General features: G+C 73.2%; 48 protein-coding genes and 1 pseudogene (1 of these 49 cut by a window edge). 37 read left to right on the forward strand and 12 right to left on the reverse strand.

What is annotated here, in order from left to right; translation table 11 throughout:
• Positions 1-127: 127 nt before the first annotated feature.
• The gene (locus ACIRQY_RS11360; protein WP_351791018.1) at positions 128-385 is read right to left on the reverse strand and encodes an antitoxin; all 258 of its coding nucleotides are present in this window, start codon (positions 383-385) and stop codon (positions 128-130) included.
• A gap of 61 nt (positions 386-446) precedes the next feature.
• The gene (locus ACIRQY_RS11365; RefSeq protein ID WP_351791016.1) at positions 447-653 is read right to left on the reverse strand and encodes a hypothetical protein; all 207 of its coding nucleotides are present in this window, start codon (positions 651-653) and stop codon (positions 447-449) included.
• A gap of 179 nt (positions 654-832) precedes the next feature.
• Here ACIRQY_RS11365 and miaA point away from each other — a divergent pair, with 179 nt between their 5' ends.
• From miaA to hflX, 6 genes are all read left to right on the forward strand, one after another.
• Complete coding sequence (gene miaA, locus ACIRQY_RS11370; protein WP_403923991.1) at positions 833-1771, forward strand: tRNA (adenosine(37)-N6)-dimethylallyltransferase MiaA; 939 nt, start codon at positions 833-835, stop codon at positions 1769-1771.
• Between the two features lie 108 nt (positions 1772-1879).
• Positions 1880-2398 carry a hypothetical protein gene (locus ACIRQY_RS11375; RefSeq protein WP_403924671.1) on the forward strand — a complete coding sequence of 173 codons (519 nt, stop codon included), beginning with the start codon at positions 1880-1882 and terminating at the stop codon, positions 2396-2398.
• Positions 2399-2567: 169 nt separating this feature from the next.
• The gene (dapF, locus tag ACIRQY_RS11380) at positions 2568-3437 is read left to right on the forward strand and encodes a diaminopimelate epimerase (protein WP_403923994.1); all 870 of its coding nucleotides are present in this window, start codon (positions 2568-2570) and stop codon (positions 3435-3437) included.
• 254 nt (positions 3438-3691) lie between these two features.
• Complete coding sequence (locus ACIRQY_RS11385; RefSeq protein ID WP_403923996.1) at positions 3692-6022, forward strand: RelA/SpoT family protein; 2331 nt, start codon at positions 3692-3694, stop codon at positions 6020-6022.
• Between the two features lie 343 nt (positions 6023-6365).
• Positions 6366-7856 (forward strand): M1 family metallopeptidase, encoded by a 1491-nt coding sequence (locus ACIRQY_RS11390; RefSeq protein ID WP_403923999.1) that lies wholly within the window; start codon positions 6366-6368, stop codon positions 7854-7856.
• A 122-nt stretch (positions 7857-7978) separates the two neighbouring features.
• The gene (hflX, locus tag ACIRQY_RS11395) at positions 7979-9472 is read left to right on the forward strand and encodes a GTPase HflX (protein ID WP_351791002.1); all 1494 of its coding nucleotides are present in this window, start codon (positions 7979-7981) and stop codon (positions 9470-9472) included.
• A 108-nt stretch (positions 9473-9580) separates the two neighbouring features.
• Here the strand turns inward: hflX and ACIRQY_RS11400 are convergent, their stop codons facing one another.
• Entirely contained in the window at positions 9581-10750 is a 1170-nt protein-coding gene (locus ACIRQY_RS11400) for a trypsin-like serine peptidase (protein WP_403924003.1), read from the reverse strand.
• Between the two features lie 326 nt (positions 10751-11076).
• Positions 11077-12249, reverse strand: coding sequence for a hypothetical protein (locus tag ACIRQY_RS11405; protein WP_351790997.1), 1173 nt, complete (start codon positions 12247-12249; stop codon positions 11077-11079).
• 331 nt (positions 12250-12580) lie between these two features.
• Between ACIRQY_RS11405 and ACIRQY_RS11410 the strand changes: the two genes are divergently transcribed.
• The 5 genes from ACIRQY_RS11410 to ACIRQY_RS11430 all read left to right on the forward strand — a co-directional run bounded on the left by ACIRQY_RS11410 (position 12581) and on the right by ACIRQY_RS11430 (position 21884).
• Positions 12581-14278, forward strand: a complete 1698-nt coding sequence (locus tag ACIRQY_RS11410) for a diaminobutyrate--2-oxoglutarate transaminase family protein (protein WP_403924006.1) — start codon at positions 12581-12583, stop codon at positions 14276-14278.
• A 503-nt stretch (positions 14279-14781) separates the two neighbouring features.
• Positions 14782-16608: an IucA/IucC family protein gene (locus ACIRQY_RS11415; RefSeq protein WP_403924009.1), complete on the forward strand. Its 1827-nt coding sequence runs from the start codon at positions 14782-14784 to the stop codon at positions 16606-16608.
• A 118-nt stretch (positions 16609-16726) separates the two neighbouring features.
• Positions 16727-17428, forward strand: a complete 702-nt coding sequence (locus ACIRQY_RS11420; RefSeq protein ID WP_403924012.1) for a GNAT family N-acetyltransferase — start codon at positions 16727-16729, stop codon at positions 17426-17428.
• Between the two features lie 668 nt (positions 17429-18096).
• Positions 18097-19860, forward strand: a complete 1764-nt coding sequence (locus ACIRQY_RS11425; RefSeq protein ID WP_403924673.1) for an IucA/IucC family protein — start codon at positions 18097-18099, stop codon at positions 19858-19860.
• A 50-nt stretch (positions 19861-19910) separates the two neighbouring features.
• A complete protein-coding gene (locus ACIRQY_RS11430) occupies positions 19911-21884 on the forward strand; it encodes an ATP-dependent DNA helicase (RefSeq protein WP_403924015.1) in 1974 nt (657 codons plus the stop codon).
• Positions 21885-22154: 270 nt separating this feature from the next.
• On the opposite strand, the gene lexA is transcribed toward ACIRQY_RS11430, so the two are convergent.
• Positions 22155-22943, reverse strand: coding sequence for a transcriptional repressor LexA (gene lexA, locus ACIRQY_RS11435; protein WP_366444238.1), 789 nt, complete (start codon positions 22941-22943; stop codon positions 22155-22157).
• Between the two features lie 495 nt (positions 22944-23438).
• Here lexA and nrdR point away from each other — a divergent pair, with 495 nt between their 5' ends.
• Entirely contained in the window at positions 23439-23948 is a 510-nt protein-coding gene (gene nrdR / locus ACIRQY_RS11440; RefSeq protein WP_403924018.1) for a transcriptional regulator NrdR, read from the forward strand.
• Between the two features lie 175 nt (positions 23949-24123).
• Entirely contained in the window at positions 24124-27018 is a 2895-nt protein-coding gene (locus tag ACIRQY_RS11445) for a vitamin B12-dependent ribonucleotide reductase (protein WP_351790983.1), read from the forward strand.
• A gap of 153 nt (positions 27019-27171) precedes the next feature.
• Here the strand turns inward: ACIRQY_RS11445 and ACIRQY_RS11450 are convergent, their stop codons facing one another.
• Positions 27172-27702, reverse strand: coding sequence for a TerD family protein (locus ACIRQY_RS11450; protein ID WP_403924022.1), 531 nt, complete (start codon positions 27700-27702; stop codon positions 27172-27174).
• A gap of 308 nt (positions 27703-28010) precedes the next feature.
• On the opposite strand from ACIRQY_RS11450, the gene ACIRQY_RS11455 reads away from it, so the two are divergent.
• The gene (locus ACIRQY_RS11455; protein ID WP_351790977.1) at positions 28011-28616 is read left to right on the forward strand and encodes a YdbC family protein; all 606 of its coding nucleotides are present in this window, start codon (positions 28011-28013) and stop codon (positions 28614-28616) included.
• Positions 28617-29023: 407 nt separating this feature from the next.
• Positions 29024-29683: a histidine phosphatase family protein gene (locus ACIRQY_RS11460; protein WP_351790974.1), complete on the forward strand. Its 660-nt coding sequence runs from the start codon at positions 29024-29026 to the stop codon at positions 29681-29683.
• Between the two features lie 19 nt (positions 29684-29702).
• Here ACIRQY_RS11460 and ACIRQY_RS11465 read toward each other — a convergent pair whose 3' ends face one another.
• Complete coding sequence (locus ACIRQY_RS11465; RefSeq protein ID WP_403924026.1) at positions 29703-30242, reverse strand: DUF4240 domain-containing protein; 540 nt, start codon at positions 30240-30242, stop codon at positions 29703-29705.
• 421 nt (positions 30243-30663) lie between these two features.
• On the opposite strand from ACIRQY_RS11465, the gene ACIRQY_RS11470 reads away from it, so the two are divergent.
• The 3 genes from ACIRQY_RS11470 (at position 30664) to ACIRQY_RS11480 (ending at position 33406) form a co-directional block, all read left to right on the forward strand.
• The gene (locus ACIRQY_RS11470; RefSeq protein ID WP_403924029.1) at positions 30664-31572 is read left to right on the forward strand and encodes an ADP-ribosylglycohydrolase family protein; all 909 of its coding nucleotides are present in this window, start codon (positions 30664-30666) and stop codon (positions 31570-31572) included.
• 377 nt (positions 31573-31949) lie between these two features.
• On the forward strand, positions 31950-32660 hold the full coding sequence (locus tag ACIRQY_RS11475; protein ID WP_351790966.1) for a ribonuclease HII: 711 nt from the start codon (positions 31950-31952) through the stop codon (positions 32658-32660).
• Positions 32661-32767: 107 nt separating this feature from the next.
• Positions 32768-33406, forward strand: a complete 639-nt coding sequence (locus ACIRQY_RS11480; RefSeq protein ID WP_351790963.1) for a hypothetical protein — start codon at positions 32768-32770, stop codon at positions 33404-33406.
• Between the two features lie 68 nt (positions 33407-33474).
• Here ACIRQY_RS11480 and ACIRQY_RS11485 read toward each other — a convergent pair whose 3' ends face one another.
• Entirely contained in the window at positions 33475-34104 is a 630-nt protein-coding gene (locus tag ACIRQY_RS11485; RefSeq protein WP_403924032.1) for a hypothetical protein, read from the reverse strand.
• Positions 34105-35054: 950 nt separating this feature from the next.
• Between ACIRQY_RS11485 and ACIRQY_RS11490 the strand changes: the two genes are divergently transcribed.
• The 19 genes and pseudogenes from ACIRQY_RS11490 (at position 35055) to ACIRQY_RS11580 (ending at position 53515) form a co-directional block, all read left to right on the forward strand.
• Positions 35055-36209, forward strand: a complete 1155-nt coding sequence (locus tag ACIRQY_RS11490) for a transposase (protein WP_351790958.1) — start codon at positions 35055-35057, stop codon at positions 36207-36209.
• A 206-nt stretch (positions 36210-36415) separates the two neighbouring features.
• On the forward strand, positions 36416-37201 hold the full coding sequence (fabG, locus tag ACIRQY_RS11495; protein ID WP_403924035.1) for a 3-oxoacyl-ACP reductase FabG: 786 nt from the start codon (positions 36416-36418) through the stop codon (positions 37199-37201).
• A 32-nt stretch (positions 37202-37233) separates the two neighbouring features.
• Positions 37234-38232: a 3-hydroxyacyl-CoA dehydrogenase NAD-binding domain-containing protein gene (locus ACIRQY_RS11500; protein WP_403924038.1), complete on the forward strand. Its 999-nt coding sequence runs from the start codon at positions 37234-37236 to the stop codon at positions 38230-38232.
• A 266-nt stretch (positions 38233-38498) separates the two neighbouring features.
• On the forward strand, positions 38499-39410 hold the full coding sequence (locus ACIRQY_RS11505; RefSeq protein ID WP_403924041.1) for an NADP-dependent oxidoreductase: 912 nt from the start codon (positions 38499-38501) through the stop codon (positions 39408-39410).
• Between the two features lie 44 nt (positions 39411-39454).
• Positions 39455-40114: a DsbA family oxidoreductase gene (locus tag ACIRQY_RS11510; protein ID WP_351790951.1), complete on the forward strand. Its 660-nt coding sequence runs from the start codon at positions 39455-39457 to the stop codon at positions 40112-40114.
• 100 nt (positions 40115-40214) lie between these two features.
• The gene (locus tag ACIRQY_RS11515) at positions 40215-40859 is read left to right on the forward strand and encodes a hypothetical protein (protein ID WP_351790949.1); all 645 of its coding nucleotides are present in this window, start codon (positions 40215-40217) and stop codon (positions 40857-40859) included.
• A 95-nt stretch (positions 40860-40954) separates the two neighbouring features.
• A complete protein-coding gene (locus ACIRQY_RS11520) occupies positions 40955-42010 on the forward strand; it encodes a 3-hydroxyacyl-CoA dehydrogenase NAD-binding domain-containing protein (protein ID WP_403924044.1) in 1056 nt (351 codons plus the stop codon).
• Positions 42011-42157: 147 nt separating this feature from the next.
• Complete coding sequence (locus ACIRQY_RS11525; RefSeq protein WP_403924047.1) at positions 42158-42892, forward strand: DsbA family protein; 735 nt, start codon at positions 42158-42160, stop codon at positions 42890-42892.
• Between the two features lie 103 nt (positions 42893-42995).
• Positions 42996-43994 carry a zinc-binding alcohol dehydrogenase family protein gene (locus ACIRQY_RS11530; protein WP_403924050.1) on the forward strand — a complete coding sequence of 333 codons (999 nt, stop codon included), beginning with the start codon at positions 42996-42998 and terminating at the stop codon, positions 43992-43994.
• Between the two features lie 120 nt (positions 43995-44114).
• A complete protein-coding gene (locus ACIRQY_RS11535; protein WP_403924053.1) occupies positions 44115-44711 on the forward strand; it encodes an NADPH-dependent FMN reductase in 597 nt (198 codons plus the stop codon).
• A 230-nt stretch (positions 44712-44941) separates the two neighbouring features.
• A complete protein-coding gene (locus ACIRQY_RS11540; RefSeq protein ID WP_351790935.1) occupies positions 44942-46210 on the forward strand; it encodes a beta-ketoacyl-[acyl-carrier-protein] synthase family protein in 1269 nt (422 codons plus the stop codon).
• Positions 46207-47433: a ketosynthase chain-length factor gene (locus ACIRQY_RS11545; protein ID WP_403924055.1), complete on the forward strand. Its 1227-nt coding sequence runs from the start codon at positions 46207-46209 to the stop codon at positions 47431-47433. The genes ACIRQY_RS11540 and ACIRQY_RS11545 overlap by 4 nt, the downstream gene beginning before the upstream one ends.
• Positions 47434-47513: 80 nt before the next feature.
• The gene (locus tag ACIRQY_RS11550) at positions 47514-47771 is read left to right on the forward strand and encodes an acyl carrier protein (protein WP_351790930.1); all 258 of its coding nucleotides are present in this window, start codon (positions 47514-47516) and stop codon (positions 47769-47771) included.
• 71 nt (positions 47772-47842) lie between these two features.
• Entirely contained in the window at positions 47843-48793 is a 951-nt protein-coding gene (locus tag ACIRQY_RS11555; protein ID WP_403924058.1) for an aromatase/cyclase, read from the forward strand.
• 23 nt (positions 48794-48816) lie between these two features.
• Positions 48817-49254, forward strand: coding sequence for a nuclear transport factor 2 family protein (locus tag ACIRQY_RS11560; protein ID WP_403924060.1), 438 nt, complete (start codon positions 48817-48819; stop codon positions 49252-49254).
• Positions 49238-51292: a 4'-phosphopantetheinyl transferase family protein gene (locus tag ACIRQY_RS11565; RefSeq protein WP_403924063.1), complete on the forward strand. Its 2055-nt coding sequence runs from the start codon at positions 49238-49240 to the stop codon at positions 51290-51292. Before ACIRQY_RS11560 ends, ACIRQY_RS11565 begins: the two co-directional genes overlap by 17 nt.
• Positions 51289-52212, forward strand: coding sequence for an MBL fold metallo-hydrolase (locus ACIRQY_RS11570; RefSeq protein WP_403924065.1), 924 nt, complete (start codon positions 51289-51291; stop codon positions 52210-52212). The genes ACIRQY_RS11565 and ACIRQY_RS11570 overlap by 4 nt, the downstream gene beginning before the upstream one ends.
• 481 nt (positions 52213-52693) lie before the next feature.
• Positions 52694-52966 (forward strand): annotated as a pseudogene (locus tag ACIRQY_RS11575) (winged helix-turn-helix domain-containing protein); the annotation flags it as partial.
• 18 nt (positions 52967-52984) lie between these two features.
• Positions 52985-53515 carry an AfsR/SARP family transcriptional regulator gene (locus ACIRQY_RS11580; RefSeq protein ID WP_403924676.1) on the forward strand — a complete coding sequence of 177 codons (531 nt, stop codon included), beginning with the start codon at positions 52985-52987 and terminating at the stop codon, positions 53513-53515.
• Positions 53516-53609: 94 nt separating this feature from the next.
• Here ACIRQY_RS11580 and ACIRQY_RS11585 read toward each other — a convergent pair whose 3' ends face one another.
• The 4 genes in view from ACIRQY_RS11585 to ACIRQY_RS11600 are tightly spaced (at most 41 nt apart) and all read right to left on the reverse strand, a layout consistent with a single transcriptional unit that may run on beyond the window.
• Complete coding sequence (locus tag ACIRQY_RS11585) at positions 53610-54749, reverse strand: hydrolase (protein WP_403924068.1); 1140 nt, start codon at positions 54747-54749, stop codon at positions 53610-53612.
• 41 nt (positions 54750-54790) lie between these two features.
• On the reverse strand, positions 54791-56089 hold the full coding sequence (gene rfbH / locus ACIRQY_RS11590; RefSeq protein WP_351793578.1) for a lipopolysaccharide biosynthesis protein RfbH: 1299 nt from the start codon (positions 56087-56089) through the stop codon (positions 54791-54793).
• Positions 56086-57123, reverse strand: coding sequence for a Gfo/Idh/MocA family protein (locus ACIRQY_RS11595; protein ID WP_403924071.1), 1038 nt, complete (start codon positions 57121-57123; stop codon positions 56086-56088). The genes rfbH and ACIRQY_RS11595 overlap by 4 nt, the downstream gene beginning before the upstream one ends.
• Positions 57120-57671, reverse strand: partial view of an NDP-hexose 2,3-dehydratase family protein gene (locus tag ACIRQY_RS11600; RefSeq protein WP_403924074.1) — the 3' end only. Its footprint extends 759 nt past the window's final position; the window shows 552 of its 1311 coding nt (coding positions 760-1311); its start codon lies beyond the right edge, outside the window — the gene reads right to left on this strand; it ends in the stop codon at positions 57120-57122. The genes ACIRQY_RS11595 and ACIRQY_RS11600 overlap by 4 nt, the downstream gene beginning before the upstream one ends.

A 57671-nucleotide genomic window follows, 5' to 3' on the forward strand; every position in this document is an offset into this window, starting at 1 on the left:
GCCGCCCCCCCCCTGCCCGCGGGGGGGGCCCCGCGCGGCCCCCCCCCCGGGCACCCCCGGGGGGGGGCGGGGGGGGCCCCCGGCCCCCGCGGCCCCGTCCGCCGTACGTGCGGAGGGGCCGTCGGTGTCAGGCGGCGGGCGGCGGGGTCGTACCGCCGTTCCCGGGCGTGCCGTCGTCCTTCTGACCGATCCGGTCCAGCGCGTCCTTGGCCTTGTCCGTACCGGTGTGGATCTTGTCGCTGTACTTGCCCTTGGTCTTCTCGTCGACCAGCTTCGCGGCCTTGTCGAGGCCCTGGTCGATCTTGTCCCCGTGCTGCTGCGCGAGGTCGGCGACCTTTTCCTTCGCCGGGCCGAGCTTGGCCTTCAGCGAATCCAGGAGACCCATGGGAACCTTCCCTCCGCGGACCCCGTGGGGCCCGTCCTTCGGTGTGCCGTCTGTGTGCCGTCTATGCTCCGGCGTCTTCACCGGTCCGACCGTCGGCGGCTTCCGCCGACGACTGCTGCCTGGGGATGTCGACGGTCGCCGCCGTCGGGGGAGTCCCTTCCGCGCCGTCCGGTCCGCTGCCGGACCCGGCCGGAGCCCCGGCCCCTCCCCGCGCCTCCTCCTCGACCGCCGGGACGACGGCGACCTGCTCCGACTCGGCCTCGGTCACCTTGCTCGTCCTGCGGCGAAACGCAGAAAAAACGCCCATTGCTCACTCCATAGCGTACTCGGACGGGACGGGTTCCCTGGCGAACGGGGCCGGAACCCCGCACCGGGCAACGAAGCCCGGAACGGCCCCGTCACGTAGCTCGTTCGGGGACGGGCCCGGAGGTTTGCGAGACTGGGGCGGTGAGAAGCGCAGCTCCCGCACCGCGGGTCATCGCCGTCGTCGGCCCCACGGCGGCCGGAAAGTCCGATCTGGGTGTGTTCCTGGCCCAGCAGCTCGGGGGAGAGGTCGTCAACGCCGACTCCATGCAGCTCTACCGGGGGATGGACATCGGCACCGCCAAGCTGACGCCGGAGGAACGCGGCGGCGTCCCCCACCACCTCCTCGACATCTGGGACGTGACCGAGGCGGCCAGCGTCGCCGAGTACCAGCGGCTGGCCCGCGCCGAGATCGACCGGCTGCTGGCCGCCGGACGCGTCCCCGTCCTCGTCGGCGGTTCCGGTCTGTACGTACGGGGGGCCGTCGACGCCCTGGAGTTCCCCGGCACCGACCCCGCCGTCCGGGCCCGTCTGGAGGCCGAACTGGAGGAGTACGGCCCCGGCGTCCTGCACGCCCGGCTCGCCGGGGCGGACCCCGCCGCGGCCCACGCGATCCTGCCCGGCAACGGACGCCGCATCGTCCGCGCCCTGGAAGTGATCGAGATCACCGGAAAGCCCTTCACGGCGAACCTGCCGGGCCCGGACTCCGTCTACGACACCGTGCAGATCGGCGTCGACGTGGCCCGTCCCGAACTGGACGAGCGGATCGCCACCCGGGTGGACCGGATGTGGGAGGCGGGGCTCGTCGACGAGGTCCGCGCCCTGGAGGCCCGCGGTCTGCGTGAGGGACGCACCGCCTCCCGCGCCCTCGGCTACCAGCAGATCCTTACCGCGCTGGCCGGGGAGTGCACCGAGGACGAGGCCCGCGCCGAGACCGTGCGCGCCACCAAGCGTTTCGCCCGTCGCCAGGACTCCTGGTTCCGCCGCGACCCGCGCGTCCACTGGCTCAGCGGGGCCGTCGAGCACCGGGGGGAACTCCCGGGACAGGCGCTGTCGTTGGTCGAACGAGCGGTCACAGCCTGATCACGTGATGGCATCGGGACGCCCTGCCCGTCAATTCGGCGGCCGGGAGCGTGCCATCATCGAGCGACGATCGACCGAGTGAAGTCCGAGTGGGGAGGGCGCGTGGCGATGGAGGCCGGCCCTCGCGACAGAGAACAGCACGGAGCGTCCCTCGGCGACCCGGCGGGTGACGCCCCCGGTGTCCCGGTGGGCGCGGCCGGCCTGGACCCGGACCTTCCGGTCGGTGCCTCGGGCCTGACCCCGGACGGCCCGGACGACGTGCTGGGCACCTCCGTCGAGGTGGACGCCGCCGAGGTCGAGGTGGAGCTGCGGCCCCAGCGCAGGCTGCGGATCTGGCAGCTCGCCCCCATCGTGGCGCTCGCCGCCCTCGGCTCGCTGATGTTCGCGTTCCCGCTCGCCTTCGGTTCGGGGGACGGCGGCGCCGTCGTCGCGATGCTCGGACTTCTCATCAGTTCCTGCGCGGCGGGCTGGGGCGTGATGGCCGCCCGCAGGGTCGGCCACACCTGGCCGGGGCTGCGCAGGCGCGGTTCGGGCGAGCGCCCGAACTGGCGGGCGCTCCTGCTGTACGCGGTGACGATCACCGCCCTGGTGTCCCTCGCGGTCTGGCGCGTCGCCCGCCTCCGCTGACCCGGTCATCGGCCCCGGGCCCGACTCCCGCGACTTCCGGGCGCCCCCTTTTCCATCCCCCCCGGTCGCCCGGACCCGCTCCTCCGCGCCCGGTCACGGCCGGTGGCCTGCGACGACCGGCCCGTGGACGGTCGGGCGGCGCCCGGGGCCACCCCGTACAGTTGATCGCGTGACCAACGCGCAGACCTCACCGCTCCCGTTCCTCAAGGGCCACGGCACCGAGAACGACTTCGTGATCGTCCCCGACGCGGAGAACGCCGTCGACCTGCCGCCCGCCGTCGTCGCACGGCTCTGCGACCGACGGGCCGGGATCGGCGGCGACGGACTGCTGCACGTCGTGCGCAGCGCCGTCCACCCCGAGGCGCGGCACCTGGCCGACGAGGCCGAGTGGTTCATGGACTACCGCAACGCGGACGGCTCGGTCGCCGAGATGTGCGGCAACGGGGTCCGGGTCTTTGCCCGGTACCTGGAGCACGCCGGGCACGTCACCGCCGGTGAGGTGGCCGTCGCCACCCGGGGCGGGGTCAAGCGCGTCCACCTCGACAAGGACGGTTCCGTCACCGTCGCCATGGGCCGGGCGGTCCTCCCCGAGGACGGGGTCACCGTCACCGTCGACGGCCGCCACTGGTCCGCGCGGAACGTGAACATGGGCAATCCGCACGCCGTCGCCTTCGTCGAGGACCTCGCCCACGCGGGCGACCTCTTCACCGAGCCGTCCTACGAGCCCTCGGCGGTCTACCCGGACGGGGTGAACATCGAGTTCGTCGCCGACCTCGGCCCCCGGCACGTCGCCATGCGCGTCCATGAGCGCGGCGCGGCCGAGACCCGCTCCTGCGGCACCGGCGCCTGCGCCGTGGCCGTCGCCGCCGCCCGCCGGGACGGTGCCGACCCCGCCGTGACCGGCACCCCCGTGACGTACACCGTGGACGTGCTCGGCGGGACCCTGGTCATCACCGAGCACCCCGACGGCCGGATCGACATGACGGGCCCCGCGGTGATCGTCGCCGAGGGCACGGTCGACCCCGAGTGGCTGGGCTGAGACCACCGGACCGGACCACCGGCGGACGGGCCGCCGGACCCGGGCGGCGGGGCTGAACCACCGGACCGGGCCGCCCCTGCCCGAGAGTGACGGAATCGAAATCGTCAACGACCGATCTGTCGCTCGAATGGGTGATCCGGTTCATGCTGGGCGAGAGCGTGACGGCGCCGCGTGGTGGGGTCGGTAGCATCAAGCACCGGCCCCCCGGGCACCCCTGGCCCGCCCACTGCCGGTCGACGTCGCCGGAGGTGCCCATGAGCGCAGAGGCCGCCAACCCCGTGAGCGCGGCGGAATCCGCCGACACCGGGACGACCGCCCGCAGACGCGGGCGCGCCAGGATCGATCTGCGCCGCCTCGGCCGCGCCGCCCTGCTCGGCGCCACCGCGGGACCCACCCCCCGCGACCGGCTGCCGGACGCCATCAGCCATGTCGCCGAGGCACACCGCGCCCACCATCCGGAGGCCGATCTGACGGTGCTGCGGCGGGCGTACGTGCTTGCCGAGCACTCGCACCGGGGCCAGTTCCGCAAGAGCGGCGAGGCGTACATCACCCATCCGCTCGCGGTCACCCTCATCCTCGCCGAACTCGGCGCGGAGACCACGACCCTGACCGCCTCCCTGCTCCACGACACCGTCGAGGACACGGAGGTGACCCTCGATCAGGTGCGCCGCGAGTTCGGCGACGAGGTGGCCTATCTGGTCGACGGCGTCACCAAGGTGGAGAAGATCGACTACGGCGCCGCCGCCGAGCCCGAGACCTTCCGCAAGATGCTCGTCGCCACCGGTGACGACGTCCGGGTGATGTCGATCAAGCTCGCCGACCGGCTGCACAACATGCGCACCCTCGGGGTGATGCGGCCCGAGAAACAGGCCAGGATCGCCAAGGTCACGAGGGACGTCCTCATCCCCCTGGCCGAACGGCTCGGCGTCCAGGCGCTCAAGTCCGAGCTGGAGGACCTGGTCTTCGCCATCCTCCACCCCGAGGACTACGAGGTGATCCGCGCGCTCGTCGCGGGCGCCCCGCAGTCGGGGGACGCGCTCGGCGCCGTCGCCGATCAGGTGGCGTCGGTGCTCCGAGAGGCGGGCATCGGCGCCGAAGTCCACGTCCGGCCACGGCACTTCGTCTCCGTCCACCGGGTCCGGCTCAAGCGCGGCGAACTGCGCGGCTGCGACTTCGGACGGCTCCTGGTCCTGGTCGCGGAGGACGCCGACTGCTACGGGGTGCTGGGCGAACTGCACACCTGCTTCACCCCGGTGATCTCCGAGTTCAAGGACTTCATCGCCGCGCCCAAGTTCAACCTGTACCAGTCGCTGCACACCGCGATCGCCGCTCCCGACGGCGCGGTCGCCGAGGTCCTCATCCGCACCCACCGGATGCACACGGTCGCGGAGGCGGGCGTCGTCGCCCTCGGCAATCCGTACGTGGGGCAGGACACGGCCGCACAGCCCGGGGCGGAGGCCCCGGCGGCCACCGCCCCGGCCCCCCGGGAACCGCTCACGGCCCCCACCGGCCCCGGGAGCCCCAGCGGTCCGGAGGCCGCCACCAGACCGGAGGCCCGCACGGGTCCCGCCGCTTCCAAGGCTTCCCCCCGCTCCGACGCGTCCGCCGAGGCGGACGCGACCGCAGGGGCGGAGGACGAGCGCGTCGACCCCACCCGTCCCGGCTGGCTCTCCCGCCTGCTGGACTGGCAGCAGGCGGCGCCCGACGCGGACACGTTCTGGTCCTCGCTCCGCGCCGACCTCGCCGAGGACGACGAGATCACCGTCTTCCACACGGGCGCCGGCCTCCCCGGCACCATCAGCCTGCCCGCCGGGGCCAGCTGCGTCGACGCCGCGTACGCCCGGCACGGCGAGGCCGCCCACACCTGTCACGGCGCCCGCGTCAACGGCCGCCTCGCCCCGCTGAGCACCGTCCTCGGCGCCGGGGACACCGTCCAGCTGCTCCTCGACCCGGACGCCGGGTCGGGCCCCTCGCCCGAGTGGCTGGACCACGCCCGCACCCCCGCCGCCCGGATCGCGATCACCGGCTGGCTCCGGGACCACCCCGAGAGCACCCCGCCACCCGCCGCGAGCACCGGCCCCCGGCCCCCGGCGGGGCCCGTGGCCGACCGGCGTACCGGCGCGGAGCTGCACGCCGACCTGGCGGGAGAACCGGCCCCGGCCGTCCGCCCGGCGGGCTGCTGCACGCCCGTACCCCCCGACGAGATCACCGGTTTCCGGGTGAGCGGGGGATCGGTCACCGCCCACCGCTCGGGCTGCGCCGCCGTCGACACCATGCGCGGTCTCGGCCGCGAGCCGGTCGCGGTCCGCTGGGGCGACACCGCCCACGGCAGGGTCACCCTGGTCGCCGAGTCCTTCGGGCGGCCCGGCCTCCTGGCCGACCTCACCGAGGCCATCGCCGTCGCCGGGGCGGCCGTCGTCGCCGCGACCGTCGAACCGCCGAGCGAGCAGCGCGTCCGGCACACGTACACGCTCCACCTGCCCGACGTGGCCCGCCTCTCCGCCCTCATGCGGGCCATGCGGGACGTGCCCGGCGTGTACGACGTGACCCGGGCCCGCCACCGCCCGTCGCCGCGCCGCGCCTGACGGGCCCGCCCCGGCCGAACGCGAGACCGGCCCCGAGCCGGACCGGGGCGGGGCCGTGCGTCCGGGGCCCGCGCGGGGCCCGCCGCCGGATTCGGCCGAGAAGCGCGCCCGACGGGTCCGGAGCCGGTTCCGTGCCGGGCCCGGGGAGGCGTGGGGGGGACCTGTCGGGTCCGGACGGGCCCCACGAGCATCCCGCCCACCCGGACCGGGCGGGCCCCGAACCGCCGACGCCGCCCCCGGCCCGCCCCCGTGAACCCCTTCGAGTGGCGGGCGGGCGCGTCGGCCGGGGTCCGGGGGAGCGTCCTGGTAGCCGTAGGGCCAGTCCTCAGGAAAGGCCCGGCCCATGCCGCTCCTCCGCACCCCCCCGTCCCGCGCGCGGTGGCTCCGCTCCGCCGTCCTGGTCGCCGCCTCCGCCGGGCTCGTGGCCGCCGCGCTGCCCGCCCCGCAACCCCTCGGCATCGGGGACCCGCTCTTCCCGGAGCTGGGGAACCCCGGCTACGACGTCCTCGCCTACGACCTCGACCTCACCTACACCGGCGTCAACACCGAGCCCCTCGCGGCGGTGACCCGGATCGACGCCCTCGTCACCGCCGACCTGGAGCGGATCAACCTCGACTTCACCCACGGCACGGTCTCCGCCGTCAGCGTCGACGGCCTGCCCGCCGCGTACGCCACCGCGGACGAGGACCTGGTGGTCACCCCGGCCGTACCGGTCGACGCGGGGGAGCGGGTGCACATCGTCGTCACCCACACCAGCGACCCCCGGGGCCCGGCCTCGGCGGGCGGCTGGGTGCGCACCACCGACGGGCTCGCCATGGCCAACCAGGCCAACGCCGCCCACCGGGTCTTCCCGTCCAACGACCACCCCGCCGACAAGGCGTACTTCACCTTCCGCGTCACCGCCCCCCAGACCCTCACCGTCGTCGCCAACGGCCTGCGCACCGGCCGCGTCCGGCACGGCGCCACCACCACCTGGACCTACCGCGTCACCCACCCCATGGCCACCGAACTCGCCCAGATCTCCATCGGCGACTCCACGGTCCTCCACCGCGAGGGCCCGCACGGCCTGCCCGTACGGGACGTGGTCCGCACCGCCGACCGGGAGCTGATGGAGCCCTGGCTGGCCCGGACCCCCGGACACCTGGAATGGATGGAGCGACGGGTCGGCCCGTACCCCTTCGAGACGTACGGGGTCCTCGTCGCCGACGCCTCCACCGGCTTCGAGCTGGAGACCCAGACCCTCTCGCTCTTCGAACGCCGACTGTTCGCCGACCCGAGGTACCCGCGCTGGTACGTCGACTCGGTCCTGGTCCACGAACTGGCCCACCAGTGGTTCGGCGACAGCGTCTCCCCCCGCACCTGGTCCGACCTGTGGCTCAACGAGGGCCACGCCACCTGGTACGAGGCGGTGTACGCCGAGGAGAACGGGGGCCCGACCCTGGAGCGCCGCATGAAGGCCGCCTACGCCGCCTCCGACCGCTGGCGGGCGGACGGCGGCCCGCCCGCCGCACCCGATCCGCCCACCCCCTCCCACCAGATCAGCCTCTTCCGGCCCGTGGTCTACGACGGAGCCGCCCTCGCCCTCTACGCGCTCCGCGAGGAGATCGGCGACGACGCCTTCCGCCGCCTGGAACACCGCTGGGTCGCCGGCCACCGGGACTCCACCGCCACCACCGCCGACTTCGTCGCCCTGGCGGGCGAGACCGCCGGACGCGACCTCACCGCCTTCCTCCACGGCTGGCTGTACGAGAAGAAGACCCCCGCCATGCCCGGCCACCCGGACTGGCGCAGCGACCCCGTCGACACCGCCCCGGACACCGTGAAACCCGGGTGACGCGTCCGCCGGGGCCGTGGCACCATCGTCGGGTCGGCGACGCGGCCGGGACCGGGAATCTTCCGGTGCCCACAGGCGTTGTGCCGACATCAGACTCATCGCTCCCTCGACGTAAGGATCAAATGACCTCCTCTTCCTCCCCTTCCCAGGACGAGCAGAGCTCCGCGCAGACGAGCCGTACCGAGAGCCTTCGGGCCGATGCCCTGATGGAAGAGGACGTCGCCTGGAGCCACGAGATCGACGGAGAGCGGGACGGCGCCCAGTTCGACCGCTCCGAGCGGGCGGCGCTGCGCCGCGTGGCGGGCCTCTCCACCGAGCTCGAGGACGTCACCGAGGTCGAGTACCGCCAGCTGCGCCTGGAGCGCGTCGTGCTGGTCGGTGTCTGGACCTCCGGGACCGTCCAGGACGCGGAGAACTCCCTCGCGGAGCTCGCCGCCCTCGCCGAGACGGCGGGCGCGCTCGTGCTCGACGGCGTGATGCAGCGCCGTGACAAGCCGGACCCGGCGACCTTCATCGGTTCCGGCAAGGCCCGTGAGCTGCGGGACATCGTCGTCGAGACCGGTGCGGACACCGTGGTCTGCGACGGTGAGCTCAGCCCCGGCCAGCTCATCGCCCTCGAAGACGTCGTCAAGGTCAAGGTGGTCGACCGGACCGCGCTGATCCTCGACATCTTCGCCCAGCACGCCAAGTCCCGCGAGGGCAAGGCCCAGGTCGCGCTCGCGCAGATGCAGTACATGCTGCCGAGGCTGCGCGGCTGGGGCCAGTCGCTCTCCCGGCAGATGGGCGGCGGCGGCGGTGGCGGCATGGCCACCCGCGGCCCCGGTGAGACCAAGATCGAGACCGACCGGCGCCGCATCCGCGAGAAGATGGCGAAGATGCGCCGGGAGATCGCGGAGATGAAGACCGGCCGTGACATCAAGCGGCAGGAGCGGCGCCGGAACAAGGTGCCGTCGGTCGCCATCGCCGGATACACCAACGCGGGCAAGTCCTCCCTGCTCAACCGGCTCACGGGCGCGGGCGTCCTGGTGGAGAACGCGCTGTTCGCCACCCTCGACCCGACCGTCCGCCGGGCCGAGACGCCCACCGGGCGGGTCTACACCCTGGCCGACACGGTCGGCTTCGTCCGGCACCTGCCGCACCACCTGGTCGAGGCGTTCCGCTCCACCATGGAGGAGGTCGGCGACTCCGACCTCATCCTGCACGTGGTGGACGGCTCGCACCCCGCCCCGGAGGAGCAGCTGGCCGCCGTCCGCGAGGTGTTCCGGGAGGTCGGCGCGGTGAACGTGCCGGAGATCGTCGTCATCAACAAGGCGGACGCGGCCGACCCGCTGGTCATCCAGCGTCTCCAGCGGATGGAGAAGCACTCGATCGTGGTCTCGGCCCGTTCGGGCGCGGGCATCCCGGAGCTGCTCGCGCTGATCGACGCCGAACTGCCCCGCCCGCAGGTCGAGCTGGAGGTCCTCGTGCCGTACACGCAGGGCGGTCTGGTCTCGCGGGCGCACGCCGAGGGCGAGGTCGAGTCCGAGGAGCACACCCCGGAGGGCACCCTGCTCAAGGTCCGGGTGCACGAGGAACTGGGCGCGCTGCTCACGCCGTACGTTCCGGCCGCACACTGAACGGACGGCCCACGCCGTACGCGAAGGGCGCCGCCCGCCACCCCGTCAGGGGGGCGGGCGGCGCCCTTTCGTCATGGACTGCACCGACCCGGCCAAGCCCCCCCCCGCTCAGCGGGCGAACTTCTTGCTGACCATGTCGTGGGCCGCCTTGGCGCCCCGTCCGAGCTGTGGTCCCGCGAGCCAGCCGTTGCCGCCCGCCGGGCCGATCGAGGTGTTCGACACCAGGGCCGTCCCGCCGTTCGGCAGTACGCGGAACCAGCCGCCGCCGGAGGAGCCGCCGGTCATGGTGCAGCCGATCCGGTACATCACCGGAGTGGCCGGGGCCGTCGTGAGCCTGCTCGCCGGACCGAGGCACTTGTGCATGATCATGCCGTTGTACGGCGGCGCCGCCGGGTAGCCCCAGGCACCCACCGTCCCCGTCCGCGCGGGCGCGGGCGCCGAGAAGTCGACCGGCAGCGCCGCGCCGACGGTCTCCTCCAGGGACTTGGAGCCCCGCTGCGGCTTCACGTGCAGGACGGCGTAGTCGTACGGCCAGGCCTGGCCGGTGCCACCGGACTTGATCCACTCGCCCGAGGTCACGGCCCAGTCGGCCCAGTACTGGCCGTAGGGGTAGACCTCGTGCGGCTGGGCGTCGTTCAGCGCGGCCGGGGACTTGCCCAGGTCGTTGAAGGCGGGGACGAAGGTGATGTTGCGGTACCAGCCGCCCTTCTTGCCCGCGTGGACGCAGTGACCCGCCGTCCACACCATGTTGGACTTCCCGGGCCTGCGCGGGTCCTTCACGATCGTGCCGGAGCAGACCATGTGGCCCTGCGGCGAGTCGAAGAAGATCTTGCCGACCGGTGCCGCGTTGCGGTGGTACGGCGTCTTCTCGCGCTGTGCCCGCACCGGCGACGGCGTCGGGTCGGTGCCGCCGCCACCCGCCTGCGCGGTGACCGTCTGCTCCGGGTTCTTCGCCGACCGCATCCTGGCCGGGTCCCAGAGCCCGTCGATGACCGGATTGACGAAGTCCTCGGCCTCACGCAGCCAGGTGCCCCTGTCCCAGTCCTTCCACGCGCCGTCCCGCCACTTGTCGATGTCGACGCCGTGCTTCTTGAGCTTGTCGGCGAGATCGGCGGTGAGGTCGGAGTCGGCGGCGGGCGCGGAGCCGCCGGCCTCGGTGGAGGGCTTGCCCGAGGGCTTGTCCGAGGCCGGGGTCTCGGTGGGCCCGCAGGCCGTGACGGTCAGCGCGAGCGCGGTGACCAGGCCCAGGACGGCGGGCAGGAGTCTTGCGGAACGCATGTGGTGTTTTCCCCCTGTGGTGGTTCCGCGTCCGGGAACGGGCACACGTCGGCGCGTTCTCGCCTTGACGTGGTCATGGACGCGTCACTTGCGGTGCACAGTATGCCGGTCGGAACCGGCGCGGACACGGGCCGGGCCCGTACCCGTACGGCGGTGGTCGCGGGCGGCCCGCACCCGACGCCCGGGGCTCGGGCGCGGAGAAGGCGGGGCCCGGACTCCCGGGACCCCGCCTCGCCCTCCCCGCCCGGCGAGGGGCCGGGAGGAGACGACCCGGTGCGTGCTTCGAGAGCCCCGCCCGCCTGCCGACGCTCCTTTCGAAGCAGGAGCTAGCGGCTCGCGGACCTCGTGCTGACCTCGGAGAAGACGGCCTTGGCCTCGGGGCCGAACCTCGGTCCGGCGAGCCAGCCCGCCGTCGACGGGCCGATCGAGGTGTTCGACACCAGCGCGGGCTTGCCGTCACGCCCCTGGGCGACCCAGCCGCCCCCCGACGAACCACCGGTCATCGTGCAGCCGATCCGGTACATCGTCGGCTGGTCCGCCTTCAGGGACAGCCGGCCCGGCCTGTCCGCGCACTGGAACATCTTCTGGCCGTCGAACGGCGCCGCCGCCGGGTAACCCGTCGCCGTCAGGCGTGCGACCTTCGGCACGGCCGGAGCGTTGAACTCCACCGGCAGGGCCGAACCGACCGTCTCCTCGAGGGACTTGCCCGAGGAACCCTTCTCCGGGGTCACCCGGATCACCGCGAAGTCGTACGGGGCGCCCGCGCCACCGGTCGAGGCGCCCTGGGCGATCCACTGGTCCGAGGTCTTGACCCAGTCCGCCCACCACACCCCGTACGGAGCGATCTGCTCCCGCGTGGCCTTCTCCAGGTCAGAGGTCGGCAGCGCCGCGTCGTTGTACGAGGGGACGAAGGCGATGTTGCGGTACCAGCCGCCCTTCTTGCCCTTGTGGACGCAGTGGCCGGCCGTCCACACCATGTTGGACCTGCCGGGGTGCGCCGGGTCCTTCACGACCGTGGCCGAGCAGACCATCGAGCCCTCGGGCCCGTCGAAGAAGACCTTCCCGGACGCCGGGGCGCTGGCGTGGTACTTCGCCGGGACGCCCTTCGCCCGCACCGGGTCCGGCGTCGGGTCGGTCACGCCCTCGTCACCGGAGATGTCCTCCTCCTCGACCGGCTTGTCGGGGCGCTCGGCCTCCCGCATCCGGTCCGGGTCCCAGAGGTCCTCGATGATCGGGTTGACGAAGTCCTTGGCCTCGCGCAGCCACTTGTCGCGGTCCCAGTTCCGCCACTCGCCGCCGCGCCACTTGTCGATGTCGATCCCGTGGTCCTTCAGGCGCTGCTTCAGGTCCTCCGGAATCTTGATCCTGTCGGGAATCCGGTTCGTGGGCGCGCTGGGCTTGTCCGCCGCGTTCTGCTCGCTCGGGCCGCAGGCAGTGACGGTCAGCGTCAGCGCCGCGACGGCGGAAGCCGCCGTCAGCAGTGGACGAATCGATCGCATCTCGTGATCCCCCTGGAACTACGTGTACTGATGTCTTCTCGCGCACGGGCGGAGCCGTGGCCACCTCCGTACGGACGGTGGCCGGAGGCCCCACTATGCCGGTGCCGGAGGGGACGGTACGCGCCCGGCGGCCGGTTCCGGGAACCCTTCGGCCGTTGTCGTGCCGTGATCCGGGACACGCCAAGTTCCTTCCGCCGGGCCCGTGATCCCCGGCATCCCGCGTCGTTGGTACGTACGGGGGACACAACGACGGCGCCCCGGAAGGCCCTTGAGGCCGTCCGCCGGTGCCCCGATGTGCAACGCAACCGTTACAGCGGGAGGACACCGAGCCGTGGCCGTGACCGAATCAGCTCCGGCCGTCCCACCGGCCGCGCGGGCGCAGACCCGGACACCGGGAGTCCCGGGAACCGGCGCGCACGACGAGGCGGAACGCGCGGGGGAGGGCCGGAGCCCTGCCCCGCCGTCGGGACGGACGACCCCCCTGCCCCCTCCGGCCCACGGACAGCCGGAACCGGAACGGCCCGAACCAGGACGACCGGAACCGGACCGGTCCCGGCCGGGGCGGCCGGAGCCCGCCCAGCCGGAGCCCGAGAAGTCCGAGCCCGAGAAGTCCGAGCCGGGGCGGCCGGGCCTCGCGGCCCAGGAGCAGGGCGGAGGCGGGTACGAGGGCATCCTCCGCCGCCAGTCCCTGCGCGAGTCCGCCGCCCGCACGTATGCCCGCTCCCTGCCGATCGTCCCCGTCCGGGCCCGGGGCCTGACCATCGAGGGCGCCGACGGCCGCCGCTACCTCGACTGCCTCTCCGGTGCCGGGACCCTGGCCCTCGGCCACAACCACCCCGTCGTCCTCGAAGCCGTCAGGAAGGTCCTGGACTCCGGCGCCCCCCTGCACGTCCTCGACCTCGCCACCCCCGTCAAGGACGCCTTCACCACCGAACTGTTCGCCACCCTGCCGCGCGGCCTCGCCGAGGACGCGCGCATCCAGTTCTGCGGCCCCGCCGGTACGGACGCCGTCGAAGCGGCGCTCACCCTCGTCCGTACGGCCACCGGCCGCACCGGGCTCCTCGCCTTCACCGGCGCCTACCACGGCATGACGTCCGGCGCCCTCGCCGCCTCCGGCGGAGCCGCCGACGTCCGCGTGACCCGGCTGCCGTACCCCCAGGACTACCGCTGCCCCTTCGGAGTCGGCGGCGCCGAGGGCGCCCGGCTGGCCGCCCGGTGGACCGAGAACCTCCTCGACGACCCCAAGAGCGGGGTCACCGCCCCCGCCGGAATGATCGTCGAGGCGGTCCAGGGCGAGGGCGGGGTCATCCCCGCCCCCGACGACTGGATGCGGGCCATGCGGCGGATCACCGCCGACCGCTCCGTCCCGCTCGTCGTCGACGAGGTGCAGACCGGCGTCGGCCGCACCGGCGCCTTCTGGGCCGTCGAACACAGCGGGATCGTCCCCGACGTGATGGTCCTCTCCAAGGCCATCGGTGGCTCCCTGCCCCTCGCCGTCATCGTGTACCGCTCCGGGCTCGACGTCTGGGAGCCGGGCGCCCACGCGGGGACCTTCCGCGGCAACCAGCTCGCCATGGCGGCGGGCGCGGCCACTCTCGCGTACGTCCGCGAGAACGGACTCGCCGAACGGGCCGGCACCCTCGGCGCCCACATGCTCGAACGGCTCGGGGAACTGGCCGCCGCCCACCCCTGCGTGGGCGACGTCAGGGGCCGGGGCCTGATGATCGGCGTCGAACTCGTCGACCCCGAAGCGGCCGGGCCGCACGACACCGTCCCGCCCGCCGCCCCCGCCCTGGCCCGCGCCGTCCAGCGGGAGTGCCTCGCCCGGGGACTCATCGTCGAACTCGGCGGGCGCCACTCCGCGGTGGTCCGGCTGCTGCCCCCGCTCACCCTCACCGACGAGCAGGCCACCGCCGTCCTCGACCGCTTCGCCGACGCCCTCGCCGCGGCCGAGCGGGCCCACACCCCCCACCCGGCCGCCCCCCGACGGGCCCCGGCCCCCCGGACCGCCACCGGGCCGTCCCACTGAACCCGGACCGCCCCCGGCCCCACCCCAAGGAAGCCCCCGTGAACGCCACCCCCACCTCCCCGGCGCCCGCACCCACGACGGCACCGGGCACCCCCGCACCCGACACGGCCACACCCGGAACCGTCACCGGCTCCACCGGACCCGAGGCCTTCGCCCCCGTCACCGGACCGTCCGCCTTCTCCGCCGGACCGGCGGCCAGGACCGCCGCGCCCGCCCCGAGCGCCACCGCCGCCTCCGTACACGGCCCGCCCGCCGCCGTCCTCGCGGCGCACGGCCCCCTCACCCACGGACCGACCGGGCACGGACCGGTCACGCACGGTCCGACCGGGCACGGACCGGTCTCGCACGGACCGACCGGATACGGCTCCGCCACCCACGGATCTACCGGGCACGGACCGACCGGCCATGGACCGACCGGCCACGGGCCCATCGGCCACGGAACAGCGGGCCACGGGCCCGCCGCGCACGGACCCGTCGCCCACGGACCCGCGTCCCACTCCTCCGTGTACGGCCCCGACAGCGCCGACGACCCCACCGTCCCGCGCCAGCACACCGGGCCGGGGGGCCTCCGGCCGCACCGCCCGGCCACCGCCGCCGACGCCCTGGACGACCCCGACCCCCTGAACGACCCCGACCCGGCGCGCGCCGCCGACGCCGCCGCCGTCGAGAACCTGCTCCGCTGCTGGGTCAGGGAGACCGGCCGGTCCGCCCCCGGCTCCACCACCCTGCGCATCCCCCTCGACGCCAGCGGCACCGCCCTCCTCGTCCCGATCCTCCACTGGTCGCCCACCGGCTGGCACCGCTTCGGCGCCCCCGTCCTCGAAGGACTCCCCGCCACCGCGCCCCCCGTCGACGCCGTGACCGTCGCCGCCCTGCTCGGCCGGGAGAGCGGCCGGCCCGAAGGCACCGAACTCGTGGGCCGGGTCGCCGACTCCACCCGCCGCACCGCCGAGTTCCTGGCCGAGCGCCGCCGCAGCCCCCGGCCGCACCCGGCCGCCGACCCCTTCCTCGCCGCCGAACAGTCCCTCGTCCTCGGACACCCGCTCCACCCCACCCCCAAGAGCCGCGAAGGACTCTCCGAGGCCGAGTCCCGGCTCTACTCGCCCGAACTCCACGGCTCCTTCCCGCTCCACTGGTTCGCCGTCGCCCGCTCGGTGCTGGCCGCCGACTCGGCATGGACCGAACAGGGCCGCCCCGTCACCGCCGAACAGCTCGTCGGCGGCCTCGCCGAAGGGCTCGCCCTGCCCGCCGGGACCGTGCCCCTGCCCGTACACCCCTGGCAGGCCCGCGAACTCCGGCACCGCCCCGAGGTCCGCGCGCTCCTCGACGCCGGGCTCCTCCGCGACCTCGGCCCGTACGGCAGCCCCTGGCACCCCACCTCCTCCGTCCGCACCGTGCACCGGCCCGGCGCGCGCGCCATGCTCAAGCTCTCCCTGGGCCTGCGCATCACCAACTCCCGCCGCGAGAACCTCCGCAAGGAACTCCACCGGGGGGTGGAGGTCCACCGGCTGCTCCGCACCGGGCTCGTCGACGAGTGGCAGGCCGCCCACCCCGGCTTCGACATCGTCCGTGACCCCGCCTGGCTCGGTGTCGACACCCCCGACGGCGTCCCCGTCCCCGGGCTCGACGTGATGGTCCGGCACAACCCCTTCGGGCCCGACGACGACGCCGTCTGCGTCGCCGCCCTCACCTCGCCGCGCCCCTGGCCCGGGTCCGCCGTCCTGCGCTCCCGGCTCACCGATGTCGTCGACGGGCTCGCCGTCCGAACCGGCCGCCCCACCGCGGCCGTCTCAGCCGAATGGTTCCTTCGCTACCTCGACCAGGTCGTCCGGCCCGTGCTCTGGCTCGACGGACACGCGGGCATCGCCCTGGAGGCCCACCAGCAGAACACCCTGGTCCTGCTCGACCGCGACGGCTGGCCGGTCGGCGGCCGCTACCGCGACAACCAGGGCTACTACTTCCGCGAGTCCCGCCGGGGCGCGCTGGAATCCCGCCTCCCCGGCATCGGCGACGGCAGCGACACGTTCGTCTCCGACCGGATCACCGACGAACGCTTCGCCTACTACCTCGGCATCAACAACGTCCTCGGTCTGATCGGGGCGTTCGGCTCCCAGCGACTCGCCGACGAACGGGTCCTGCTCGCCGCCTTCCGCAGTTTCCTCACCGCCGCCGACGACCTCGGCTCACCGCTGCCGCGCCTCCTCCTGGACGCCCCGACCCTGCGAAGCAAGGCCAACCTCCTCACCCGTCTGCACGGTCTGGACGAACTCGTCGGCCCGGTCGACACCCAGTCCGTGTACGTCACCGTCACCAACCCCCTCCGCACCTGACCCCACCCGCACCCGCCCCTCCCGGTGCCTCGGCGCCCGCCCCAGGACCGGACACCCGAACGGCCACCGACCGCCGACCGCCCCGCCCCACCCGCACCGCCGAAAGGAGAGCGCCACCGTGTCACCCGCCCGCCCACCGGCCGACCCGCCCGGGGACGACACCCTCGACCTGAGGATCGACGACCTCGTCGCCCTCCTCGAAGGCGGTCACCCCGACGCGGGCCGCCCCGGCACCGGACCGCTCGACGGGGACCTGCTGGACTCCGTGGCCTCCTGGAACCCCGCCGCCACCCCCTTCGGCGGCTTCCGGCTCGTCCCCGTCCGGCTGGAACGGGACCTGCCGCTCCTGGTCCGCTGGATGAACGACCCCGCCGTCGCCGCCTTCTGGGAACTGGCGGGACCCGACTCGGTCACCGCCGACCACCTCCGCGCCCAGCTGGCGGGAGACGGCCGCAGCGTCCCCTGCCTCGGCGTCCTCGACGGCACGCCCATGAGCTACTTCGAGATCTACCGCGCCGATCTCGACCCGCTCGCCCGGTACTACCCCGCCCGCCCCCACGACACCGGCGTCCACCTGCTGATCGGGGGCGTCACCGACCGGGGGCGGGGTATCGGCACCACGCTCCTGCGGACCGTCGCCGACCTCGTCCTCGACCACCGCCCCGCCTGCACCCGGGTCGTCGCGGAACCCGACCTCCGCAACACGCCCTCCGTCGCCGCCTTCCTCGGCGGCGGCTTCCGGTACGCGGCGGAGATCGAGCTGCCCGACAGACAGGCCGCGCTCATGGTGCGCGACCGGGCCCTCCGGCACCTGCTCTGACAACCCCGCCCCGTACGGAACTCCATCCCCCCCCGGAAGCCCGAACCCCAGGCCGCCCCGCCCGGATCTCCGGCCCCGTACTCCCCGGACCCCACCGTCCGTCCCCGACCTCACCCTTCCCGCACCCCACACGACCCGACCCCCAGCCCGCCCCACCGGCTCGTCCGTCCCCGACCTCGCCCTTCCGCCACCGGGCACGGACCGGCCCTCGGTCGCCCACCGACCCGTCCGTCCCGACCCCGCTCCGTCCCCACCGGAAACGGACTCGCCCTCCACCCGCCTCGTTCGTCCCACCCCACCCCGTCCCGTCCGCCCCACCGCCCGACCCACGGCGGTCCCCACCCCGAGGAGTCCTCGTGTCGACCTCCCCTGCACCACACGACTCCGCACGCCCCGTCCCCACCCCGCGACCGGCCCCCGCCCCGGCCCAGGAAGGCCCGGCCGCCACGGAACCGGCCCCGGAACGGCCGGCCGCCGCCCCCGCCACGACCCCCGCCCCGGAAGAACCGGCCCCAGCCACCCCCGCCCGGACCCCGGAACGCCGGACCACGGCACCGGAGGAGCGGACCCCCGCCCCGGACGCACCGGTCCCGCACGCCCCGCGGCCCCCGCACCCCGCCCCCGAGAGCCACTCCGCGCCCGTCCCCGAGCGCTCCTCCGCGCCCGTCCTGCTCGCGCCCCCCGAGCTGACCGCCGCCGGCTGGACCCGGGCCTCCTCGCGGCTCCTCGCCAAGGCCCTCGCCGAGTTCTCGTACGAGGAGATCCTCGTCCCCGTACCCGAGGCGACACCTGGCGAGGGACCCGCGCGGTACGCGCTGCCGCTCGACGACGGCGGCACCCTGTCCTTCCGCGCCCGCCGGGGCGCCTACGGCGGCTGGTACGTCGCCGCCGACTCGATCACCCACGAGGGCCGGCCGCTGACCGACCCCCTCGACTTCCTGGTCCGCGCCCGCGGGCTCCTCCGGCTCGACGGAGCCACTCTCGGACACCTCATCCGCGAACTCTCCGCGACCCTCGCCGCCGACGCCCGTCTCGACCACACGGCCCTCACCGCCGACCGGCTCGCCGACCTCCCGTACGCGGAACTCGAAGGCCACCAGACCGGCCACCCCTGGCTCGTCCTCAACAAGGGCCGCATCGGCTTCTCCGCGGGAGACGCCGCCCGCTGGGCCCCCGAGGCCCGCAACGCCACCCGCCTCCCGTGGATCGCGGTCAGCAGGCGCATCGCCGTCTACCGGGGAGTGTCCGGCCTCGACACCCCCGACCTGCTCTACGCCCAGGAGCTGGACCCCGAGGTCCACGCGGCCTTCCGCGCCGCACTCGCCGCCCGGGGCCACCGGCCCGACGACTACCTCCTGCTGCCCGTCCACCCCTGGCAGTGGGACGAGATCCTCCTCCCGCTCTACGCCCCCGCCGTCGCGGACGGCTCCGTCGTCCCGCTCTCCGCCGACCCCGACCTGCGGCTGCCCCAGCAGTCGGTCCGCACCTTCCTCAACACCAGCCGCCCCGACCGGCACACCGTCAAGCTGCCCCTCTCGGTGCTCAACACCCTCGTCTGGCGCGGCCTGCCCACCGAGCGGACCCTCGCCGCACCCGCCGTCACCGCCTGGGTCCACGGCCTGCGCGACACGGACCCCTTCCTGCGCGACGAGTGCCGGGTGATCCTGCTCGGCGAGGTCGCCTCCGTCACCGTCGCGCACCCGCTGTACGACCGGCTGCCCGAAGTCCCGTACCAGTACAAGGAACTCCTCGGCGCGATCTGGCGCGAACCGCTGCGCCTCCCGCCGGGCGAGCGCGCCCGCACCCTCGCCTCGCTGCTCCACACGGACCCCGGGGGGCGCGCCTTCGTCGCCGAGCTGGTCGCCCGCTCCGGCCTCGCCCCCACCGTCTGGCTCCAGCACCTCTTCGCGGCCCTGTTGCCCCCGCTCCTGCACTTCCTCTACCGCTACGGCACGGTCTTCTCCCCGCACGGCGAGAACGCCATCGTGATCCACGACGACCGGGACGTCCCCGTACGGCTGGCGATCAAGGACTTCGTCGACGACGTGAACATCAGCGCCCGCCCCCTCCCCGAGCACGACACGCTGCCCGACGACGTACGGGCCGTCCTCCTCACCGAGGAACCGGGCTTCCTCGTGCAGTTCATCCATTCGGGGCTCTTCGTCGGCGTCTTCCGCTACCTCGCTCCGCTCTGCGAGGAACAACTCGACGTTCCCGAGCGGGACTTCTGGGCGCTCGTCCGCGCCGAGATCCTGCGCCACCAGGCACGCTTCCCCGAGCTGAAGGAACGGTTCGAACTCTTCGACCTCCTCACGCCCCGGATCGAACGGCTCTGTCTCAACCGCAACCGTCTGCATCTGGACGGCTACCGGGACCGGCCGGACCGCCCCCACGCGGCCGTCCACGGAACCGTCCCGAACCCGCTCGCGTGAGGCGCGCGCGTGCCCTGGCTGTCGGTGCCGCCCCGTAGGCTGGGCGGGCTATGACGAAGCCATCCCTCCCCGATCTCCTCCACGCCGCCGTCTCCGCCGTCGGCGGCACGGAGCGACCCGGCCAGGTCACCATGGCCGAGGCCGTGGCCGAGGCCATCGACGACAATTCCCACCTGCTCGTCCAGGCGGGCACCGGCACCGGCAAGTCGCTCGGCTATCTGGTGCCCGCGCTGGCCCAGGGCGAGCGGGTGGTGGTGGCCACGGCCACCCTGGCGCTCCAGCGCCAGCTCGTCGAGCGCGACCTGCCGAGGACCGTGGACGCCCTGCATCCGCAGCTGCGCCGCCGCCCCCAGTTCGCCATGCTCAAGGGCCGGTCGAACTACCTCTGTCTGCACCGGCTCCACGAAGGGGTCCCGCAGGACGAGGAGGAGGGCCTGTTCGACCCCTTCGAGGCCGCCGCGCCCACCAGCAAGCTCGGCCAGGACCTCATCCGGCTCCGCGACTGGTCGGACGAGACGGAGACGGGCGACCGGGACGACCTGACGCCCGGCGTCTCCGACAAGGCGTGGGCCCAGGTCTCCGTCTCCTCCCGGGAGTGCCTCGGCGCCTCCAAGTGCGCGTACGGCCCGGAGTGCTTCGCCGAGGCGGCCCGCGAGCGCGCCAAGCTGGCCGATGTCGTCGTCACCAACCACGCCCTGCTCGCGATCGACGCCATCGAGGGCGCCCCGGTGCTCCCGCAGCACGAGGTGCTGATCGTCGACGAGGCGCACGAACTGGTCTCCCGGGTGACCGGTGTCGCCACCGGCGAGCTGACCCCGGGCCAGGTCAACCGTGCGGTGCGCCGGTCCGCCAAACTGGTCGACGAGAAGGTCGCCGACCAGCTGCAGACCGCGGCCGAGGGCTTCGAGCGGGTGATGGAGCTGGCCCTGCCGGGACGTCTGGAGGAGGTCCCGGAGGACCTCGCGTACGCGCTGATGGCGCTGCGGGACGCGGCCCGCGCGGTGATCACGGCCCTGGGCTCCACCCGGGACCGGTCCGTGCAGGACGAGGACGCGGTGCGCAAGCAGGCGATGGCATTGGTGGAGACCGTGCACGGCGTCGCGGAGCGGATCACGGCCGGCTCGGAGTACGACGTCGTCTGGTACGAGCGGCACGACCGCTTCGGAGCCTCCCTGCGGGTCGCGCCGCTCACCGTGTCGGGCCTGCTCAGGGAGAAGCTGTTCACCGAGCGGTCCGTGGTCCTCGCCTCGGCCACCCTCAAGCTGGGCGGCGACTTCAACGGGGTCGGGGCTTCGCTCGGTCTGGCCCCCGAGGGCACCACGGGCGACGACCTGCCGGTCTGGAAGGGCCTCGACGTCGGCTCCCCGTTCGACTACCCCAGGCAGGGCATCCTGTACGTCGCCAAGCACCTGTCCCGGCCCGCCCGGGACGGCGACCGGGGCGACATGCTCGACGAACTGACCGAGCTGATGCAGGCGGCGGGCGGCCGGACCCTCGGTCTGTTCTCGTCGATGCGCGCCGCCCAGCAGGCGGCCGAGGAGCTGCGGAGCCGGATCCCCGAGCTGCCGATCCTGCTCCAGGGCGAGGACACGCTGGGCGAGCTGATCAAGAACTTCGCCGCCGATCCCCAGACCTGTCTCTTCGGCACCCTGTCGCTCTGGCAGGGCGTGGACGTCCCCGGGGCGAGCTGTCAGCTGGTCGTCATGGACAAGATCCCGTTCCCGCGCCCGGACGACCCGCTGATGAGCGCCCGGCAGAAGGCCGTGGAGGAGGCGGGGGGCAACGGCTTCATGGCGGTCGCGGCGACGCACGCGGCGCTGCTCATGGCGCAGGGCGCGGGCCGACTGGTCCGGGCGACCGGGGACCGGGGTGTCGTGGCGGTGCTCGATCCCCGGCTGGCCACGGCGCGGTACGGCAGCTATCTGAAGTCCTCGCTGCCGGACTTCTGGTACACGACGGACCGCAACCAGGTGCGGAAGTCCCTCGCGGCCATCGACGCGGTGTCGAAGGCAGCGGGCACCTGAGCCGCTGCGGGCACCCGAGGGGCTGCGGGCCGCCGAGGTGACGGCCCCCGTGTCGCCCGCCCGCCGGACGGCCCGGGGCCTTCGCAGTGCCCGGTTCGAACGTTCGCGGCCGGGCCGCTCGTCCGTGTCCGGGGGACGGGATGGCGGTCCGCGTCCCGGCCGGGCGTTCGCGGCCGGGACGGCCGTCCTTGGTCCCGGCCCGGAGACACGGCAGGGCCCCTGGACCGGCGCAGAGGGTCCAGGGGCCCGGTTCAGAGCCGACAGGTGGGGTCACACCCGTCGCAGCACCGCCACGACCTTGCCGAGGATGGTGGCCTCGTCGCCGGGGATCGGCTGGTAGGCGGCGTTGTGCGGGAGCAGCCAGACGTGCCCGTCCTCGCGCTTGAAGCGCTTGACCGTGGCCTCGCCGTCCAGCATGGCGGCGACGATGTCGCCGTTCTCCGCGACGGGCTGGCGGCGGACCGTGACCCAGTCGCCGTCACAGATGGCCGCTTCGATCATCGAGTCGCCGACGACCTTGAGGACGAACAGTTCGCCGTCGCCGACCAGCTGCCGGGGGAGGGGGAAGACGTCCTCGACGGACTCCTCGGCCAGGATGGGGCCACCGGCGGCGATGCGGCCGACCAGCGGGACGTACGACGCGGCGGGCTTGCCGGTGGTGTCCGTGGGCTGGGTGCTCGGCTGGTCGGAGCCGCGCACTTCGTAGGCGCGGGGCCGGTGCGGGTCGCGGCGGAGGAAGCCCTTGCGCTCCAGGGCCATCAGCTGGTGCGCCACGGAGGAGGTGCTGGAGAGGCCCACCGCCTGCCCGATCTCGCGCATCGACGGCGGATAGCCGCGCCGCTGGACCGAGTCACGGATGACCTCGATGACCCGGCGCTGCCGGTCGGTGAGGCCCGAACTGTCCGCCCTGATGCCAGGAGGTCGACCGGGAAGCGCGCGCGGGGGGCGCCCGGGATCATCGCCGGTCATGCCGATGTCGTTCATGCCATGCACCTGCTCGAGTCGGCCCTGGGAGCGGTCCTGGGCGGTGATGGTGGCACTGTCTGCGGTGGTGGTCACGTCGGCCCCTCTCGAATGGTCTCCCTGGCTGGCACAACGGTAGTAGCTTTCGAAAGGTTGCGCCAAACACACGTTCGAGTGAAAATTCGCAGATCGCCTTACGCCTGTCCGCACGGAGGTGTATGAGCACTCTCACTCGGCCCCCACTCCACCCCCACCCGGCTCTCACTCCGCGGGGGCCCGCCGACTCAATTCGGTCATTACGGTAACCTCGCCGCTGGGCCGCGAGGTGTCGCGTGAAGGCCCCGGGGCGTTGCGCGCCCCTCAGTGTCGCACCCGGAGGGCCCGGAATCCCGGAGCCGCCGCGCCGCGACACGCGAGAGGTCCGGAATCGCCCACAACCCAAGATCTAGTGGTTGTATGTCATCGGCCACCCAGGGGTAGTGGTCCCTCGGTCTGCCGGGGGTGCCCGGATCACCTATGCTGGTGGTCGTTCCGCAGGGCCCACCGGCCCGTGGGGTTCACCAGTCGTACCGTGAGGGAGGGTCGGAACCAATGCACTGTCCCTTCTGCAGGCACCCCGACAGCCGTGTCGTCGACAGTCGCACCACCGACGACGGGACGTCGATCCGGCGTCGTCGTCAGTGCCCCGACTGCTCCCGTCGTTTCACGACGGTCGAGACGTGCTCGCTGATGGTGGTGAAGCGGTCCGGCGTCACCGAGCCCTTCAGTCGTACCAAGGTCATCTCCGGCGTCCGCAAGGCGTGCCAGGGGCGGCCGGTCACCGAGGACGCCCTCGCCAAGCTCGGCCAGTGGGTCGAGGAGGCGGTGCGCGCCACCGGCAGCGCCGAGCTGACCACCCACGACGTGGGCCTGGCGATCCTCGGCCCGCTCCAGGAGCTGGATCTGGTCGCGTACCTGCGGTTCGCGTCCGTCTACAAGGCCTTCAACAGCCTGGAGGACTTCGAGGCGGCCATCGCGGACCTCCGCGTGAGGCCTCCCGGTGAGACCTCCGGGACCGGAGCGGCCCCCGCGGTCCCCGTTCCCGCCACCGCCGCCGACTGATCGGCGGACCGGGCCGTCACGGCCCGGCGACCGGCCGCCGCGCGGCCCGGCAGACGTGCCCCGGACGATCCCCCGTGACGTCCGTGGCAGCAGTACAGAACAACGACGTACAGAAGACGGTGCCCTGGGACTATCTGGGCGCCAAAGTGTGTTTTGCCCGTATATGGGAGGCGGCATGACAGAGACGGCGAGCGGCCCGGCACGTGGTTCCCGCACCAAGGGACCCAAGTCGGCGAGCAAGGGCCTGCGCATCGAGCGCATCCATTCCACCCCCGGCGTGCATCCGTACGACGAGGTGGTCTGGGAGCGTCGTGACGTCGTCATGACCAACTGGCGCGACGGCTCGATCAACTTCGAGCAGCGTGGCGTCGAGTTCCCCGACTTCTGGTCGGTGAACGCGGTCAACATCGTCACCAGCAAGTACTTCCGGGGGGCCGTCGGCACCCCGCAGCGCGAGACCGGTCTCAGGCAACTGATCGACCGCATCGTGAAGACGTACACGAAGGCGGGCGAGGAGTACGGCTACTTCGCCTCGCCCGCCGACGCGGAGATCTTCGAGCACGAGCTGGCGTACGCCCTCCTGCACCAGATCTTCAGCTTCAACTCGCCGGTCTGGTTCAACGTCGGCACGCCGCAGCCCCAGCAGGTCTCCGCCTGCTTCATCCTGTCCGTCGACGACTCCATGGAGTCCATCCTCGACTGGTACAAGGAAGAGGGCATGATCTTCAAGGGCGGCTCCGGCGCCGGCCTGAACCTCTCCCGCATCCGCTCCTCCAAGGAACTGCTCTCCTCCGGCGGCAACGCCTCCGGCCCGGTCTCCTTCATGCGCGGTGCCGACGCCTCGGCGGGAACCATCAAGTCGGGCGGCGCGACCCGTCGTGCGGCCAAGATGGTCATCCTCGACGTCGACCACCCCGACATCGAGAACTTCATCGAGACCAAGGTCAAGGAGGAGGAGAAGATCCGCGCCCTCCGTGACGCGGGCTTCGACATGGACCTGGGCGGCGACGACATCACGTCCGTCCAGTACCAGAACGCCAACAACTCGGTCCGGGTGAACGACACGTTCATGAAGGCGGTCGAGTCCGGCGGCTCGTTCGGCCTCACCTCCCGGATGACCGGCGAGGTCATCGAGGAGGTCGACGCCAAGTCGCTCTTCCGCAAGATGGCCGAGGCCGCGTGGGCCTGCGCCGACCCGGGCATCCAGTACGACGACACGATCAACCAGTGGCACACCTGCCCCGAGTCCGGTCGTATCAACGGCTCGAACCCGTGCAGCGAGTACATGCACCTGGACAACACGTCCTGCAACCTCGCCTCGCTGAACCTGATGAAGTTCCTCAAGGACGACGGCAAGGGCCACCAGTCCTTCGACGTGGAGCGCTTCGCCAAGGTCGTCGAGCTCGTCATCACCGCGATGGACATCTCCATCTGCTTCGCCGACTTCCCCACCGAGAAGATCGGCGAGAACACCCGCGCCTTCCGTCAGCTCGGCATCGGCTACGCCAACCTCGGCGCCCTGCTGATGGCGACCGGTCACGCGTACGACTCCGACGGCGGCCGCGCCCTCGCCGGTGCCGTCACCTCGCTGATGACCGGCACCTCGTACAAGCGTTCCGCCGAGCTCGCCGCGGTCGTCGGCGCGTACGACGGCTACGCCCGCAACGCCGAGCCGCACCAGCAGGTCATGCGGCAGCACGCCGACGAGAACACCAAGGCCGTCCGCACGGGCGACCTGGACGCGCCGATCTGGGCCGCCGCCACGGAGGCCTGGCAGGACGTGATCCGCCTCGGCGCCAAGAACGGCTTCCGCAACGCCCAGGCCTCGGTCATCGCCCCGACCGGCACCATCGGTCTCGCGATGTCCTGCGACACCACCGGCCTGGAGCCCGACCTCGCCCTGGTCAAGTTCAAGAAGCTGGTCGGCGGCGGCTCGATGCAGATCGTCAACGGCACCGTCCCGCAGGCCCTGCGCCGCCTCGGCTACCCCGAGGAGCAGATCGAGGCGATTGTCGCCCACATCGCCGAGAACGGCAACGTGATCGACGCCCCCGGCCTGAAGACCGAGCACTACGAGGTCTTCGACTGCGCCATGGGCGAGCGTTCCATCTCCGCGATGGGCCACGTCCGCATGATGGCCGCCATCCAGCCGTGGATCTCCGGCGCCCTCTCCAAGACCGTGAACCTGCCGGAGACGGCCACGGTCGAGGACGTCGAGGAGGTCTACTTCGAGGCCTGGAAGATGGGCGTCAAGGCGCTCGCGATCTACCGCGACAACTGCAAGGTCGGCCAGCCCCTCTCCGCCAAGACGAAGGAGAAGGAGAAGACCGAGGTCACCGCGAAGTCCGAGGCGACGATCCGCGCGGCCGTCGAGAAGGTCGTCGAGTACCGTCCGGTCCGCAAGCGCCTGCCCAAGGGCCGCCCGGGGATCACCACCTCCTTCACCGTCGGTGGCGCCGAGGGCTACATGACCGCCAACTCCTACCCGGACGACGGTCTCGGCGAGGTCTTCCTCAAGATGTCCAAGCAGGGCTCGACGCTCGCGGGCATGATGGACGCCTTCTCCATCGCGGTCTCGGTCGGCCTCCAGTACGGCGTCCCGCTGGAGACGTACGTCTCGAAGTTCACCAACATGCGCTTCGAGCCGGCCGGTATGACGGACGACCCGGACGTGCGGATGGCGCAGTCGATCGTCGACTACATCTTCCGCCGCCTGGCGCTCGACTTCCTGCCCTTCGAGACCCGCTCCGCCCTCGGCATCCACTCCGCCGAGGAGCGTCAGCGCCACCTCGACACCGGCTCGTACGAGCAGTCCGAGGAGGACGAGGTCGACGTCGAGGCGCTGGCCCAGTCGGCCCCCCGCGCCCAGGAACTGAAGCCCGTCGCCGTCCCGGCGCCGAAGGCCGAGGTCCCGGCCCCGAAGCAGGCCCACACCTCCGCCGAGCTCGTCGAGATGCAGCTCGGCATCAGCGCCGACGCCCCGCTCTGCTTCTCCTGCGGCACCAAGATGCAGCGCGCCGGCTCCTGCTACATCTGCGAGGGCTGCGGCTCGACCAGCGGTTGCAGCTGACACCGGCCGGAACCGCGCGGCACACGGCGTCCGACGTGTGCCGCGCGGTGGCTGAGCAGTGACGCATGAAGGGGACCGGCCTCGGGCCGGTCCCCTTCGTCGTGCGCGGAGTGCGCGCCAGCCCGTGCCGAAGGCCCGGCGGCCGGGCGGAGGTCAGGGGCGGACGGAGCCGAGCAGTGCGGAGAAGGCCCCCGGGTCGGCGTCGAAGCCGTGACTGAGGGGGTGGAACGACCAGCTGTCGGCGCCCTCGCGGACGAACTCCACGATCGTCGCCGACCGGGCGTCCGCGACGTCCGCGAAGTCATGGACCAGGAGATCGGTGTAGCCCTCGCGGACCCGCACGCCCACGTGCGTGATGTCGCCGAAGGCCAGCCGCCCCGCGCCCTGCTGGATCGCCACGCCGACCACCACGCGCGTGTAGCGCGGCGCCAGCCGGTTCAGCTCCACGGTCATCGCCTCGTCGAATCCGAAGCCCTGCCCCGTACGGCTGTCGCGGTGGAGCGTGATCGTGCCGTCGGGGGAGCGGCTGCCGAAGTGCACCAACTGGGCCGGTGGCCCATGGGGGTCGTCCGCCGTGAAGACGCCCGCGACCAGGTCGAGGTCGTGGGACGGCGCGCCGGACGGCGCGGGGTCCCATTTGAGCGCCACCTCGACCCGTCCGACCCCTTTGCTGAGTCCGCTCATGGTGCTTCCCCTCTCCGCGTACGCCCCCGCGCACGCCTCCGTCGTACCGTCCGGCCCGTCCGAAGCCCATGGTCGTATGCCGATCACTCATGGTGTCATGCGGCGGTGACACCGGACCCGGGGACCGGGCAGGAGAGCACCGCGGGGAGCTGCGAGCAGCCGGATCTCGACCCATGAATGGCTCGAATCCGCGCACTTGGGCGGGGGATCGGTGAACTCGCCCTGAGTGGTGGGGCACTTGGCGCGCCGCCTGTGGCGGGCTTCGACGGGGTCTGCCGGGGCGGTCGTCCGCCCCGTACGATGGCGCGGTGCTGGTCAAGTGGATTCGCTGCACCGTGATGGACCGTCGAGGGTTCGAGCGGGGACAGCGGAAATGGGCGGGGCTGCTCGGTGAGCCGGGATTCCGGGGCCAGGGCGGCGGGTGGAGCCGGGCTCGTCCGGACGTCGCCCATGTCTTCGCGTTCTGGGAGAGCCGGGCGTTCTACGACTCCTTCATGGCGCGTTCCCACGACCGGCTCGCGGCGACGCAGGCGGGCACCTTCAAGAACGCCCAGGTCAAGCTGTTCGACCACCGTTTCGACGTGAAGACGGGGTTCGAGCCGAAGTTCTCCGACGCCGACGTGGCGCGTGTCGCCCACTGCCGTGTCCACGAGGAGCGCGCGGAACACTTCGCGCTCATGCAGGAGAAGGTCTGGAACCCGGCGATGGCCGGGTCCCCGGGCATGCTCCGGGGTCTGTTCGGGGAAGCGCCGGGCAGCGAGTTCATGGTGCTGTCCCTGTGGCAGTCCGCGGCGGAGCACGGCAAGTACCGCGTGGAACGCATCGAGCGGCTGGGTCTGCGGGCCCACACCGCCGCCGACGTGGCGGCGCTCGACGGCGACGTGGTGCGGCTCGAAGGCGCCTGGACGGTCTGAAGGGCCTGCCGCGGGGCCGTCCGCAGGGGCTGCTCGACGAGTCGGCCGACCACCTCGACGCGTCCGCGCTCGACCGGCCGGTGGGCGCGCTCCTCGCGCACCGGGGCACCGTCGTGGCCGTCTCGCACGACCGGGCCCGGCGTCGTCGCTTCACCGGGGACGTACGCCGGATGGACTCCGGACGCCTCCTCGGTCGAGCCCGCTCGGAGGCGGCGATCCCGGGGGTGCTTCAAAGGCAGTGCCGTCTGCCCGGAGGGCGGGCCTGGCGGCGTCCGGTGCGTGCCATCACGAGGCGGAGGATCACCCCGACACCTGATGTACCGGGGTGATCCCGACAACGCGGCGGGCATGTGTGCCGGACGCCGCCGGGCAGGCGGGACCTTCGGAGCACACCCTAGGGTCGGGGTATGGCACGACCGCGGCGCATCGTCCTCGTACGACACGGGGAGTCCGAAGGCAATGTCGATGACACGGTGTACGAACGGGAGCCCGATCACGCCCTGAGGCTCACCGGGACGGGACGGCGGCAGGCGGCGGAGACGGGGGAGCGGCTGCGGGAACTCTTCGGGGACGAGGCGGTCAGCGTGTACGTCTCCCCGTACCGGCGCACCCACGAGACGCTCAGCGCCTTCCGGCTGTCGCCGGAGCGGGTGCGCGTGCGGGAGGAGCCACGGCTGCGCGAGCAGGACTGGGGAAACTGGCAGGAGCGGGAGGACGTGCGCCTCCAGAAGGCGTACCGGGACGCCTACGGGCACTTCTTCTACCGCTTCGCCCAGGGCGAGTCGGGTGCGGACGTCTACGACCGCGTGGGGGCCTTCCTGGAAAGCCTCTACCGCAGTTTCGAGGCACCCGACCACCCGCCCAACGTCCTCCTGGTCACCCATGGACTGACCATGCGCCTGTTCTGTATGCGCTGGTTCCACTGGACGGTCGCGGACTTCGAGTCGCTGTCGAACCCGGGCAACGCCGAGACCCGGGTCCTTCTGCTCGACGAGGACGGAAGGTACCGCCTGGACCGGCCGTTCGAGCGCTGGCGGACCCCGGAACCGTACGGTCCCACCGGATAGTCACCTCGTGTCGCAGCTCCTACAGGTAGAGGGCGGCCAGGCGCGGCAGGCGGCGAGTGATCTCGTCGGAGTCGTCGAAGTCGAAGGCCCAGGCGGGGTCCAGCCGGGGGGAGTGGGTGCGGATGGCGGGTGACCCTGCGGGAAGCCGCTCACCGGTCGCTGTGACGTGCGCGTTCCACGCGATACCCAGCATGTCCTCGCACTCCAGGTCGTAGCCCTCGGTCGCGGAGGCGCGAACGGCGGGCAGTTCCGCGAGCGTGTCCGGATCGGCGACCGCGCGTTCGAAGACTTCGCGGCCCTGAGCGATCAGCCAGCCGCGGAAGTAGTCGAAGCCGTCGTCCGAGCACCCGCCGTTGGCGGTGTAGGCGGCGGCCCACAGGGGGCTGATGCAGGACTCGCCCATCAGGTCCCACAGCGCCTGCTCGGCGGCGACGATCTCCTCGACCGGCCGGTCGGCCAGCAGTGAGGTCGCCCCGCGGGCGATCGACTCGCTGTCGCACGGGTCGGCCACCCGGCTGCGGGCCATCTCGACGAGTTCCCAGAACTGCTCCTTGTCCATGGTGGTGGAGCATCTCACCCGGCACTGACAGAGCGGTTTCTCCCTGGGGCTCTGCTGAGGGGTGAAGTGTCGGCGCGGGCGCCCATGTCCTGGGTGCGCGGGCGCCGGGGCGGATGGATGGTGTTCGTGTGACGGGTGGCAGGGCCGGTCGGGCGGAGTGCGCTCACGGGTTCTGGGGTGTCGTGCCATGGTCGGAGCGAACGGCCCCTTCGCGGGGTACGGGTGCCGGTGCTCGCCCTGAGGAACCGTGGGCCGGGCGGCGGCCTTATTCCGGGCGGCAGCGCGCGTCGGCCGATCCGGAGGCTCATGCCGGTCACAGCAGCTACGCGCGTCACCGGCACCGTGTTCGAACAGGCCGGGCGGCACCACCTGGGTGCCACGTGGTGCCGGATCCACCGCGACGAATTAGAGTGGCCGACCGATGACCGCTGACTCCGCATTCGACCGGCGCTTCGACCGCGCCCTGGCCAGCCTGCGCGGGCTGTCCGTGGGAGACGCCCTGGGCTCCCAGTTCTTCGTTCCCGCCCACTACCCCCTGCTGAAGCGGCGCGAGCTGCCCGAAGGCCCCTGGCAGTGGACCGACGACACCGAGATGGCGTGCTCCGTCCTCGCCGTCCTCGTCGGCCACCACCGGATCGACCAGGACGCCCTGGCCCTGTCCTTCGCCCACCACCACGACTTCGACCGGGGCTACGGCCCGGCGGTCAACCGGATGCTCCGGCTCGTCCGGGAGGGCGGCGACTGGCGGGAGCTGGCCGCCGCGCTCTTCCAGGGCCAGGGGTCCTGGGGCAACGGCGCCGCCATGCGGATCGCGCCGCTCGGGGCCTGGTACGCGGACGACCCCGAGCAGGCGACGCACCAGGCCGAGATCTCCGCGTACACGACCCATCAGCACCGCGAGGCCGTCGTCGGCGCCATGGCCGTGGCCGCCGCGGCCGCCCTGGCGGCGGCCCCCGCCGGACCTCCCACGCCCGAGGAGCTGCTCGACGGGGTCATCGCCCTCGTCCCGCGCAGCGCGGTGGGCGCCGGGCTGCGCAGGGCCCGCGACATGCTCGACTACGGCGACGCGAGCACCGTCGCGGCCGTTCTCGGCAGCGGACGCCGGACCAGCGCGCACGACACGGTTCCCTTCGCGCTCTGGTCGGCGGCCCGGCGGCTCGGTGACTTCGAGGACATGTTCTGGACCACCGCACAGGTCGGCGGTGACGTGGACACGACCTGTGCCATCGCGGGAGGCGTGGTGGCCTCCGCCACGTCCGGAGCCCCTCCGGCCGACTGGCTGCGCCAGACCGAAGGACTGCCGGAATGGGTCCCGGGCGCCCCGCGCTGAGGTGCGGCATGTAGTTCGCGTATGCGAATTCGAGGGAGATTTCCCCTCTCTCGGCCTGATGGTCGAGAGAGGTGGATCTCATCTGCCCCTTCCCCTGTGATGTGCCTCGCGTGACGCGCAGAAATCCCCGTAGTTGAGGTGGTTGTAGGCCCTGAGGGGCGGTTCCGGAGCGGATTCCTCTCTCGCCTCGACGGCCCGCCCATGCCTTCGATCCGCTGTGTGCGGAAGTGAATGCCTGGGTGTCGGCCCGGTCGGTTTCCTCGACCGGGCGATGGCGCTCCCGGAGTGTGCCGACCCCTGTCGGAGCCGCACCCGGTGCGGCCGGACGGAAACCGGGTATCGCACCCGGTGCCGAGCGGCGTAACCTGTCAGGCGCCATGCCGTATGAACCCCCCACCCACACTGTCGAGCGATCGCTCCGAGCGACCACCGGCGCCAGGATCGTCGCCGGAGTCGACGAGGTCGGGCGCGGGGCGTGGGCCGGTCCCGTCACCGTGTGCGCGGCCGTCACCGGTCTGCGCCGACCGCCCGAGGGCCTCACCGACTCCAAGCTGATCACCCCCAGGCGGCGTACCGCGCTCGCCGCGGAACTGGAGCGGTGGGTCACCGCGTACGCGCTGGGCGACGCCTCTCCTCAGGAGATCGACGCACTCGGTATGACCGCCGCCCTGCGGCTCGCCGCCGTACGGGCCCTCGAAGGCCTCCCCGTACGGCCCGACGCGGTCATCCTCGACGGCAAGCACGACTACCTCGGCAGCCCGTGGAAGGTCCGTACGGTGATCAAGGGCGACCAGTCCTGCATCGCCGTGGCCGCCGCCTCCGTCATCGCCAAGGTCCGCCGTGACACGGTCATGGCGGAGCTCGGAGCCGGGACCGAGGAGTACGCGGCCTACGCCTTCGGTGCCAACGCGGGCTACCCTTCGCCGGTCCACAAGGCCGCGCTCGAAGAGCTGGGGCCCACCGCCCAGCACCGTCTCTCCTGGTCCTACCTGGACGCCATGCCCAGGTGGAGCCACCTCAAGAAGGTCCGCCTCTCCGTCGAGGCGGCCGCGCTGGAGAGCGGGGGCCAACTCGGCTTCGACTTCTGAACTTCCGGTCGCGGGGCCCTGATCGAAGGGTCCGTCACGGGACCGGGGCGCACATGTGTGCCCACCCGCCGATGCCTCGCGCAGCGGCGTTTGATAGACATCCACCCATGCCGCTCATCCCCGAGGAGCCTCAGATTCACGAGAGCGCCCAGGGTCCCCGCGCGACCGCGGCCACCGGCCGCCCCGCGCAGACCCCTCGTCCCGTACCCGGCCCGCGTTCCGCGGCCTCTCCGCGCCCCGGACAGCCCGTGCCGGGTCCGGCCAAGCCCGCGGCCCCTGCCCGGCGACCGCAGCCCGGTGCCGTGCCCGCCCCGGCGAACACCACGGAAAATCGTTCCGGCGGCTCGTCCGAGCCGCAGCTCCAGCTGATCCCGGCCCCCGTCGACGGCGCCCTGGACGCCGCCGAGGAGGCCCTGGACCTGCTCCTGGAGAGCGGCCGGGCCCCCGGCGAGGTCCTGGTGATCACCACCGGCGACCCGCACCCGTGGGCGACCCACGAGCTGTCCTTCGGCGAAGCCGCCTACTGGGCCCAGCAGGACACCGGTGACGACGTCTTCTTCGCGCACGCCGCCGCCGTGGAGCGGGCCTCGGCCCGTCCCGTGGTGATCGTCGCCGTCAACGGCGGGGAGGACGACATCCTCGCCCGGGCCCTGCCGTCGGCGAGGGCCCGTGCGGGTGCGCTGCTCGTCGTCTGCGGTGACCCCCAGCGCGTCACCTCGCTCCTCGGAGCGGGCGCGAGCGTCTGAACGACCGTTCCCCCGCCGGGCCGTTCCGGGGTCCGGCGGGGGCGGACGTCGTTCCGTCCTCCGTGCCGTCAGCGTGCGGCGACCCGGCGCAGCGGCTCGTTCGCACCGCTCGCCGTGCGCGGTGTGTGCGCGCCCGGCTCGGCGGGTCCGTCACCCAGGGGCACGGGTGGCGAGTCGGAACCCGGGCGCCGGCCGCCCCGGCCCTCGCCCAGCACCTGCCAGCCCCCCCGGGTCAGCGTGATGTAGGCACCACAGCGGAGCCCGTGCAGCGTGCAGGCGTCCCTGAGCCCCCACATCCAGGCGCCGTCCTCCTCCGTCCACCGCTCGTCGCCGTCACGGCAGTACAGCAGGACCGCCGTCCTGACCGGTGAGCGTCTGCGGAGGTCGTGCGGAATGACCCGGCGCAGATGCGCGAGCAGCGCGTTGCGGAACTCCCAGCCGTCCGCCGGGGCGGGGCGGCGGACGAACGAGGCACTGGCGGCGAGCCGTTCCTCGTGGTCGAGGACCGCGAGGACCGCCATGGAGGGCGTCGGCTCGTGACGTGAGTGCAGGCCGCTGACGACCTCGCGCGGGTTGCGCAGCAGGGGGATCCCCGCCGCGCTCCACTCGGAGGGTTCGAGTATCCGGGAGAGGCGGCTGGCGGACTCGGACGAAGATCTGAACGAGGTGGCTGTGGGCGGAGCGAATCCGAGGGTCACGGTCCTCCCTTCGGATACGCGCCCGCACGGCGGGCAAGGTCGGGTGAGGGCGCACCACGGCACAGTCCTTCAGGGCCGCTGAGGGCCGTGCGGGGCGGTTTCCCAATTCTTGCTGGCCCGTGCGCGGGCGGCAACGAGCAATTGAGGTCGCTGACGGGAATGCGTGGGTATGCCTCTCATATCCCTGCCCAGTTGCCCATTGTTCACTCCCCGTTTCCCCTCCTGTTTCACCCCCGGGCGGCGAGGACCGACGGAAACGCTCCGTCCGCCCCGGCTCGTCGCAGCGGTCGTGCCGCCACCGCCAGGGTCCAGCCACTGTCCGGCAGGTCGTCCACCAGGCCCCGAGCACCCGGCGGCCGTGGGACTCCGGAGTCCGTAGGCCCCGGCTCCCGAGCTCCGGTTTCCGGTTTCCGGATGGCGGGGACAGTCGGCCTTCGGGAGCGGGTCGGCTGTCCGTCCTGCTCGCTTCCCGTAGCCCCCCGTAGCCCCCCGTAGCTCCCCGTAGCTCCCCGTAGGGAAGGCCGTCGAGGCGGACCGGTTCTTCCCGCCGGTTCTCGCCGTGACCGGGCGGGCCGCGACGGCACGCGGGGCGGCCCTGTCGCGCTCCCGGAGGAAGGCTCCCTGCGGAAGGGTGCCCTCCGTTTCATGTCAACTCGCTCGGCCGACCGGTCGGGTCCTCCTCGGAGTGCCCCGTGGCGTCGATGGGCCTGATTTCGGCTGAGCGATGCCGACGAATGCACCCTTCACGGACCGCACGTTGCCGACTTCCGGCCAATTGATCGTTCATGTCGATTCTTGAATGTCGATCACGTAGATTTTATGCCGAAAATGTTCAGGTGGCGTGCAGTCTGGCAGGAGTCAAGGGGGGCACCATGCGCATGGGGCAGCGATACGGGAAGGCCTCGGATGGCGGGAAAACCTCCGTCGGACCCGGTGAATCGGCTGCGTGGGTGGCCGAACTCGGCGACTCCGTCTTCGCGCCCCTCGGCAGACGTGACCAGCGACTCCAGGCCGAGAGATACGCGCGGGGGCTGCTGACCGCGACAGGGCGCAAGACGCTGCGGAACATCGCGGACCAGGTGGGCGGAGAGGCCGCGCGGCAGAGCACCCACCACTTCATCAGCGGATCGCCGTGGGAGTGGACGGAGGTGCGGCGCGCCCTGGCCGCCGAGGTCGAGCGGCTGACCGGGCCACGGGCCCTCGTGGTGCTGCCGACCGTGGTTCCGAGAGTCGGCGCGAGCTCGGTGGGGGTGGAGGAGCAGTTCGTCCCGCATCTGCGGCAGACCGTCGTCGGCCAGCAGTCGTACGGGGCGTGGCTGGCGTCGGCGGACGCGGCGGTGCCGGTGAACTGGAGACTGGTGCTGCCCCCGAGCTGGTCGCAGGACGCACCGCGCCGGCGCATGGCGAGCATTCCGGAGGAGATCGGACCGGAGTCCCTGGAGGAGTGCGCGAGCGCGGTCGCCCTGGAGCCGGTCCGCGACTGGGGCGTGTCCTGTCTGCCCGTGGTGCTCGACAGCGAGGGACTGGACGTCGGGGAGTGCTTCCGGCACTTCGACCGGGCGGGGACCCCGGTGGTGATGAGGGTGTGTCCCTCGACCCCGCTGCGGGTCGACTGCACGGCCCTCCAGGGGTACAGCGACCGTGAGATGCAGGCCGAGCAGCTCGTCGAGTCGATGAAACGGATGCGCAGGCCCCTCGAATGCCAGGACCCGCAGGGCAGGCCGGTGCAGGACGCCGTGGCGTCGGTCATCCCGGTCGTACCCGTGCGGATGTCGGCGCCCCGGCGCGGCACCGACCGGTCACTGCTGCTGGTGGCGCACTGGCCGGCGCGCGAGCGGCGGCACGCCAAGCTGTGGCTCACGAACATGAGCGATCTCCCGCCGACCGCGGTGCTGGAGCTGACCGATCTCGCCGACGTGGTCACCCGTGACTTCCTCCCGATCGCGGAGGACGTGGGTCTGCGGGATTTCGGGGGCCGTTCGTTCCAGGGCTGGCACCGGCACATCACGATGGCGTCCGTGGCCCACCTCGCGGCGGTGCTGGCCGGTCCCGAGAGCTTCCCGGCGACCAGCGCCGCCGGGTACGCCGTGGCACGCACCGGCTGACGCCGGGCTCCGGCAGGGCGCGCACCGGTCGGCGCATGGGCTCCGGCGTGGCGCGGGGTCCGGGGGCGTGTGGGCCGGGGACGCGCGGGCCGGGGCCCGGACCACCGGCGCGTACCACTGGATCTCCGCTCGACCACCCGTCGAGCCCCCGCGCCGACTCTGAGCACCGTCAACTCGCCTCAAGCAGACGGTGTTACGGAGGAACGATGGCCGAGCGGCAGCAGAGGGTGGCAGTGGTGACCGGGGCGACCAGCGGGATCGGCCTGACCGTGGCCGCGCACCTGGCCCGCGGCGGTGCCCGCGTCTTCGTGTGCGGACGGGACGAGGACCGGCTCGCCGGGGCCGTCAAGTCCCTGCGCGACGAGGGGCTGGAGGTCGACGGCGTCCCGTGCGACGTCACCGACAAGGAGGACGTCCGGCGCTTCGTCCGGACCGCCGTGGAGCGCTACGGGACCATCGACGTCCTGGTCAACAACGCCGGGCGCAACGGTGGCGGAGCGATCGCCGAGATGACCGACGAGCTCTGGTACGACGTCATCGACACCAATCTCAACAGTGTCTTCCTGGTGACCCGCGAGGTCCTCTCCGCCGGAGGGATGCTCGGCAAGGGCTGGGGCCGGATCATCAGCATCGCCTCCACGGCGGGCAAGCAGGGAGCGGTCACGGCGGCCCCCTACTCCGCGTCGAAGCACGGTGTGGTCGGCTTCACCAAGGCGCTGGGCCTGGACCTGGCCAAGACCGGCATCACCGTCAACGCGGTCTGCCCCGGCTTCGTCGAGACCCCGATGGCCGAGCGGGTCCGCCGCCACTACGCGGACATGTGGGACATCACCGAGGACGAGGCCGCCGAGAAGGTCACCACGCGCGTGCCGATCGGCCGCTACGTGGAGGTCGAGGAGGTCGCCGCGATGGTGGACTACCTCGTCGCCGACGCCGCGGGAGCCGTCACCGCTCAGGCCATGAACGTCTGCGGCGCCCTCGGCACCTACTGACCCGTGCCCCTCCCCGTACCCCAGGAGCACCTGTGAACGAGACGACGGCGGGCACGGTCACCGCGGCGGGCGGAGCCGGGCCCGCGCGGACGGCCACGGTGATCGGCACCGGCACCATCGGCCTCGGCTGGATCGCGCTGTTCGCGGCGGCCGGGATGACGGTCCGCGTCAACAGTCGCCGCCCCGACGCGGAACGGCATGTGCGCGCGGCCCTCGGCCGGTACGCGGCCACCCTGCCCGGCGGCCCGAGGGATCCGGAGGAACTGGCGCGGCGGCTGCTGTTCGAGCCGGACGTCGCCCGCGCGGTCGAGGGCGCCGACGTCGTGCAGGAGAACGCCCCCGAGGACCTGGCGCTCAAGCGGGACCTCTTCGCGCGGGCCGGAGCCGCGGCCGGTCCCCGGGCCCTGCTGCTGTCCTCGACGTCCACGCTGCTGCCCGACGACCTGGGCTCGGCGATGGACGACCCGTCCCGGTTGCTCGTGGCGCACCCCTTCAACCCGCCGCACATCGTGCCGCTGGTCGAGGTGGTCGCCGGGGAGCGGACCGATCCGGCGGCCGTGGACGAGACGGTCGCGTTCTACCGGAGCCTGGGGAAGGCGCCGACCGTGCTGCGCAGGGCCGTCCCCGGATTCGTCGCCAACCGGCTCCAGTCCGCCCTGCTCAGGGAGAGCATCCATCTGGTCCGCGAGGGAGTGGTGTCGGTCGCGGAGCTGGACGAGATCGTGACCGCGTCCATCGGGCCGCGCTGGGCGGCCGTCGGCCCCTTCCGGGCCTTCCACCTCGGCGGCGGACCGGGCGGGCTGCGCCACTGGTTCCGGCATCTCGGCGTCGGTCTGGAGCGCGGCTGGGCGGGGCTGGGCGACCCGCCGGTCGACGAGGCCACGGTCGGCACGGTTCTCGCCCAGGCCGAGGAGGCGTTCGGCGACCGCTCCTACGAGCTGCTCGCGGCGGACCGCGACACGGTCCAGAACGCCGTCATCGCCGCCGTCGCCCGTGCCAGGGCCACCGAGCCGGACGCCGTCGAGCGCTGAGCGGACACCACGGCGTCCCTGTCGCTCGACGTCCGATCGACGTCCACTCGACGTCCACTCGAAGACCGCTCAAGGACCGCTCAAGGGTCGATCGAGGACCGCTCAAGGACCGCTCGAAGGGCGCTTGAAAGGCGACGCGGCCCAACTCCTGTCCTGAAAAGGCCGATTGACCTCAACTGCGGTTGAGGTTGCACGATGGGGTCACGGGTTCACCGGGGATGCCCGGTGAACCCGTGACCCTTATGCGTACGAGGAAGGAATCGCCCATGCTGGCAGCAGCCATCCACGCCTTCGGCGGCCCCGAGGAGCTCAAGGTGACGGAGGTCGACACGCCCCGTCCGGCCCCCGGCGAGGTGCGGGTGAGGGTACGGGCGGCCGGAGTCCAGGCCTACGACTGCGCCGTCCGCGCCGGGTGGAACCCGCCAGGCATGACCCTGGCCTTCCCCCAGGTCCTCGGCAACGACTTCGCGGGCGTCGTCGACGAACTCGGCGAAAGCGTCACCGGCTTCTCCGTGGGGGACGAGGTCCTCGGCTGGGCCGTGCTGTCCTGCTACGCCCAGTACCTCGTGGTCCCGGCCGAGCAGGTCGTGCCCAAGCCCGCGAACATGCCCTGGACGGAGGCAGGAGCCTTCTCCGCCTCCGCGCAGACCGCCCACACCGCCCTCAAGGCGCTGGAGGTGGGCCCCGGCGACACCCTGCTCGTACACGCCGCCGCCGGTGGCGTCGGCACGATCACCGTGCAGCTCGCCAGGGAGTGGGGCGCCACCGTCATCGGGACCGCCGGCGAGCACAACCACGCGTACCTCCGCTCCCTCGGCGCCATCCCCGTCACCTACGGCGAGGGGCTCGCCGACCGGGTCCGCGCCCTCGCCCCCCAGGGAGTGACCGCCGTCCTCGACTGCATCGGCGGCGAAGCCCTCGACGTGTCCGTCGCGCTCGTGGAGGACCGTGCCCGCATCGCCACCCTCGTCGACTTCGGCCGCGTCGAGGAGCTCGGCGTCCGGGCCGTCTTCAGCCAGCGGTCCGCCGAGCGCCTGCGCGAACTCACCGAGGTGTACGGGCGGAACCGGCTGCGCGTCGAGATCTCCCGGGTCCTCCCGCTGGACGCCGCCGCCGACGCCCACCGCGAAGTGGAGACCGGGCACGTGCGCGGCAAGGTCGTCCTGTCGGTCGACTGACCGGCCCCGCCCCCCTCCGCCCCACCGTCACCCAGGAGACCCCCGTGAAGATCGAGATTTTCTCCGACATCCTCTGCCCCTGGTGCTACGTCGGAAAGCGCCGCATCCAGGACGCGCTGGACCGGTTCGGCCACCAGGACGAGGTCGAAGTCGTCTGGCGCAGCTACGAACTCGGCCCCGAGGCCGAACACGAGCCCGGTCCGACCGCCGAGAAGGTCATGGAGCAGTGGATGGACCCGGCCGCCGTCCCGGTCCGCGTCGCCCAGATCAAGGAACACGGCCGCAAGGAGGGGGTGGAGCTCAACATGCACCTCTCCACCCCGGTCAACTCCTTCGACGCCCACCGGCTCACCCACCTCGCCGCCGCGCGCGGCGGCGCCGACGAGATGGTGGAACGGCTCCTCCACGGCTACCACACCGCAGCGGTCAACATCGCCGACCACGACGTCCTGGTGCGCCTGGCCGAGGAGGCGGGCCTCGACGCCGCCGAGGCGCGCGGGGTGCTCGCCGGGGACGCGTACGCCGACGCGGTCCGCGCCGACGAGCAGCGCGCCCGCGACCTGGGCGTATCCGGGGTGCCGTCCGTCGTGGTCGACGGTCTCCCCCCGGTCTCCGGAGTGATGGACCCCGCCGCGCTCGTGGAACACCTGGAACGCGCCAGGTCGCGCTCCGCCGCGCACGCCGCGTCACCCGCCGGGGAGTGACGCCGCGCCTGGACGCACTCTCGATCGCGGCTCCAGTCGGGACGCTCAGATTGAGCCAGGCGCGCCCGGAGTGTCCAGGCGCGAAGAACAGGGGAACACAGTGCAGACGAACTGGAAGAAGACCGCGGGTCTCCTCGCCTCGGCCGGCGTGGCCGTCACGGGCGTCCTGGTGTCGAGCGGTCCGGCCTCGGCCGCGGTGACCGCCACGACCACGACCACCACTCCCTACGTGTGCCAGACCCGTGTGTCGGGCGGGTGGATACCGGTCGACTACTCCCGCGACTTCACCGTGACGGCGCCGGCCACCGTCGCCCCGAACAAGACGTTCAAGGTCACGTTCGACTCGGCGCCGATCAACGCGGTCGCCGCGTACAACAAGACGCTGACCGACGTGAAGATCGCGTACCGGGTCCCGGCGGGCGCCACCGTGGTGAGCTACTGGCTGAGTGGCGGCAGCGCCAACCTCGGAGGCAACCAGTGGGTCGAGCGGCACGGCGACACCCTGGTCGTGCGGTCCGGCGACGACTTCCAGGGCGGGGTGGCGTACGACCTGCCCAATCTGGAGGTCGTCCTGCGCGCCCCCGGCTCCGGCACGCTGACCACCGGCCCGGCCGGGACCGGCTTCACCGACCCGTCCTTCTACTGGTACCGCCTCCAGCCCACCACCAACGAGTGGGACCCCTTCCAGTGCTACATGGACCCGGCCGCGCCGGTGGTCTTCTCCACCACCACGGTCCAGCCCTGACGGGCCGGAAACGGGTCGTTCCGTACGGCCGCCGGAGCCCAGCTCCGGCGGCCGTCGCCGACTTCCGGCCCCCCACCGACCACGACGGGTGAGACATGAGCACCACGACGGACCCCGCCGCCCCGCGCACGGTCGCCGTCATCGGGGCCGGCACCATCGGACTGGCCTGGACCACGCTGTTCCTGGCCCACGGACTGCGCGTCCGGGTCCACAGCCGACGTGCCGGTGCGGGCACGATCGTCGCCGAGGCCCTGGAACTCCTGGCCCCCGGGCTGCCGGACGGCGGCCGGGACCCGCGGGAGCTGGCCCGCCGACTGGAGATCGCACCCGACCTCGAACACGCCGTACGGGACGCCGACGTGGTCCAGGAGAACCTGCCCGACGACCTGGAACTCAAGCAGGAGCTGTTCCGCCGCGTCGGCGCGGCCGCGCCCCCGACGGCGCTGCTGCTCTCCTCCACGTCCCGGCTGCTGCCCGACGCCATGGGCGCCACGATGGCCGACTCCGGACGGCTGCTCGTCGGCCACCCCCTCAACCCGCCCCACGTCATCCCCCTCGTGGAGGTCGTCGGCGGCAGCCGCACCGATCCGGCGGCGGTCGCGGAGTGCGTCGCCTTCTACCGGTCGGTGGGCCGGGTCCCGGTCGTGCTGCGCAAGCCGGTGCGGCGGTTCGTCGCCAACCGGCTCCAGGCCGCCATCCTCCGTGAGAGCGTCCACCTCGTCGAGGAGGGCGTCGTCACCATGGCCGAGCTGGACACCGTGGTCACCCAGGCACTCGGGGTGCGCTGGGCCGCCGTCGGCCCCTTCCAGGCGTTCCACCTCGGCGGCGGCGAGGGCGGGCTGCGCCACTGGCTGGCCGCCGCCGGGCCCGGCATGGACGCCGCCTGGGACGAGCTGGGCCGCCCCCGGATGACGGCGGAGACCGTCGACCGGCTCGCCGACCTGGCGGAACAGACTTTCGGACGGGACGGATACGCACGCCGGGTGGTGGCCCGCGACGCCCGGCAGAACGCCGTCCTGGAGGCACTGGCCCGCGCCGCCGCCCTCGACGGAGCCGACGGAGCCGACCGGGCTGACGGGGCCGACGGCGGTGCGCCCGATGCCGGTGCGCCCGACTCGTACGACGGACGGCCGGACGGCCGGACCGTCTGAACTCCGACGGACCGGCAGAGGGTCCGGCTCTGACGGACGGTCCGTTACCGACGGACGGTCCTTTTTGACGGACGGACGGACTGACGGACTGACGGACTGACGGACTGACCGACGGACTGACCGAACAGGAACGAGGAACAGGAAGAGATGCAGCCCATGGACACCACCGAGACCGGCGGGACCCGCCCCGCGCCCGACACCGGCACGGACATCGTCGACTTCTGGTTCGACCCGCTCTGCCCGTGGGCGTGGATCACCTCACGCTGGATCACCGAGGTCGCCGCGCTCCGCCCGCTCACCGTGCGCTGGCACGAGATGAGCCTCGCCCTGCTCAACAGCGGCTCGGAGATGTCCGAGGAGCGGCGCGGGATGCTGGCGGCGTACTGGGGCCCCATACGCGTGGTGGCGGCAGCCCGGCACGCGCACGGCGACGAGGTCGTCGGCCCGCTCTACACGGCCCTGGGCAGTCGGCTGCACGCCCCGGACGGCATCTTCTCCCCCGTGCGGGACGCCACCGAGGACACCTGGCAGCAGGTGATGACCGAGGCGATGCGTGGAACCGGAGCCGTCGTCGAGGCCGCGCTCCGCGACATCGGACTCCCCGCCGCCCTGGCCGGGGAAGCGGGCTCCGAGCGGTGGGACGAGACGCTGCGGGCCTCCCACGCCCGCGTGCCGTCCGAGGGACTCCGGCAGGAGCTCATCGGCGTCCCCGCCCTCTCCGTCAACGGCCACGCCGCGCAGTTCGGGCCGGTCCTCAGCGAGATCCCGACCGGCGACCGCGCCCTGCGGATCTGGGACGCGCTGCGCACCCTGTCGACCGACCCCGGCTTCTTCGAACTGAAGCAGTCCACGGCCCGCGCGGAGCCCCGCACCATCCGCTGACCCGGTCCTCCGCGTGCCTCTCGACGCGTCCCCGAGCTGTCTCCGAGCCGTGCTCAAGCCCGGCTCGCGAGGCTGGTCCCGGCGACGAAGACCGGAGGAAAAGATGCGCACCATCCGTATCCACGCGTTCGGGACCCCGGAGGTCATGCGGGTCGAGGAGACACCCGTGCCGAGCCCCGGCCCGGGGCAGGTGCTCATCGCCGTGGAGGCGGTGAGCGTGGGGTTCGCCCAGACCCAGATGCGGCGGGACATCTTCCCCGCACCCATGTGGAAGCCGACGTTCCCGATCGTCCTCGGCGGCGACGTCGTCGGCACGGTCGCGGCCCTGGGCGAGGGCGTGACCGGAATCCGCGAGGGCGACCGGGTCGGCGCCTTCACCCTGCACGGCGCGTACGCCGAGTACGTCGCCGTGGACGCGGACACCGTGCTGCCGGTCCCCGCCGGGATGGACGCGGCCCGGGCCACCGCCCTGCCCGGCTCCGGACCCATCGCCATGGGCGTCCTGGCCACCGCGTCCCTGCGGCGGGGCGAGACCGTCCTGGTGCACGCCGCCTCCGGCGGCATCGGCCACCTCGCCGTCCAGGCCGCCAGGGCGGCGGGCGCGGGGCGGATCATCGCCACCGCGGGCTCCGCCCGCAAGCTGGACTTCGTACGGGAACTGGGCGCCGACGTCCTCGTGGACTACTCCCGCGACGACTGGTCGGACCGGGTGCGGGACGCCACCGGAGGCCAGGGCGTCGACATCGTCCTCGACGGCGTCGGCGGGGAGGGCCTGCGCACCGGAGTGGGACTGCTCGCCCCCTTCGGACGGCTCGTGTTCTACGGCTCCTCCGCGGGCGGACGCGCCGTTCCCGCCGTCTCGCCCATGGAACTCATCGGCATGCGGTCCCTCACCTGCTTCGCCCTGGGGCAGTGGCGGACGAGCCGCCGCGAGGAGTACCTGGCCCACCACGAGACGCTGGTCGGGCACCTCACCGACGGAACGGTCCGGCACGCGATCCACAGCACGCTGCCCCTCGAAGAGGCCGCCAAGGCCCACGAGATCGTCGAGTCCCGCGCCCACACCGGACGCGTGGTCCTGCTGACGGGCCGGGACGGCTGAGCGGGCTCCGCCCTCCGCCCTCCTCCTCCACCTCGCAGCCCCTCCTCCCTAGCCCTCAGCCGCTCAGCCCTCAGCCCCCAGCCCCCGGGACAGGTTCCCCACCTCACGCTAGGAGCCCCCATGCCGACCGCCACGCCCAGCCGCCTGGCCGTCATCATCGGCAGCACCCGCGAGGGCCGTTTCGGCCCCGTGGTCGCCGACTGGTTCGTCCGTCAGGCCCGCGCCCGCGGCGACCTCGTCGTCGATGTCGTCGACATCGCCGAGGCACGCCTGCCCGCGGCCCTGTCCGCGCCCGACGAGAACGGCGGGTACGCCTCGCCCGAAGTACGTGCCTACGCCGAGCGCATCGCCGCGGCCGACGTCTTCGTCGTCGTCACCCCCGAATACAACCGCGGCTATCCCGCCGCCCTCAAACACGCCATCGACTGCGTCTACGCCGAGTGGCAGGCCAAACCGGTGGCCTTCGTCGGATACGCGGGCGGCATGTCCGGCGGCATCCGCGCCGTCGAGCAGCTGCGGCCGGTCTTCACCGAACTCCACGCGGTGCCGCTGCGCGACAGCGTCAACTTCCCGCACGTCCACACCCGGTTCGGCGCCGACGGCGAACCACTGGACGCGAAGGAGGCCGAAGCGGCCGTGAAGAAACTGCTCGACCAGCTCATGTGGTGGGGGCAGGCGCTCCACGAGGCCAGGACCTGGCGCCCCTACGTCGCCTGACCGCACTCCCGAACCTCCCGCACCGGCCCCGCCCCGGGCGGGGATCGGGCACGGCGATCCGGTTTCGAGCCGTGTTCGAGCCCCGGTCCGCAGGGTGGGAACAGCCGACGGCGCTGCCCCCACGGGCGTGGCCCGGTGGATCCCGCCGGGCAAGACGAAAGGAAAAGAGACGCGATGTTCTGCTGCAGGCAGGGTGGTTCCCGGGCGACCGGCAGTGCGGGGAGCCCCCGATGAGCCGCCGCGTGGTCATCACCGGAATCGGGGTCCGTGCCCCCGGCGGCTCCGGTGCGAAGGCGTTCTGGGACCTGCTGACCGCCGGGCGCACCGCCACCCGGCGCATCTCCTTCTTCGACGCGAGCCCGTTCCGGTCCCAGGTGGCGGGCGAGGTCGACTTCCACCCCGAGGACGAGGGGCTGACACCGCGCGAGATCCGCCGGATGGACCGGGCGACCCAGTTCGCGGTCGCCTGTGCCCGTGAGGCGGTCGCCGACAGCGGTCTGGAGTTCGGCGGCGGCGACCCGCACCGGATCGGCGTCAGCCTCGGCAGCGCCGTCGCCTCCGCGACCAGCCTGGAGAACGAGTACCTGGTGATGTCCGACCGGGGACGCGACTGGCGGGTCGACCCCGGCTATCTGTCACCGCACATGTTCGACTACCTGAGCCCCGGGGTCATGCCCGCCGAGATCGCCTGGGTGGTCGGCGCCGAGGGGCCGGTGACCATGGTGTCCGACGGCTGTACCTCCGGACTCGACGCCGTCGGCCACGCGGTGCAGCTCATCCGCGAGGGCGGTGTCGACGTCATGGTCGCCGGAGCCGCCGACACCCCCGTCTCCCCGATCGTGCTGGCCTGCTTCGACGCCATCAAGGCCACCACCACCCGTAACGACGACCCCGAGCACGCCTCCCGCCCCTTCGACGCCTCCCGCGACGGCTTCGTCCTCGCCGAGGGCGCCGCCGTGTTCGTCCTGGAGGAGTACACGACGGCGCTGGCCCGGGGCGCGCGGATCTACGCCGAGGTCACCGGCTACGCCACGCGCTGCAACGCGTACCACATGACCGGGCTGAAGCGGGACGGCCGCGAGATGGCCGAGGCGATCGGCGCCGCGCTCGACGAGTCCCGCATCGACCCGACGGGCATCGACTACGTCAACGCCCACGGCTCCGGCACCAAGCAGAACGACCGGCACGAGACCGCCGCGTTCAAGCGCAGCCTCGGCGACCACGCCTACCGGGTGCCGGTCAGCTCCATCAAGTCGATGGTCGGTCACTCCCTCGGCGCGATCGGCTCCCTGGAGATCGCCGCCTGCGCCCTCGCCATCCGGCACGGCGTCGTGCCCCCCACGGCCAACCTGCACCACCCCGACACCGAGTGCGACCTGGACTACGTGCCGCTGACCGCGCGCGAACAGCGGGTGGACACCGTCCTGACCGTCGGCAGCGGCTTCGGCGGCTTCCAGAGCGCGATGGTGCTGCGCACCCCGGAAGGAGGCACCGCATGACCGCCCGTACGGTCATCACCGGGATCGGCGTCACGGCCCCCAACGGCCTGGGCACCGAGACCTACTGGAAGTCGGTCCTGGCCGGCCACAGCGGCATCGGCAGGGTCACCCGCTTCGACGTCTCCGGCTATCCGGCCACCCTCGCCGGACAGATCGACGACTTCGACCCCGCCGAGCACCTGCCGAGCCGACTGCTCCCGCAGACCGACCACTCCACCCAGCTCGCCCTCACCGCCGCCGCGTGGGCCCTCACCGACGCCGCCGTCTCCCCGGGCGACCTCCCCGACTACGACATGGGCGTCATCACCTCCAACGCCCTCGGCGGCTTCGACTTCACCCACCGGGAGTTCGCCAAACTCTGGAGCAAGGGACCGGAGTTCGTCAGCGTCTACGAGTCCTTCGCCTGGTTCTACGCCGTCAACACCGGCCAGATCTCCATCCGGCACGCCATGCGCGGCCCCAGCGCCGCGCTCGTCGGCGAGCAGGCCGGTGGACTCGACGCCCTCGGCTACGCCCGCCGCGCCGTCCGCCGGGGCACCCCCCTGATGCTCGCCGGAGGCGTCGACTCCGCCCTCGACCCCTGGGGATACGTCTCCCAGACCGCCGACGGCCGGGTCACCACCGAGGACGACCCCGCCCGCGGCTACCTGCCCTTCGACACCCTGGCCTCCGGCCACGTGCCCGGCGAGGGCGGCGCGATGCTCGTCCTGGAGGACGAGGACCGCGCCCGCGCCCGCGGCGCCGAGCGGCTGCACGCGGCGCTGACCGGATACGGCGCCACCTTCGACCCCGCCCCCGGCACGGGCCGCCCGCCCGGGCTCCGGCGCGCCGCCGAGACCGCGATCACCGACGCCGGACTGAGCCCCACGGACATCGACGCGGTCTTCGCCGACGGCGCCGGAATCCCGGAACTCGACGCGGCCGAGGCCCGGGCCCTCAGCGGCCTGTTCGGCGCGGGCCGCGTTCCCGTCACCGCGCCCAAGGCGCTCACCGGCCGCCTGTACGCGGGCGGCGGCCCGCTCGACGTGGTCACCGCGGCCCTGTCCATCCGCGACGGCGTCGTACCACCCACCCCTGTGGTCGGCGAGGTCCCCGACGACTACGGCATCGACCTCGTCCGGGGCGAGCCCCGGGAGCGGCACGTCCGTCACGCCCTCGTCCTCGCCCGGGGGCGCTGGGGATTCAACGCCGCCGTGGTGGTCAGCGCCGTCGACGAGCCGTAGCGGGCACCGCGCCCCCGGCGCTCCCGGAGCCGTAGACCGCGCCGACCCCGGCCCCTCGCAGGAATCCAAGGAGAGAACCCATGGCACAGATCACCATCGACGACATCCGCCGCATCCTCGTCGCGTGTGCGGGCGACATGGAGGGCGCGGGCCCCGGCACCGACATCAGCCACCTCACCTTCGAGGACCTCGGATACGACTCCCTCGCCCTGATGGAGAGCGCCGCGCAGATCAAGCAGGAGTTCGGCGTCCTCGTGCCCGACGACGAGATCACCGAGGTCACGACCCCGCGGGCGCTCGCCGACCTGGTCAACGGCCTCGTGGCCCGTGCCGCCTGATCCCGCCCACGCCCCCGCCCACGTCCCCGCCCATGTCCCCGCCCGCATTCCCGCAGGAGGAGCGCGACCGTATGACACCGCGACGGCACCGCACCGAGCACACCCTGGACGTCTCCGCCGGCCCCGAGACGCTGTACGGGCTGGTGGCCGACGTCGCCGCCTGGCCGGCCGTCTTCGGACCGACCGTGCACGTACAGCACCTGGAGCGCGGCGAGCACGCCGAGCGGTTCCGGATCTGGGCGACCGTGAACGGCACGGTCTCCGACTGGACCTCGCGGCGCACCCTGGACCCGGAGGGCCTGCGCATCACCTTCCGGCAGGAGCGCAGCCGCGCCCCGATCGCCGCCATGGGCGGTGAGTGGCGCTTCGAGGCCCTGCCCGACGGCGGCACCCGCCTCGTGCTGCTGCACGACTTCGCCGCCGAGGGCGACGACCCGGAGACGGTGAAGTGGATCGGCGAGGCGCTGGACCGCAACAGCGCCGAGGAGCTGCGGGCCCTGGCCCGGGTGGCCGAACTCGGCCATCCCGTGCGGGACATGGTCCTCACCTTCACCGACACCCTCACGTTCCGGGGGGCGGCCTCCGACGCGTACGCCTTCGTGCACCGCGCGGACCTGTGGGCACGCCGACTGCCGCACGTCAGCCGCGTCCGGCTGACCGAGGAGCCGCCCGGGATCCAGGACCTGGAGATGGACACCGTCACGGCGGACGGCTCCGCGCACACCACCCGCTCGGTGCGCGTCTGCGAGGAGCCGTCGTGGATCGCCTACAAACAGCGGGTCACCCCGCGACTGCTGCTCGGCCACAGCGGTCTGTGGGAGTTCGCGCCCGGCGGGGACGGCACCACCGTCGCCACCGCCCGCCACACCGTGGTGCTCGATCCGACCGGGGTGCCGGAGGTCCTCGGCGAGGGCCGCGGCCTCGCCGACGCCCGCGCCCACGTCCGTGACGCGCTCGGCCGCAACAGCCTGGCCACCCTGCGGCACGCCGCCGCGTTCGCCGGGTCCGCCGCCCCGGCCTGACGGCCCCTATCCGAGGAGACCCCTTGAGCAGCACCACCGCCCCCGCCTCCCTCACCGAACTCCACTCCCTGGTACAGCACTTCTACGCCCATCAGATGCACCACCTGGACCACCGCAGGTTCGAGGAGTACGCCGCCACCTTCACCGAGGACGGCGAGTTCCAGCACTCCCCGGGCATCGAGCCCGCCCGGGGCCGGGCCGGGATCGTCCGCGAACTGGTGGCGTTCCACAAGAAGTTCGACGGCGACCCGGTGCGCCGTCGGCACTGGTTCAACCAGATCGCCCTGGACCCGCGCCCCGACGGCACCGTGCACTCCACCGTCTACGCCCTGGTCGTGACCGTACGGCCGGGAGGCAAGCCGGAGATCAGCCCCAGCTGCACGGTCCACGACGTGCTGGTCGTCGACGGGGGGAGGCCGGCGCTCAAGTCCCGGGTCATCAGCCATGACCAGGTGTTCTGACGCGTCGGGGACGGAGCCGACGGGCCCCGCGGCCCGGCTGGAGCGGGTCCTCGGCCCGCCGTACGACGGCCGGTACGGGGGCCCACCCCTCGGTACGGCGGCCCTCGCCGCCCAGGTCCTGCGCCACGAACTCGTCCCGGCCGCACGCGGCGGCCGGATGACCCGACGGGACACGGCGGCCGTGCTGCTGCGCGCGGTCGCCCGCCGCGACCTCCTGGCGGCCCGCGCCCACGGAGCGGGGGCCGCCGCCCGGACGGGCGTCCCCGGCTCCGGGACAGCGGCCGTGGGCTCCGCCGACAGCGCCCTGCGGGCCGTGCTCGGCGCGGTCCTCGCCGGGCACGGCGGCGCGCGCCCCCTCACCTCCCGGTGGACCCGCACCGCCGTCACCGGCGCCTTCGCGGACCTCCTCGCCGCCGACGCCCTCGTCCTGGCGGCCGTACGGGGCGGCCATCTGCTGCCCGGCAGTGCCGCCCCGTGGACGGCCGCCGCCGACCATCTGGTGCCGCGCCTGCTGCGGCGGAGCACCGGAGACCTGCTCGGGGTGCTCGGCACCGGCTGGCTCCGGCAGGAACGCCGGCACGGCGCCTTCCACCGGCACCTGCGCGCCCTCGACACGACCGGGGCCGGGGGGACGGGGCCGCCCGCCCTGCCACCCGTCGCGGCGGAGAGCGGGTTGCCGCCCGGCCTGTTCATCCCGAACGGTCCGCTGCCGCCGCTGAACCCCCCGCGCCCGGCGTCCGGCCCCGATCCGCTCCCCGCCGCGCTGCACGCCGCCGCCCGGCAGGTCACCAGGGCTCATCCGCCGGCCCTGCGGAGTCGGCTGGCACTCCTGGCCACCGCCTTCGCGGAGCTCGGCCGTGAGCGCCGGGACCCGCGCCGGGAGGGCGCCCAGGGGGAGCGGTACGCGCTCCTGGCCTCGGCCGCGGCCTGCGCGGGTGTCTGGGCGTCGGCGGTGGCCCGGCCGGACGCCGGGTTCCTCGCGCACCCGGCGTGGCTCCTCGTCGCCCTCGACCGGGCCGCGGTCCGACTCGGACTCGGACTGCCGGACCTCCGGCCCGAGGACCCCGAGCCGCTCGGGGTCCTGCTCGCCGAGGCGGTGACCCGCGTCCGCCGGGACCACAGCCTCGACCTGTACGCCGTGCCGCTGGCCGGACACGGCGGGCGGGCCGGACACGGGGCGAGGGCCGCGACGGCGGCGGGCGCGGGCGCGCGGGGGCGCCCGCGCCGGACGACGCCCGTGCCGCCCGTGACGCCCGGACCACCCGCACCCGCACCCGCACCCGCATCCGGCCCGGCCCCGCTGCGCGCCTCGGGGCCCGGCGGTCCCTGGACCGGCGAACTGCTCCGCCGCATGGACGCCGAAGGACACGCCCTGCTGTACGGGTACGCCGACGACTGGGCGACGCCCGTCCGTACCGCCTCGCGGGCCTTCCTCGCCCACGCCGCCGCGGTCGCGCTGCGCGTCGGGCCCGACGTACCGGAACTCTCCCGGGAGCCGGGCGGGAAGCCGTACCTCCGGGGCTTCCCGGGCCTGGAACTGAGCCTCAGCCACTCCGGTCCCGTGCTGGTCCTCGGCCTCAGCCGCCTCGGCCGCATCGGGGCCGACACCGAGGCGACGGACCGTCCGGTGTACGGACGGCCCGTGACGCGGGACGTGTTCACCGCACCGGAGCGAGCCGCGCTGCGCCGCCTCCCCGAGGGGGAGCGGAACGCGGCGGCGGTGGGTCTGTGGACGCTCAAGGAGGCGTACGGCAAGGCCTGGGGCCTGGGGCTGAGACTGCCCCCCGGGTCCTTCGGCTTCTCCGTGCCGGGTGCCGCGACCGGCTCCGTCGCCCTGTTGCACCGCCCGGACGGCGTCCCGGCCGCCGGGCGGGGCTGGCGGTTCGTCACCCACCGGACGCCCTGCGGCTGGACCGTGAGCGCGGCCGTCGCCGGAGCGGTCCCGGCCCGGGTGCCGGGGGCCGCTCGGGACGGGCCCGGCGGCCGCGCCCCCGACGTACGTACAGCGACGACCCACATCCCAGGGAGCTGCCCGTGACCCGCCACCACTCCGACCCCACGGCCCCCCGGCTGCGGGAGATCGCGGAGGACGTCTTCGCCTATGAGCAGCCCGACGGCGGATGGTGTCTCAACAACGCCGGCCTCGTCGTCTCGGACGGACAGGCGGCGCTGATCGACACCGCCGCGACCCGGGCCAGGGCGCTGGCGCTCAAGGAGGCCGTCGCCCGGGTGTCGCCGAGGTCTCCGCGATTCGTGGTCAACACCCACTCGCACGGCGACCACACCTTCGGCAACCATCTGTTCGCCGACGACGCCGTGATCGTCGCCCATGAGGACGCCCGCACCGAGATGGACGCGACCGGCCTCCATCTGACCGCGCTGTGGCCCGACGTCCGGTGGGGCGACCTCACCGTGGCCCTGCCGGACCTCACCTTCCGGGACCGGCTCACCCTGCACGTGGGCCGGGTCCGTGCCGAACTCGTCCACCTGGGACCGGCGCACACGGCGGGCGACACCGTCGTGTGGCTCCCCGACCGGCGCGTGCTGTACGCGGGGGACCTGGTGATGTCCGGGGCGACCCCGTTCTGTCTGACGGGTTCCGTCGCGGGCACCATCGAGGTGATGGAGCGGCTCAGGGCCTTCGGCGCCGACACCGTCGTGCCCGGCCACGGCCCCGTGGGCGGGCCCGAGCTGCTCGACGTCACCGAGGGCTATCTGCGCCGCGTCCAGGAACTGGCGGCCGAGGGCATCGACGCCGGGATCACCCCGCTGGAGGCGGCGCGCGACGCCGACCTCGGTGAGTACGCGGGACTGCTCGACTCCGAGCGCATCGTCCCCAACCTGCACCGGGCGTACGCCGAGGCGCGGGGCGCGACGCCCGGCGAACCGATGGACGTCGCCGTGCTGTTCTCCGAGATGGTCACCCACCACGGAGGCCTTCCCACCTGCCGCGCCTGACCGGCGAGCCCCGACCGCGACCGCGACCGCGTCCGGGCCGGGCCGGGCGACAGGGCCTCCGAGGCCCGGCACGCCCGGGGCGAACCGGCGGTCCGCGAACGCCTCGGCCTCCTCTCCGGCAAGGGCACCTTCGCGGAGACCGAGGAGCAAGGCGTACGGCGGAGCGCACATCGTCGTGGATGCGCGCTCCATCGGCTGCGAGGTCTCGCCCGCCCGGCTGCCCGCCTGCCTGCCCGGCCGCCCGCCCGGCCGGAAGCGCGGCACGGTCCTGGACCGCGGCTCCCGGTCCCGGCCGAAAAATGCGGGATAAGCCGAGAACGGCCGGATCTCACATCCCTGGCTCTTTTCGTTCCCCCTGTCAAGGAGACATGACATTTCCCTCTCATAAGACTTCGGCGCCGCAGCCGGTGTCCTACTCTTGAGCTGTTGGCCAGATGGCTGAAATAGCGAGTCGGCTGAACGACACTGCGGGGGCAATTCAATGCGATTCAATCTGATAGGTCCATTCGAAATCATCGCTGAAGACGGTCGTTCCCATCTACCCAGCACACCGAAGGTGTGTCAGTCCCTAGCACTGCTTCTCACCAGGCCGAACGAGACGGTGAGTTCGGATTCGCTCATACGGGAGCTCTGGGGAGAAGCGCCACCGAAAAGCGCCCTGACAACCCTTCAGACCTACATTTACCACGCGCGTAAATTATTCATCAACGAAGGGATCGTGGCGCGCGATCGAACCCTTCTCGTCACCCGGGCGCCTGGATATGTCATTCAGGTGAAGGATGATGAGGTCGACGTGAAGATATTTGAGAACCTCATCACACGCGGCCAGAACGCACTCCAGGGCGGTGAGCCCGAACACGCCCTCGGTCTCCTGCGCAGGGCCCTCGCCCTGTGGCGGGGCCCCGCCCTCTCCAACATCCCCGCGGGCGACGTGCTCACCGGCCGCATCGTCCACCTGGAAGAGCTGCGCATCCGAGGCCTGCAACTGCGCATCGAGGCGGAGATCCAGCTCGGCCGACAACGCGACGCGATCCCGGAACTGTCCGAACTGGTCAACGAGTACCCGCTCAACGAGTGGTTCCACGCCCAGCTGATCTCCGCCCTCAACCACTCGGGCCGCCGCGCCGAGGCGCTCCAGGCGTACCGCACCCTGCACCGCATCCTCGACCGGGAACTGGGCCTGGAACCCTCGCCGGAACTCCAGCGGCTCCAGCTCGCGGTCCTGAACCCGCCGTCCTCCCCCCACCCCTCGATGCGCAGGCTCCCCGCCCAGCGCGAGCACCACGCCGCCACCGCCGTATGAGAGGTGCCACCCCGCCCGACCCCCTACGCGCCGATGGCCGCGGCCGACCCCTCACGGGGCCGGCCGCGGCCATCGGCGCGGTAGCGGCGGGCCCTCAGCGGCCCACTGCCCCCGCGAGCCGCGCGTAGGCGCTCGCCGCGGGGGCCCACTGGAGCCCGCTGTGCCCCGCGCCGCAGTTCACATCGCGCCAGTGCCGCTGCAAGGCCTCCGCCTCGGACTGAGCCCGGGTCCCGGCCGTGCGCAGCAGCCCGTCCACCACCGTGGCCAGCCGTTCCGCCGCCAGGGCGCAGTCGCGCGCGTTCCTGGCCGTCTCCACCGAGGTGACGCCGCCCCGGTCGACGACGCCCGCCGCCCGGCCCAGCAGCAGCTCCACCGCGTCGAGCTCACCCTCCGCCCGCGAGAACGCCTGCTCGTACGGAACGGGCCCCGGCCCGTCGGAGATCGCCCCGCCCGGAGCCGCCAGCTTCGCCCCGGTCAGCTCCCGCCACCGCCCCAGCGCGCCCCGCGCCGCCCCCAGCAGGGGCGCCGTCAGCGTCAGCCCGTTGCCTGCCTTCAGCGGCATCCGGTGACAGGGCGCGTCCGCCGCGGCGGGCCTGCCCCGCAGGATCGCCGCCAGTGGCACCGACCGCTCGTCCGGTACGACGACGTCGTCGTCCAGCACCACCGTGTGGCTGCCGGTGCCCCGCATGCCGATCACGAACCAGGCGTCCACGACGGTGTGATCGGCCCGGGGCACCGCGAACACCCGCACGTTCGGCCGCCCCGCCTCCTCCGTCCGTGCCGCGAGCAGTGTCCAGTCGGCGAAGTCGACCCCGCTGATGTACGCCCACTCGCCCCGGACCCGCCAGCCGCCGGGGACCTGCCGCGCCGTTCCCGAGGGCATCAGCCCGGCGGCCACCACCGTGCCCTCGCCCTTCTCCCAGACGGCGGCCCGGCCCTGCTCCGGCAGGTGCGCCGTCAGCCGGCCCGCGCTCGCGGTGACCGAGGCGACCCACGCCGCCGAGGCGCACCCCTCGCCGAGCGCGGCGACGGCCTCGACGAGTCCGGTGAACGTGCCGGGGGAGCGGTCCGGCAGGTCCGGGGCGAAGTGCCGAGGGAATCCGGCGGCGATCAGCGCCTCCGCCACCGCGGGGTGCAGCCTGCGCCGCTCCTCGGCGGCGGCGGAGTGCTCGGCGGCGAGCGGCGCCATGGCGCGGGCCGCCGGGAGCAGGGGCGACTGTGGTGCGTGGAGCATGAGGGACCTTCCCGCCGCGTCGTCGCGGCCCGGCACGGACGTCAAGAGTTCTTCACCGCGTAGTCGCGGACGGACTCGGCGATGTAGCGGACCATCTCCTCGCTCAGCCCCGGATAGACCCCCACCCAGAAGGTGTGCCCGGCGACGATGTCGCTGTTGGCGAGCGAACCGCTGACGCGGTGCGGCCGGTCGAGGTACGCGGGATGGCGGGTGAGGTTTCCGGCGAAGAAGCGGCGGGTGCCGATCTTCCGGCTCTCCAGGAAGGCCACCAGCCCCTCACGGGTGAACCCCGCGTCCGGTGCGACGGTCAGGGCGAAACCGAACCAGCTCGGGTCGCTGTCCTCGGTCGCGCGCGGCAGGATCAGTCCCGGCACGCCGTCCAGGGCCTCCCGCAGGAACCGCCAGTTGACGCGGCGGGCCTCCCCGAACGCGTCGAGCTTGCCCAGCTGGCTCAGCCCCAGGGCGGCCTGGAGATCGGTGGACTTCAGGTTGTAACCGACGTGCGAGAAGATGTACTTGTGGTCGTAGCCGTGCGGCAGCGTGCCCATCTGGTAGTCGAACCGCTTGAAGCAGCGGTTGTCCTCGCCCGGCTCGCACCAGCAGTCCCGGCCCCAGTCGCGCAGCGACTCCACGATCCGCGCCAGGGCCAGGTTGTCCGTCAGCACACAGCCGCCCTCGCCCATCGCGATGTGGTGGGCCGGGTAGAAGCTCGTGGTCGCGATGTCGCCGAAGGTCCCGGTGAGCCTGCCGCGATAGGTCGAGCCCACCGCGTCGCAGTTGTCCTCGATGAGGAACAGTCCGTGCTCCTCGGCGATCCGCGCGACGTCCTCGACGGCGAACGGGTTGCCCAGGGCGTGCGCGATCATGATCGCCCTGGTGCGGGGCCCGATCGCCTCCGCGATCCGTTCGGCCGTGGCGTTGTAGGTGCCCAGCTCCACATCGACGAAGACCGGCACCAGGCCGTTCTGGATGATGGGGTTCACGGTGGTCGGGAAACCGGCCGCGACCGTGATCACCTCGTCGCCGGGCAACAGCCTGCGGTCCTCCAGCTGCGGCGAGGTGAACGCCGAGAGCGCCAGCAGGTTCGCCGAGGAACCCGAGTTGGCCAGATGCGCCTTGCGCAGCCCGAAGTAGCGGGCGAACTCCCGCTCGAACCGGCGCGAGCTGACCCCGGCCGCGATCCGCATGTCCAGTGCGGCGTCCACCAGCGCGACCCGGTCGTCCGCGTCGAACACCGCTCCCGAGGGCCACACCGCGGTCACACCGGGCTCGAACTCCTTCTCGTCCGAGCCGTGGTACGCGCGCACCTGCTCCAGAATGCGGGCCTTGGCGTCCTTCATCGGTCCTTGCCTCCCACGGCGTCTCGCGCCGGTCGTGGAGCCGCCCGCACACCGCGGGTCCCGCTCCGATGGACATCTGCGATCAGCTCCGCCTGCCGGACGATCGCCTCCCCGGCCGTACCCGCTCCCGTCGCGACCGCCCGTACGAAGGCGTCGACGGTGCCCGCGCACTGGTCGAAGGGTTCGAGCTCCAGCCGCTCCGTACCGTCACGGCGTTCGAGCACCACCGTGGGCCGGTGGTCCGCCGGCGGGGTGAAGGCCCGGTCCACGACGAGCCGTCCACCGCTGCCCACCACCTCGTACCGGGACGTGTAGTGGTGTTCCATGCCGAAGGACACCTGCGCGGTCACCCCACCGGGCCCGGCCAGCAGAGCGGCGCCCGACACGTCCACCCCCCGGTCCCCGTCGGTCCGCAGGGTCGCGCCGACGACCTCCAGCCCGTCCCCGAGCAGGAGTCGGGCGGCGCGCAGCGGATACGTCCCGACGTCGAAGAGCGCTCCGCCCCCGAGCTCGGCCCGGTAGCGGATGTCGTCCACGGGCCGGGGCGGGATCGTGAACGCCGCGCTCATGGTCCTGAGTTCCCCGATCGCGCCCTCCCGCAGCAGCCGCCGGACGTGCCGGTGCGCGGGGTGGTGGACGAACATGACGTTCTCCCTCAGCACCAGTCCCGCCGCGCGGGCCGCGCCGACGAGCCGGACCGTGTCCGCCACGCACGTCGTCAGCGGCTTCTCCGCCAGTACGTGCTTCCCGGCCGCCAGCGCCCGCTCCACCCACCGGGCGTGCAGCGCGACCGGCAGCGGGACGTACACCGCGTCGACGCCCGGGCGGGCGAGCAGGGCCTCGTACCCCTCCAGGGGATCGCCGCCGAACCGGTCGGTGACCCGCGCGGCCCGCGCGCCGCTCCGGCTCGCCACCGCCGCCAGGGTCACCCCCGGCACGGCCGCCAGGGACGGCAGCACCCGCCGGACCGCGATGTCGGCGCAGCCCAGCACGCCCAGGCGCACGGGCCGCCCGGTCACGGACGCCGCGCTCACCGCAGGTACCGCAGGCACGTCAGCAGGTTCCGGGCCTCGACGTTCACCCGGCCGCCGTGCCGCACCAGGGCGCCGAGCTGTTCGGGCGTCATCCAGACGAAGTCGGGGCCCGGGTCGAGCGGGACCCCGTCGCCCGCCTCCACCACCAGGTAGCGGTTCTCCGCGTGGTGGAAACGGCCGCCCTCCTCCGAGTGGACGACGTCCAGCACGGTGCGGGTCGGCCCGGCGGCCAGCACCCCGTCGAGGAAGCGCGGCCGCAGCTCCGCGGGCCGCCGCCGGTGGTTCTCGGGGGCGCACTGCACGGTCGGGCCGAGCTCCAGCACATCGCGGGAACCGGCTTCCGTACGGGCCTGGACCAGGACGTGCGGCAGGCCGTCCACGGTACGGATGAGGAACGCGACGACCCCCCGGGAGGCGGGCGCCAGCATCGGCTGGGACCAGCGGCCCACCTCGCGGCCCTCGGCCTCCACGTCCACCCCGACCACCGAGAAGTAGAGGCCCTCCTCGTGCTTCACCCGCCCGTCGTCCACGGACCAGCCCTTCACCGA

Origin of the sequence: Streptomyces sp. NPDC101490 (assembly GCF_044767145.1) — a bacterium.
GTDB lineage: Bacteria > Actinomycetota > Actinomycetes > Streptomycetales > Streptomycetaceae > Streptomyces.

What these genes read in the sequence shown, in the direction of transcription:
- ACIRQY_RS11360 (WP_351791018.1), bottom strand. Translation starts at nt 385, where the DNA reads ATGGGTCTCCTGGATTCGCTGAAGGCCAAGCTCGGCCCGGCGAAGGAA.
- ACIRQY_RS11375 (WP_403924671.1), top strand. Translation starts at nt 1,880, where the DNA reads ATGGAGGCCGGCCCTCGCGACAGAGAACAGCACGGAGCGTCCCTCGGC.
- ACIRQY_RS11385 (WP_403923996.1), top strand. Translation starts at nt 3,692, where the DNA reads ATGAGCGCAGAGGCCGCCAACCCCGTGAGCGCGGCGGAATCCGCCGAC.
- ACIRQY_RS11390 (WP_403923999.1), top strand. Translation starts at nt 6,366, where the DNA reads ATGCCGCTCCTCCGCACCCCCCCGTCCCGCGCGCGGTGGCTCCGCTCC.
- hflX (WP_351791002.1), top strand. Translation starts at nt 7,979, where the DNA reads ATGACCTCCTCTTCCTCCCCTTCCCAGGACGAGCAGAGCTCCGCGCAG.
- ACIRQY_RS11400 (WP_403924003.1), bottom strand. Translation starts at nt 10,750, where the DNA reads ATGCGTTCCGCAAGACTCCTGCCCGCCGTCCTGGGCCTGGTCACCGCG.
- ACIRQY_RS11405 (WP_351790997.1), bottom strand. Translation starts at nt 12,249, where the DNA reads ATGCGATCGATTCGTCCACTGCTGACGGCGGCTTCCGCCGTCGCGGCG.
- ACIRQY_RS11430 (WP_403924015.1), top strand. Translation starts at nt 19,911, where the DNA reads ATGACGAAGCCATCCCTCCCCGATCTCCTCCACGCCGCCGTCTCCGCC.
- nrdR (WP_403924018.1), top strand. Translation starts at nt 23,439, where the DNA reads ATGCACTGTCCCTTCTGCAGGCACCCCGACAGCCGTGTCGTCGACAGT.
- ACIRQY_RS11445 (WP_351790983.1), top strand. Translation starts at nt 24,124, where the DNA reads ATGACAGAGACGGCGAGCGGCCCGGCACGTGGTTCCCGCACCAAGGGA.
- ACIRQY_RS11450 (WP_403924022.1), bottom strand. Translation starts at nt 27,702, where the DNA reads ATGAGCGGACTCAGCAAAGGGGTCGGACGGGTCGAGGTGGCGCTCAAA.
- ACIRQY_RS11460 (WP_351790974.1), top strand. Translation starts at nt 29,024, where the DNA reads ATGGCACGACCGCGGCGCATCGTCCTCGTACGACACGGGGAGTCCGAA.
- ACIRQY_RS11465 (WP_403924026.1), bottom strand. Translation starts at nt 30,242, where the DNA reads ATGGACAAGGAGCAGTTCTGGGAACTCGTCGAGATGGCCCGCAGCCGG.
- ACIRQY_RS11470 (WP_403924029.1), top strand. Translation starts at nt 30,664, where the DNA reads ATGACCGCTGACTCCGCATTCGACCGGCGCTTCGACCGCGCCCTGGCC.
- ACIRQY_RS11475 (WP_351790966.1), top strand. Translation starts at nt 31,950, where the DNA reads ATGCCGTATGAACCCCCCACCCACACTGTCGAGCGATCGCTCCGAGCG.
- ACIRQY_RS11480 (WP_351790963.1), top strand. Translation starts at nt 32,768, where the DNA reads ATGCCGCTCATCCCCGAGGAGCCTCAGATTCACGAGAGCGCCCAGGGT.
- fabG (WP_403924035.1), top strand. Translation starts at nt 36,416, where the DNA reads ATGGCCGAGCGGCAGCAGAGGGTGGCAGTGGTGACCGGGGCGACCAGC.
- ACIRQY_RS11505 (WP_403924041.1), top strand. Translation starts at nt 38,499, where the DNA reads ATGCTGGCAGCAGCCATCCACGCCTTCGGCGGCCCCGAGGAGCTCAAG.
- ACIRQY_RS11520 (WP_403924044.1), top strand. Translation starts at nt 40,955, where the DNA reads ATGAGCACCACGACGGACCCCGCCGCCCCGCGCACGGTCGCCGTCATC.
- ACIRQY_RS11525 (WP_403924047.1), top strand. Translation starts at nt 42,158, where the DNA reads ATGCAGCCCATGGACACCACCGAGACCGGCGGGACCCGCCCCGCGCCC.
- ACIRQY_RS11530 (WP_403924050.1), top strand. Translation starts at nt 42,996, where the DNA reads ATGCGCACCATCCGTATCCACGCGTTCGGGACCCCGGAGGTCATGCGG.
- ACIRQY_RS11535 (WP_403924053.1), top strand. Translation starts at nt 44,115, where the DNA reads ATGCCGACCGCCACGCCCAGCCGCCTGGCCGTCATCATCGGCAGCACC.
- ACIRQY_RS11540 (WP_351790935.1), top strand. Translation starts at nt 44,942, where the DNA reads ATGAGCCGCCGCGTGGTCATCACCGGAATCGGGGTCCGTGCCCCCGGC.
- ACIRQY_RS11545 (WP_403924055.1), top strand. Translation starts at nt 46,207, where the DNA reads ATGACCGCCCGTACGGTCATCACCGGGATCGGCGTCACGGCCCCCAAC.
- ACIRQY_RS11550 (WP_351790930.1), top strand. Translation starts at nt 47,514, where the DNA reads ATGGCACAGATCACCATCGACGACATCCGCCGCATCCTCGTCGCGTGT.
- ACIRQY_RS11555 (WP_403924058.1), top strand. Translation starts at nt 47,843, where the DNA reads ATGACACCGCGACGGCACCGCACCGAGCACACCCTGGACGTCTCCGCC.
- ACIRQY_RS11565 (WP_403924063.1), top strand. Translation starts at nt 49,238, where the DNA reads ATGACCAGGTGTTCTGACGCGTCGGGGACGGAGCCGACGGGCCCCGCG.
- ACIRQY_RS11585 (WP_403924068.1), bottom strand. Translation starts at nt 54,749, where the DNA reads ATGCTCCACGCACCACAGTCGCCCCTGCTCCCGGCGGCCCGCGCCATG.
- rfbH (WP_351793578.1), bottom strand. Translation starts at nt 56,089, where the DNA reads ATGAAGGACGCCAAGGCCCGCATTCTGGAGCAGGTGCGCGCGTACCAC.